Genomic DNA, 57,671 nt, shown 5'->3' on the forward strand with positions numbered 1-57,671 from the left:
TGTGATTCCGTCGCCGTTCGACGAGCGGGTCGCCCCGGCGGTCACGGCGGCGGTCGCCGCGGCGGCCCGCGCCGAGGGCGTGGCCCGGCGTTAGCCTGCACGGCTGCACGGCTGCACGGCTGCACGGCCGTGGGCTGTGTGGCTGCGGGTGCGTTGTGGTCCCCGGTCCCCGGCCTTCGGCCGGGAGGTGCCTCGGGCTCGGGGGTTCCCCGCCTCTGGAAGAGGGGCGGGGGAAGCGCGCGAGCAGTCCGAGGTGCCTCCGGGGCCGTCCCGGCCCACCCCGTACGCGGCCGGCCGCACCCTCCTCCCCCAGGGGCGCGTGTCACAGAGTCGTCCGTCACAGAGCCGTCCGGTTCCGTCGGGGGCGGGTGCCCCCCTAGGGTCGGGGCATGTTCGCTGCCTACGCCGCCCGTATCGACCGTGACCGGCCCCTGCGTGGACTCGAGTTGGGCGAGCGCCCCGCTCCCGGGCCCCGCCCCGGCTGGACGACCGTGAACGTCAGGGCCGCCTCCCTGAACCACCACGACCTCTGGTCGCTGCGCGGAGTCGGCCTCGCCGAGGACAAACTGCCGATGATCCTCGGCTGCGACGCCGCCGGTGTCGACGAGGACGGCAACGAGGTCGTCCTGCACTCCGTCATCGGCCAGACGGGTCACGGTGTCGGCCCGGAGGAGCCACGCTCCATCCTCACCGAGCGCTACCAGGGGACCTTCGCCGAACAGGTCTCCGTGCCCACGTGGAACGTCCTGCCCAAGCCCGCGGAGCTCTCCTTCGAGGAGGCCGCCTGTCTGCCCACCGCCTGGCTGACCGCGTACCGGATGCTCTTCACCAACGCCGGCGTACGACCCGGTGACTCGGTTCTCGTGCAGGGCGCCGGAGGGGGTGTCGCCACGGCCGCGATCGTGCTGGGCAAGGCCGCGGGACTACGGGTCTTCGCCAGCAGCCGGAACGAGGCGAAGCGCAAGCGGGCCCTCGAACTGGGTGCCGTCGAGGCCGTCGAGCCGGGCGCCCGACTGCCGCAGCGCGTGGACACGGTCATCGAGACGGTCGGCGCCGCCACCTGGTCCCACTCGGTCAAGTCCCTCAAGCCGGGCGGCACCCTGGTCATCTCGGGTGCCACGAGCGGCGACAACCCTTCGCACGCCGAGCTGACCCGCATCTTCTTCCTCGAACTCAAGGTCGTCGGCTCCACGATGGGCTCCAAGGACGAACTCGAGGACCTGCTCTCCTTCTGCGCGACGACCGGTGTCCGGCCCGTCATCGACGAAGTGCTCCCGCTGGACCGGGCCCGCGAGGGCTTCGCGCGCATGGAATCCGGCGAACTCTTCGGCAAGGTCGTCCTGACCGCCTCCTGATCACACCTCCCCTCCGTCCGTCTCCCCTTCGTCCGTCTTCCCTCCGATCGTCCCTCCTCCGCCCGTCTCTTCCACTCACCTCCCCGCGTCAACCTGAGTTGACATGTCGTGGTGTGTCAATCTAAGTTGACGTCATGACCGAAGCAACGGATCTCGCCGAGCGTGCGGGCGACCGCGATCCGCGGATCGGGCTGCGTGCCGTCTCCGCGTTGCGGCGGCTGCTGGAACAGCTCGAAGCGGTGCAGGTGCGCAGCGCACGGAATCAGGGCTGGTCGTGGCAGGAGATCGCCGCGGAACTGGGTGTCAGCAGGCAGGCCGTGCACAAGAAGTACGGGAGGCAGTGATGTTCGAACGGTTCACCAGGGACGCCCGCGCGGTGGTTCTCGGCGCGGTCGACCACGCCGAGAGGCTGGACGCGGAGACGGTTGAGGAGCAGCACATGCTGCTGGCGCTCCTCGACCGCGAGGCCAGCCGTGCGTCGTTCGCCCTGACGTCGCTGGGGCTCGGCGGGCGCCGGGAGTCCGTCGAGCGGGCGCTGGCCGAGGCACGCCGCCGTGGTGGTCTCTCCCGGGCCGACACGGATGCTCTCTCGGGGCTGGGCATCGACGTCGCGGCGATCGTCTCGCGTGTCGAGGAGGCCCATGGAGAGGGGGCACTGGAGACCCCCGGAGGAGACGGAAAGAGTGAGGGGAGGGGCGGCGGCAAAGGCGGCGGACGGAGCCGGGGGTGGTGGTCCGGGTTCCTCGGCGGACGCCCTTCCTTCGCCCAGGGAGCCAAGGACCTCCTCACGGAGTCCCTGCGTATCGCCCTCGCCCAGCAGGACCGGCACATCGGCGACGAGCACCTCCTCCTCGCCCTCACCGCGCGTCCTGGCGTCCCCGCGGAGGTCCTGGCCGACCACGGAGTCACCTACGCGTCACTGCGACGCGTGCTGTACGGCGGGGGAGAGGCGAAGGCCGGCTGAGGGGTGAGGGTCGGCTGAGGGCGGGGGTCGGTTCCTTTCCGGCGGCCGGGGCCACCTCGGCCGCGCAGCGGCAGAGGTGGCAGAAGCGGTAGGAGTGGTAAGAGCGGCAAGGGCTGCGGGGCGGACGTGCGGACGCCGCTCAGCCCCTGGGCGCCCGCAGCGCCGCTCCTATGTGCGCCGCTGCCGACGACAGATGGCGGCGAGCGTCGCGCAGTTGTTCCTCCGTCACCCCGTGATCGCGGGCCGCGTCGCGGATGTCGTCGCGGAAGCGGTCCAGCAGGCGGTCCAGGTCCCGGGCGGGATCGCCCGTGGAGTCCTCGTGGGCCCAGGAGGGCTCGTAGCCGGCGGGGAAGTCCTCGGGGGTGTCCGTGTAGTCGGGGCGGTCCGCCTTCTTCGGCCCGTGCCCGGTCCTGCTCTCCGCCGCGGACCGGCCGAAACCGAAGTCCTTCCCGAACTCCTTGCCGAAGTTCTTCCCGAAATCGCCGAACTCCTTGGTCAGTTCGGCGAGTCCCTCCCTGACGCCCGTCGGCCAGTCACCCCGGGTGAAGTGGTCCTGCACCTGGTCCTGGACACGCTTGGCGATGCGCTGGAGCTCTTCCTGCGCCTCGACCCGGACCCGCTCCTGGGCCTCCTTGGCCTGATGGCGGACCCGCTGGGCCTCCTCACGGGCGCGTCGGCTCTCGTCCTTGGCGCGCCGGGCCTGCTCCTTCCACTCCTGCTTCACACGGCGCATCTCCTCCTTGGCGACGCGCCATGCCTCGCTGTCCCCCAGGTCCGTGAAGTCCCCGTGGACGCCTTCGTGGCCACCGCTCCCGGTGCCGGCTCCCGCAGCACCCCGCCGGGCCTCGTTAGCGGCTGCCCGCATCTCGCGGCGCAGATCCCCTGCGGCGCCGCGCACATCGGCACGGATCTCCGCGGCGAGCTCGGCGACCGACTCACGGATCTCCAGCTCCAGATCGGCCAGTTCACCGCTGCGGTCGGCCAGCTCGGCACGGCCGGCATCCGTGATCGCGTACACCTTCCGGCCGCCCTCGGTGGTGTGGGTGACCAGGCCCTCCGCCTCCAGCTTGGCCAGCCGGGGGTAGACGGTGCCGGCCGACGGCGCGTACAGCCCCTGGAAGCGCTCCTCCAGGAGGCGTATCACCTCGTAACCGTGGCGCGGTGCCTCGTCGAGCAGCTTCAGCAGGTAGAGCCGCAGGCGGCCATGGGCAAAGACGGGAGCCATGTCAGAGCCCCTTCTGGTGGGTCGGGTCGTCGGGTGCTGTGTTCTGCGGCGCCACGCCGGGTCCGTCGGTGGGGTCGGGCATGGGGTCAGGCGTGGAGTCGGACGCCGGTGGCGCGGAGGCCGGTCCGTGCCGGGGGCCCGTTCCGGTCCCGGATGCGGGACCGGGTTCGGACCTGCCGGAAACCGTGTTCCGCGGCCCGTCCTGCCCGACGTCCGCCTCCTTCCCGAAATTCACTTCCTCGTTCCGTGGCTCGTCCCACGGCTCGTCCTCCGAGGGAGGCCTCCGCAGCAGTGCGATCGAACCGGAGACGGTGGTCGCCTTCAGGCGGCCGTTTCCCGCGCCGAGCCTGCCGGTTATCTTCTTGGCGCCCCACTGGCCACTGACCCGGAGGTCCTCGAAAGCACTGGAGACCGCGCCGCTCGCCGAATCGACCTCGATCTCCGCGTCGGCAGGATGCGGCAGGCGGACGGCGATCTCTCCCGAGATGCTGGTCAGGCTGACATCACTGGCCCGGCCGGTCGGGTCGAGGTCGACGATCACGGAGCCGCTGACCGACTCGACCCGCACGGAAGGGCTGGAGCCCTCGATGACGGTCATGTCGCCGGAGACGGAGTTGAGCCGGAGGTCGCCCGTCAGGGCCTGGGCCTCCACGTTCCCCGACACGGTGTCCGCGCGGACCGGGCCGGAGAGGCCCACGAGCGTGGTGTCGCCGAAGACGCCCTTCACCACGGCCCGCCCGTCGATCCCGGAGACCATGGCGGTGGCGCCGACCACACCCACCTCGACGCGCGTGCGTGCCGGGACGGCCAGGGAGACCACCGCGCTGCGGTGCCAGCCCTTGCGGTCGAGCCACTTGAGGAAGCCCTTCCAGGGCAGGTCCTCATAGGCGACCGTGAGCGTCCCGCTCTCCTGGGTGACCACCAGGGGTGGTCCTTCTATCGAGGACACCTCCAGGTGGGCGGAACCCTCGTCGACCCCCACGACGTTCACCGTTCCATGGGCGATGCGCACGTGGAGAGCCGTCACCGGTTCGTCGAACGTGAGCTTCCTCGGCTCTGCGACGGACCACTCGGACATGGTGCTGACCTCCTCGGCAGGGCGGGACGCGACACGCCATATCGCGTCTTCCAATAGACACGATATATCGCGGGTCCGGGAAGTCAAGGCACTCGTTCTGGTGACCTGCACGGTATGAAGAGGGACAAAAGCAAATATTATTGGCTCATGTCGTTCTGTGCGCCTCAGGGACCGAGCCCGTCCCCCGACCGGACGGCCGGCGCGCTGCTGCTCTGCCGGGCGGAAGCCGACGCGGTCGAACCCGTCGTGCGGTTGCTGCGTGACCGCGTGCTGCTCGTCCCGGCCGGGCGGGAGTGGTGCGTACTGGTTCCGGAGGGGAGGCCCTGGCTGCGGGACGACGAACCGGTGGACCGCGTTCTCGCCGGCTGGGCCACCGCGCTCGCGGTCGCGGCACCCTGGACCGTGCTCGCCCTGTGGTGGGACGCGGACCACAGCGGGTGCACGCTCGCCACGGGTTTCCGGCGGACGGTCGGCTACGAATGGCTCGCGAACGGCACGGCGGTGGGGGAGGACGAGGCGATGCGGACCTTCGCCGCCCGCCTCGGCCTCGACCCGGTCCTGGACGCGCGGTCGCTCGCCTGTCTCACGGAGCCCGACCCCCGGGCCGACGCACGGGGACGTCTGCGTGCTCTGCTCGCTGTTCTGGCCCGGGTGGGGGTCGCACTGCCCGACGGGCTCGAACCCGGCGATCCGGCCGACCGCCTCCACGCGGTGGTCCGTGACCGGCCCGGGGATGTCCGGACGGTCGAGCGGCCCGGTGACGTCCGGACGGCCGAGCGGCCCGGACGGGAGCATGCCGTTCGTGAGGGGCCCGACGCCGTCCGGAGCGGCCGGCCGGGGTCCTGGCCGCCCTGGGCCGGCCCGACCGGTGCCTCCGGAGTCCGGGCTCTCGCGCTCGCGCAGCTGGGGACGGGGGCGGTGCTGGTCGTCCGGGGCTTACGAGGGCGGAGAGGAGCGGGCTGGAGCGCGGCCGGGGCGGTGCTGATGGCCTACGGCGGCCTCGGAGCGGTGTACGGCTTCCTGCAGCCGCGCGACTGCCCGCCCCACGCCTGACGTCCCACACCCCGCGCCCCACGCCTGGGGCCCTGCGCCTGACGCCCTGCGCCTGACGCTCCTCCGCTCCCTGGCCGTCCCCGGACCCCGGGACAGCCGTCCCGCCTACTCCTCGTCCTCGTCCTCGTCGTCCAGGCGGGCCAGCCAGGTCGCCAGGCGCTCCACCGGTACCTCGAAGTCCGGGTTGAGGTCGACGAACGTGCGCAGCTGCTCGGCGAGCCACTCGAAAGTGACCTCCTCCTCGCCGCGCCGCTTCTCCAGCTCTTCGATACCGCGGTCGGTGAAGTACATGCGAAGTGCTCCGTCGTTCTCGCTGAAAGGCTGTACAGCAGGATAGGCGGAACGTATCCGCGGTTTCGCTCCGCACCGGAAGGCCGAAGGGCCGAAGGGCCGAAAGGCCGAAAGATCGAAGGGCCCGCCCCCGAGCCGAAGCTCGGGACCGGGCCCTTCGGCCGTGCGGGCGCTCAGCGCACGCGCGTCCGACGCCTACGCGTCGAACACCTCGCGCACCAGCTGCTCCTGCTCCGCCTGGTGGCGCTTGGCGGAGCCCACCGCCGGGGACGAGCTCGCCGGGCGCGAGATGCGCCGCAGCCGCTCGCCGTGCGGGACGTCCGCGCCGACCGCCAGGTCCAGGTGGTCGATGAGGTTCAGGGCGATGAACGGCCACGCGCCCTGGTTCGCCGGCTCCTCCTGGGCCCACAGGTACTTCTCGGCGTTCGGGTACTTGGCGATCTCCGCCTGGAGCTCGGCACCCGGCAGGGGGTACAGGCGCTCGATGCGGATGACGGCCGTGTCCGTGATGCCGCGCTTCTTCCGCTCGCCGTCGAGGTCGTAGTAGACCTTGCCCGCCGTGAAGACGACCTTCTTGACGGCTGCCGGGTCGACCGAGTCGTCGCCGATGACCGGGCGGAAGCCGCCCGTCGTGAACTCCTCCGCCTTCGACGCGGCCGCCTTGAGGCGGAGCATCGACTTCGGGGTGAAGACCACCAGCGGCTTGTGGTGCGGGTTGTGCACCTGCCACCGCAGGAGGTGGAAGTAGTTCGACGGGAGCGTCGGCATGGCGACCGTCATGTTGTTCTGCGCGCACAGCTGGAGGAACCGCTCCGGACGCGCGGACGAGTGGTCCGGGCCCTGGCCCTCGTAGCCGTGCGGGAGGAGCAGCGTGACGCCCGACGTCTGGCCCCACTTCTGCTCCGCCGACGAGATGAACTCGTCCACCACCGTCTGGGCGCCGTTGACGAAGTCGCCGAACTGCGCCTCCCACATCACGAGGGACTCGGGGCGCGCCAGCGAGTAGCCGTACTCGAAGCCCATCGCCGCGTACTCGGACAGGAGCGAGTCGTAGCAGTTGTAGCGGGCCTGCTCCTCGGAGAGGTACTGCAGCGGGGTGAAGTCCTCGCCGGTCTCCCGGTCGATGAGCACCGCGTGGCGCTGACCGAACGTGCCCCGGCGCGAGTCCTGGCCCGAGAGGCGCACCGGGGTGCCCTCCAGGAGCAGGGAGCCGATCGCGAGCGTCTCGCCCATGCCCCAGTCGATCGTGCCGTCCTCGACCATCGCCGCGCGGCGCTGCAGCTGGGGCAGCAGACGCGGGTGGACGGTGACCCGGTCGGGGATGTTGACCTGGGACTCGGCGATCCGCTTGACGACCTCCTGGGAGACGGCCGTGGTGACCGCCACCGGGAACTCGGGCTTCACGTCCGGGGCGTGCGCCTCGCCGGGCGCGGACGCCGCCTCGCGGACCTCCGTGAAGACCTTCTCCAGCTGGCCCTGGTAGTCCTGCAGGGCCTGCTCGGCCTCCTCCAGGGTGATGTCGCCCCGGCCGATCAGGGACTCGGTGTAGAGCTTGCGCACCGAGCGCTTCTTGTCGATCAGGTCGTACATCAGCGGCTGGGTGAACGCCGGGTTGTCGGACTCGTTGTGACCGCGGCGGCGGTAGCAGATGAGGTCGATCACCACGTCCTTGTTGAACGCCTGGCGGAACTCGAAGGCCAGCCGGGCGACGCGGACGACGGCCTCGGGGTCGTCGCCGTTCACGTGGAAGATCGGCGCCTCGATCATGCGGGCCACGTCGGTGGCGTACATGGAGGAGCGCGAGGACTCGGGAGCCGCGGTGAAGCCGACCTGGTTGTTGATGACCACGTGGACCGTGCCGCCGGTGCGGTAGCCGCGCAGCTGCGACATGTTCAGGGTCTCGGCCACCACGCCCTGGCCCGCGAAGGCCGCGTCGCCGTGCAGGGCGACCGGCAGGACGGTGAAGTCCGTGCCGCCCTTGTTGATGATGTCCTGCTTGGCGCGGGCGATGCCCTCCAGGATCGGGTCGACCGCCTCCAGGTGCGAGGGGTTCGCGGCCAGCGAGACCTTGATCTGCTCGCCGTCCAGGCCCGTGAAGACGCCCTCGGCGCCCAGGTGGTACTTGACGTCGCCGGAGCCGTGCATCGACTTCGGGTCGAGGTTGCCCTCGAACTCGCGGAAGATCTGCGCGTACGACTTGCCGACGATGTTCGCGAGGACGTTCAGGCGGCCGCGGTGGGCCATGCCGACGACGACCTCGTCGAGACGCGACTCGGCGGCGGAGTCGAGCACCGCGTCGAGCAGCGGGATGACGGACTCGCCGCCCTCCAGGGAGAAGCGCTTCTGGCCGACGTACTTCGTCTGCAGGAAGGTCTCGAACGCCTCCGCGGCGTTCAGCCGGCGCAGGATGCGCAGCTGCTCCTCGCGCTCGGGCTTGCTGTGCGGGCGCTCGATGCGGTCCTGGATCCACCTGCGCTGCTTCGGGTCCTGGATGTGCATGAACTCGACGCCGGTGGTGCGGCAGTACGAGTCGCGCAGCACACCGAGGATGTCGCGCAGCTTCATCAGGGACTTGCCCGCGAAACCGCCGACCGCGAACTCGCGCTCCAGGTCCCACAGGGTGAGCCCGTGCTCGGTGATGTCCAGGTCGGGGTGCTTGCGCTGCTTGTACTCCAGCGGGTCGGTGTCGGCCATGACGTGGCCGCGCACCCGGTAGGAGTGGATCAGCTCGAAGACCCGGGCGGCCTTGGTGACGTCGTCGTCGTGCGAGACGTCGATGTCCTTGAGCCAGCGGACCGGCTCGTACGGGATGCGCAGGGCCTCGAAGATCTCGTCGTAGAAGCCGTTCTCGCCCAGCAGGTAGTTCGCGACGACGCGCAGGAACTCGCCGGACGCGGCGCCCTGGATGACCCGGTGGTCGTAGGTCGACGTGAGCGTCATGACCTTCGAGATGCCGAGCTTGTTCAGGGTGTCCTGGGACGTGCCCTGGAACTCCGCCGGGTAGTCCATCGAGCCGACGCCCATGATGACCGACTGACCGGGCATCAGACGCGGGACCGAGTGGACGGTGCCGAGGCCGCCGGGGTTGGTCAGCGAGACCGTGACGCCGGAGAAGTCGGCCATCGTCAGCTTGCCGTCACGGGCCCGGCGGACGATGTCCTCGTAGGCCTGCCAGAACTCGAAGAAGTTCAGCGTCTCGGCCTTCTTGATGCCCGCGACGACCAGCTGGCGGTCGCCGTTGGGCTTCACCAGGTCGATGGCGAGGCCGAAGTTGACGTGCGCCGGCTTGACCAGGGTCGGCTTGCCGTCCTTCTCCGTGAAGGAGTAGTTCATCGACGGCATGGCCTTGATGGCCTGCACCATCGCGTAGCCGATGAGGTGGGTGAAGGAGATCTTCCCGCCCCGGGCGCGCTTCAGGTGGTTGTTGATGACGATGCGGTTGTCGAAGAGCAGCTTCACCGGGACCGCGCGCACGGACGTGGCCGTGGGGACCTCGACGGAGGCGTTCATGTTCTTCGCGACCGCGGCGCCCGGGCCGCGCAGCGTCACGTACTCGGGGCCGTCCGAGGACGCACCGGCCTCCGGCGCGGGCGCGGTCTTGGCCGCCGCGGCGGCCGGCCTGGCCGCGGCGGGCTTCGCCGGGGCGGCGGCCGGAGCCTGGGCCTCGGCCGGGGCGGCAGCGGCGGGCTTCGCGGCCTGGGCCGGAGCGGTCCGGGCAGGAGCCGTCTGGGCAGGAGCCGTCTGGGCAGGAGCGGCCGGAGCCTTGGCCGGTGCGGCCTGCGCCGGAGCCTTGGCCTGCGCCGGGGGTGCGGTCGGGGCGGCCTGCGCCGGGGCGGTGGTTCCCGCGGCCCCCGCGGCCGCGGTACCCGTCGGAGCCGGGGCGGCCGCGCCGCCCGGCTTGTAGTCGGCGAAGAAGTCCCACCAGGCTCGGTCTACCGAATTCGGATCCTGGAGGTACTGCTGATAGATCTCGTCGACGAGCCACTCGTTCGGACCGAACGCCGCGGCGGGGTTCTTCCCGGCTTGGTCGTCGGTGGAGATGCTCGAGTTACTGGGGGACTGTGGCGACACGGCGGCAACCGCCCTCTTCCGCTTCACAAGGTGATGGACAGCGGGAATCAAGGCTACGCCCCCCGGACCGCGTAGGTCAGTCCGGGCCTGGCCATCGTCGCGTAAGTCACATCGGAAAGCGTGTTTCGGCGGCCGAAATGGCGGGAAACAAGCGAGGTTCCGATGCCTGACGCACGCGTCGGCACAGGACCGCGGCCCCGAAAGGCCGAGTTCCCGTGCGACGAACGCACGATGACACGTGTCCTGCTGCCCTATCACGTGGATCTTGGGCTCTCGGTTCGAACCCTACGTCAACCTGTCCGACGGGGTCACTCCCGGAAGAGTGACCCGGATGCGGCAGCCGCGCTCGGATTCGGCCACACCGATCCGGCCGCCGTGCAGATCGACCGCCCAGCGGGCGATCGCCAGCCCCAGCCCCGTACCGCCGTCGCTGCCCGGACCGTGCGGCGCCACGACTCCGCCGCGGTTGAACCGCTCGAACACGCGGTGCCACTCCGAGCGCGGAATGCCGGGACCCTCGTCCAGGACTTCGAGGTCCAGGGACTCGGGACCGTCGCCGCGCCGGGCCCTGACGGTGACACGGCCGTGCGGCGGGCTGTGCTTGACCGCGTTGTCGATGAGGTTGGCGACGACCTGGTGGATCCGCTCCGGGTCCACGTGCGCGGTCAGTTCGGGCGGCGACACGTCGAGGTGCAGATGGACGTCGGTGCGCGTGTGGCTGCCGGAGCCGGAGGCGATGCCCGCGCGCGCGGAGGCCACCATGTTGGCCTCCTTCAGTACGCCGGACAGGTACGGCCACACCTCGAAGCGGCGCTTGCGCAGCGGTACGACGCCGTTGTCCAGGCGCGAGAGGTCGAGCAGCGTCTCCACCAGGCGCCCCAGCCGCTCGGTCTGCTTCAGGGCCGTGCGCATCGTCTCGGGGTCGGCGGCGGAGACCCCGTCCACCACGTTCTCCAGGACCGCGCGCAGGCCCGCGATGGGGGTGCGCAGTTCGTGCGAGACGTTCGCGACGAGTTCCTTGCGCTGCCGCTCCTGGGCCTCCAGGTCGTCGGCCATGCGGTTGATCGTCTGGGCCAGGTCGCCCAGTTCGTCACGGCGGTCGGCGCCCCGGACGCGGCGCGTGTAGTCGCCGTGCGAGATGCCCCGCGCCACCGTGCTCATCTCGTCCAGCGGGGCGGTGATCGAGTGCGCCACGAACTGGGTGATCAGCAGGGTCGCGATCATCGAGAAGACCGTGATGAAGCGCAGTTCCGTCTCGGTGCGCACCGCGATCATCAGCAGACCGGTGGTGATGAAGACCGAGACGACGACCAGGGTGCCGAGTTTCGTCTTGATCGAGAAGGGGCGCATGTCGCCCCAGGTCCCGGTCCCGGAGCCGGGACGTGTGCCGGATGTCGTACCTGTGACCGGAGCCGGAGCCGGAGCCGACGCTGGAGGCGTGATCGGAGCCGGGGCCGGGGCCGCTCCGGAAGAGGTGACCGGGTCGGCGGACGGCCCCGTACCGGCGGACGTCCTCGTACCGGTGGCCGACTTCGCCCCTGCCCCTGCTCCTGCCCCCGCCCCCGGATCCGGTCGTGTCGTCCCGCCGGCCGGCCCCGTGCCCGTCCTGACGCCCTTGCGCAGTGCGCCGAGACCCCTCATGACATCAGCCCCTCGAATCAGGGTGCCCGACTCTAGGGTGTCGGGGTCTCCAGCGCGTAGCCCACGCCGTGCACCGTACGGATCCGCTCGGCGCCGATCTTCCGGCGCAGCGCCTTGATGTGGCTGTCCACGGTCCGGGTGCCGGACGCGTCCGCCCAGTCCCACACCTCGGCCAGCAACTGCTCGCGCGAGAGCACCGCGCGCGGGGTGTTCGCCAGGCAGACCAGCAGGTCGAACTCGGTCGGGGTGAGGTGCACGTCCTCGGAGCGCACCCGCACCCGGCGCTGTGCGTGGTCGATCTCCAGTTCGCCGAGGCGCAGGATGCCTGAGCGCGGCGTGGACGCGGCCAGCGCGGCCCGCTCCACCCGGCGTAGCAGCACGTGCACGCGCGCGGCCAGCTCACGCATCGAGAACGGCTTCGTCATGTAGTCGTCGGCGCCCACGCCGAGCCCGACCAGCATGTCCGTCTCGTCGTCACGGGCGGTGAGCATCATGACCGGCACGGGGCGGGCCGCCTGCACCCGGCGGCAGACCTCCAGGCCGTCGAAGCCCGGCAGCATGATGTCGAGGATCAGCAGATCGGGCTGCCATGCCTCGGCCGTGTCCACGGCGGCCGGACCGTCACCCGCTGTTTGCACGAGGAATCCTTCGGCGCGCAGCCGGGCGGCGATGGCGTCCACGATCGTCGGATCGTCCTCGACCACCAGCACCCGGCGCTGAGCGCCCGGCGTGGCCGCCGTGCCGTTGTGCGAGGTGTGTGTCTGCTCCATCGCCCGCCCCTACGTGTGCTTTCCGGAACCAGTGGGGTGATTCCATGACTGCGCTTGACGCTTGAATGATCGGCGCCAGAGCAGCAGGGTACGGGCAGTGACCACCGCTCGGCTATCCAGGTCTTACCGCGAGATGCACTGCGTCCGGAACGCCTCGGGCAACCGGGATCTCTTCGGTACGCACCTGCCGGAACCCGGCATTCACCAAGGTTCTTGCGAAAACAGGCGAAGGTCTGGCCGACCAGACGGCGAGTACCCCACCGGGCCTCAACACGCGTGCGCACGCGGCGAGTCCGGCCGGTGAGTAGAGGCTGTCGTTGCCCTCCGTGACCGTCCACTCGGGTCCGTTGTCGATGTCGAGGCACAGTACGTCGTACGTGTCGGACGTCTCATTGACGTGCGCGACCAGGTCGACCTCGATGATCTCGGTGCGGGGGTCCGCCAGCGCGCCGGCCGACAGCTCGGCCAGCGGTCCCGACCGGTGCCAGTCGATGATCGCTGCCTCCCGCTCGACGACCGTGATGCGGCCCCAGCGGGGGTCGGCCGCCGCGTGGACGAGGGAGAAGCCGACGCCGAGGCCGCCGATCAGGACCTCGGGGCCGGTGCGCCCGTCCAGCGCGCCCAGCGCGGCGTCGACCAGCAGCCGCTCCGAGCGCCCGTCGGAGGTGTCCATGAGGAAACAGCCGTTGGCGATGATCTGCAGGAGCCCGCCGTGCCGGCGCAGCACCACTTCGCCGTACGGCCCTTCGCGGCGGTCGACGACTTCAGGGCTGCCGACAGGGGCGTACGACGGGTAGGAGGCGTGGTGCGAGGCGGTCATGGGCCCCATCCTGGCAAGTTCACCCCGACGGGGCAGCCGATTTCCGCCGCGAAGCGGGCGGGGCGCGGGGCGCGGGCGGGACCGGTCCCACCCGTACCCCGCGCCGGGCCCCGGCCGACCACCGCCCGACGACCTGGTACTTCCCGGTGCCGATGACCCGCCACCTCCGCGTGTCGACGGTCCGGTGCCGCCGGCCGTCGACGGCGCGGGGACTCCGGGTGCGGGCGGCCCGGCACCTGCTGGTGTCGGCCGTTCAGCCCCCGGCGGGGGACCGCGTCCCCGCGTCGCCCGTGAATCGCGCGCTCGTCAGCCTCGCCTCCACGCGCCACCCCAGTGACTCGTACAGGCTCCGTCCCTCCGGTGTCCCCACCAGGACGCCGGTTCCGGCGCCCCGGGCTACCGCCGCCTGCGCGAGGGTGCGCATGACGAAACGGCCCAGGCCCCTGCGCCGGTGCGCGGGGGCCGTCTCGATCTGGTCGGCGACCGCCGTGGCCCCGGTCGGGGCGATCTGCCCGCGCGCGGCCCACGAACCCTCCGGGGCGGTGACCAGGACGCGGACGACGCCGCCCCGGGACCAGGTGCGCAGCCGGTAGCCGTCCGGTACGGGCGGAGCGGGGTCCCCGGCGAAGGGCGTCGACATCAGACAACCGGGCTCGGGGTCGACCCACCAGCCGCTCCCGAGCCAGGGCGCGACACGGGCGGGCTCCGCGAAGACCTTGAGCCACACCCCCGCCCCGGTCACCGCGTCCGCCACCTTCCGGACCGCGGCCTCCTCGACCCGCTCCTCCGTCGCGCCCAGCACGTGCCGGGTGACGTGCTGCGCCAGGCCCACGTCCACCGTGTATCCCCAGGGCTCGACCACCGGCGGCGCCGCCCCCCGCGAGACCACCCACCCGTCCACCCAGGCCCGCACGGTCCCGTCCTGCACGATCCACCCCCGAAAACGTCCAGCCGTCGGTACACACACTCCGTCGGTACACACACCCCGTCGGTACATGCACTTCGTCGGCACACACTCCGCCGGTACACGCGCCCCTGGTGTGCACACTCTCTGGTAATAGGTCAATCAGTCTTTCAGCTGTTACTGGAACGGGCAATGCGGGGTGGTCGGAGCGGCCCGGCGAAAGTGATCGCTCAGAGCGAACACGGCCGGGGGAACAATCAAGGGCTCACGTGCATTGAGTCGGCATAGCTCAACTTGAATGCCGAAGGGGAGATCATGGCTTTGACGTCCGCACCGCTCACTCTGCCCGTGCTGCCGCTCGACGACGAGGTCGTGCTGCCCGGCATGGTGGTGCCCCTGGACCTGAACGACGCGGACGTCCGCGCCGCGGTGGAGGCCGCCCAGGCCGCCGCCCGTTCCACCGGGGGCAGCAAACCGAAGGTGCTGCTTGTTCCGCGCATCGACGGCACGTACGCGAACACGGGGGTGCTCGGCACGGTCGAGCAGGTGGGCCGCCTCGCCGACGGCGACCCCGGCGCCCTGATCCGCGGCCGCGCCCGGGTGCGCGTGGGCGCCGGGACGACCGGACCGGGCGCGGCCCTGTGGGTGGAGGGCGTGCAGGTCGAGGAGACCGTGCCGGACCCGCTGCCCGGCGCCCTTGCCGAGCTGGTCAAGGAGTACAAGGCGCTCGCCACCGACTGGCTGAAGAAGCGCGGCGCCTGGCAGGTCGTGGACCGCGTCCAGCAGATCGACGACGTGGCCGCGCTCGCCGACAACTCCGGGTACTCGCCGTTCCTGACGACCGCCCAGAAGGTCGAGCTCCTGGAGACCACCGACCCGGCGGCCCGGCTGAAGCTCGCCACCGAGCAGCTGCGCGAGCACCTCGCCGAGCAGGACGTCGCCGAGGCCATCGCCAAGGACGTGCAGGAAGGCGTCGACAAGCAGCAGCGCGAGTTCCTGCTGCGGCGGCAGCTGGAGGCCGTGCGCAAGGAGCTGCGCGAGCTGAACGGCGAGGCCGAGGGCGAGGAGTCCGACGACTACCGGGCCCGCGTCGAGGCCGCCGACCTCCCCGGGAAGGTCCGCGAGGCCGCCCTCAAGGAGGTCGAGAAGCTGGAGCGTTCCAGCGACCAGTCCCCCGAGGGCTCCTGGATCCGCACCTGGCTCGACACGGTGCTGGAACTGCCGTGGAACGAGCGCACCGAGGACGCGTACGACATCCGGGGCGCCAGGTCGGTCCTGGACGCCGAGCACGCCGGTCTGGAGGACGTGAAGGAACGGATCACCGAGTACCTGGCGGTGCGCAAGCGCCGCAACGACCGGGGCCTCGGTGTCGTGGGCGGCCGCCGCGGCGGCGCCGTGCTCGCCCTCGTCGGCCCGCCCGGTGTCGGCAAGACCTCGCTCGGTGAATCCGTCGCCCACGCCATGGGCCGCAAGTTCGTCCGGGTCGCCCTCGGCGGCGTACGGGACGAGGCGGAGATCCGCGGCCACCGGCGTACGTACGTCGGCGCGCTGCCCGGCCGGATCGTACGGGCGGTCAAGGAGGCCGGGTCCATGAACCCGGTGGTCCTGCTCGACGAGATCGACAAGGTCGGTTCCGACTTCCGGGGCGACCCGGCGGCGGCCCTCCTCGAAGTCCTCGACCCGGCCCAGAACCACACCTTCCGGGACCACTACCTGGAGGTCGAGCTCGACCTGAGCGACGTCGTCTTCCTGGCCACGGCCAACGTGCTGGAGGCCATCCCGGAGGCACTGCTCGACCGCATGGAACTGGTGCGGCTCGACGGGTACACCGAGGACGAGAAGGTCGTCATCGCGCGTGACCACCTGCTCCCGCGCCAGCTGGAGCGGGCCGGCCTGGAGAGGGACGAGGTCACCCTCGACGAGAGCGCGCTGCGGAAGCTGGCCGGTGAGTACACCCGTGAGGCGGGCGTACGCAACCTGGAGCGGTCCGTCTCACGGCTGCTCCGCAAGGTCGCGGCGCAGCACGAACTCGGCGAGCGCGAGCTGCCGTTCACGGTGACCGACGAGGACCTGCGCGGACTGATCGGCAGGCCGCACCACGTGCCCGAGTCCGCCCAGGACCCGGCCGAGCGCCGCACGGCGGTGCCCGGTGTGGCGACCGGCCTCGCGGTCACGGGCGCGGGCGGTGACGTCCTCTTCGTCGAGGCGTCGCTGGCCGACCCGGAGACGGGCGCGGCGGGGCTGACCCTCACCGGCCAGCTGGGCGACGTGATGAAGGAGTCGGCGCAGATCGCACTGTCCTTCCTGCGCTCCCACGGAGCCGAGCTGGAACTGCCGGTCGGCGACCTGAAGGACCGGGGCGTGCACATCCACTTCCCGGCGGGCGCGGTGCCGAAGGACGGACCGAGCGCGGGCGTCACGATGACGACGGCACTGGCCTCCCTCCTGTCGGGCCGCCTGGTCCGTACGGACGTGGCGATGACCGGCGAGGTCTCGCTCACCGGCCGGGTGCTGCCGATCGGTGGCGTCAAGCAGAAGCTGCTCGCCGCGCACCGGGCGGGTGTCACCACGGTGATCATCCCGAAGCGGAACGAGCCCGACCTGGACGACGTCCCGGCCGAGGTCCTGGAGAAGCTCGACGTCCACGCGGTGACGGACGTCCGCCAGGTCCTGGAACTGGCGCTCGCGCCCGCGACCAGCGACGCGGCGACGGAGGTTCCGGTGGCGGCGTGACGGACGCCACCGGGCAGGTGAGGCCCGGGTCCCTCTTCGCGAGGGGCCCGGGCCTTCCGCGTGCTCACGCAGGTCTCCGCACCTGTACGTGTACGCGACTACGTGTACGCGACCTGTACGTGTACGCGCCGGTCGGCCGCCGGCCGGAGGCTGCTGCTGGTCCGTTCCTGCGAAATACTGGCCGAGCTGCGGCAACGGCGGTCTTTGGCGGAAACTTTCAGGATCGGGAAACCGGGTCATGGGTGCTGACGTGCACGAGGGCGGTAACGAAGAGGGGCACCGGACGAGGTCCGGCGGCCCGGCGGGCGGTGTGGACCAGGAGACCGCGGGCCGGGTGACCGAGGACCGGGTGACCGAGGACCAGGAGGAGTTCCTGGCGCTGGAGCGGGAGCTGACGGTCCTCCTGCGGCGGGCCCGGGCTTCCTCCGGCGAGATGGCCCGGGAGGTCCATCCCGATTTGGAGTCCTCCGCGTACGGGCTTCTCGTGCGGCTGGAGGAACGGGGGCGGCAGCGGGCCACGGAACTCGCCGCCTACATCGGGGTGGGCAAGGCCACGATGTCGCGGCAGTTGCGGGCGCTGGAGGAGGTCGGGCTCGTCGCCCGTGAGCCGGATCCCGCGGACGGGCGGGCGTGGCTCGTCCACCTCACCCAGGAGGGGCGGGAACGGTTCCGGGTGGTCCGGGCCGCCCGCCGGGCACGCTACGTGAGCGAGCTCGCCAACTGGGAGCGGGGAGAAGTGGCCGATCTGGCCCGGTTGTTGCGCCGGCTCAACCGCGGAGTCGAACGCGGGTGAGCGTCGAGGGCTGAGGTGAATGAGGGCCGCAAGCCCCGGGCAGGATCATCCGTCGGACCCGGACCCGGACCCGGACCCGGACCCGGACCCGGACCGGGTGCGGCTGGTCGCGCCGTTCCCCGGCCCGGCGGGACGCCCCGGCGGAACGCCCCGGCTCACAGGACCACGTGGACCACCGTCGCGTCGTCGTGGGTCTTGGCGGAGCCCAGAGGGCCGGGGGAGCCCGGGGTCCTGCGGGCCGCGGCCGTCAGCTCCAGTGTGCGGACCCGGGTGATCAGGGATTCCGCCCCCTCCTTGTGGAGCAGGGCGACCAGGTCCTCCCAGGTGCCCTCCCCGAACTTCTCCACCCAGCGGGCCGCGCCGTCCGTCAGGGCGGTGAGGGTGCGCACCCCGGAGCGGGGGAGGGCGCCCGTGACGGCACGGGCGGCGACCGAGGGGTCCGCCGCGGCCGTGAAGAAGCCGCCCTCCTGGTTGCGCAGGGCCGCGTCCGTCACGGCGTGCGAGGTCAGCGCGGCGCGCGGCACACGGGAGAGGCGGTCGTCGAGGACGGGGACGACCGTGCCGGAGGGGGACCCGACGAGGAGCACCGAGTCGCAGAGGACCAGGTACTCCACGGTCTGCGGCGACCAGCGGGCCAGCGCCACCGTCGCCTGCGGCGTACGTGGGTGAGAAAGGTCACAAGTCGCCCGATGTGCGTCTGCTGTACGCGTGATGGCCAGAGCCAGGACCTCGGTGAGTGTCAGATCTCGCCGTGAAACGGACAGTTCCCCCAGTGCACCCCCGAGCCGCGCGGTGAACCAGGGGACGGAATGCAGACAGCCGTGATCGGTCGCGGGAGGTGTCACCCCGTCCAGGACGACGATCGAACCGCCCTGTCCGGAAGCGGGGAGCCCCACCGACGCGTAGTCCTCGTCGGGACGGGCGGGGTCACCGGGTACCGAGATCAGTTCCGAGCGCATCCGGCCAGTCTGCACGAGCCCTTCACAAGCTCCGCCAAAGGCTGGCAACCACCGTTGACCCGACGGGAGCAGCAGGTCAGGCGCCTGTTTTGCGGTGAATCACCGACTCCGGCGAACCGTGGGCGGCGCATCTTGCCATCGGTCGCGGTGGACGTCCAACCGACCCTCCGCGCACGGGTGTCGCATGCGCCAGGGGAACTTGCCGGGCCGCTCCCCGGCGATGTTCACTCCTTCGTGTGGCGGGTCAGGTGATGCGCGACCACTGCCCACACGCACTGGGAGGGTCGGGAGCCGTACCGGGACGACATGCGAGTTGACGGTTCGTCACCCGGGCCCATGGGGACACGATCAGGAATGCGAGCACCGGTGCAGAAAACGCGGCCTCGGCGCAAAGGCAGGCAGTCGGTCTCGGGTGGAGCCTCCGGGCCCACACCGAACTCACCGGCACCGCAGGACACCCCGGACCCCGCCGGCCGCGGTCGTCCGAAGCACGTACGCAGTCGGCTGATCATCGCCGTCGCCGTCGTGGCGGCCGCGATCGCCGGAGCGGGCGCCCCCTCCGTGATCGCCGCCTCCGGAGAGCTCAACGACTCCCAGAACCTGGTGACGTCCGCCGAGCGCACCCAGGACGCGCTGGCCCTCGCCCACTCGCTGGCCGACGAGCGCGACGAGGTCACCTCCTATCTCGCGGCCGGCCGCCCCAAGGGCGCAGGCCCCTCGGAGCGCCGCGGCGCCCGGGTGGACCGCCAGGTGGACGAGTTGCGTGCCCACGCTGTCGAGACGGACGCCCCCGCGTCCTTCCTGAAGACGCTCGACGGGATCGCCACCGTCCGCAGGACGGCGCTCGCCGGACGGAGCAGCGCGCTCGAAGCGCATCAGGCGTACTCGGCCGTCCTCGCCGAACTCCACACCCTCGCCGAGGAACTGGCGGAGGACCTCCCGCCCCGCGCGGGCTCCGGCGCGCACGCCCTCGCCGACCTCGACACCGCCGTCCAGCAGGCCGCCTCGACCCGCGGTCTGCTCCTCGCGGCGCTGAACGTGCCCACCAGCACCCAGACCACCACCGACCCGATCACCGGCCTGCCCACGACGACCACCACGTCGTCGGCCGCCGCGACCAAGCAGCGCGACGCGCTCACCGCCGCGGCCCAGCAGGCGCACGTCCGCGAGCAGGCCGCCCTGGCCGACTTCACCGCCACGGCGCCCAAGGCGGACCGCGCCTCGTACGAGTCCACGGTCAACGGGCCCGACGTCACCTCCGCCGAGAAGTACCTCGCGAGCCTGGCAGACGGGCCCGCCCTCTCCGACTCCGAACTGGCCACCGACACCAAGAAGCTGGACGCGGCGCTCTCCGCCCGCGTCGAGCTGATGCGCGGAGTCGAGGCGTCGCTCAACACCCGGCGTGCCGCGGACCTGGCCCGGATGCGCGACGACGACGTCACCGCGCTGGAGATCCGCTTCGCGGTGCTGGGCGCGCTGATGCTGCTCGCCGTCGGTGTCTCCACGGGCATGGCCCGCTCGCTCACACGACCGCTGTCCGTCCTGCGCCGCGGCTCCGCCCGTCTCGCCGCCGAGCCCGGCACCGGGGAGCCGGTGAAGTTCACCGGACGCAACGACGAGTTCGCCCAGGTCGTGCGGTCCGTCAACACCCTCCACGCGCACGCCGTCGCCCTCAACGAGCGCCTGGCCACGCTGGAGGGCGACCGCAAGCACCTCATCGGCCAGCGCCAGAAGATGGCGGACGAACGGGACACGTTCCGCACGGAACTCTCCGAGGCGACCGCCCGGCTGGAACAGGTCCGGTCCAGCATCCACGGCACCTTCGTCAGCCTGGCCCTGCGCACCCTGGGCCTGGTCGAGCGGCAGCTCGCGGTCATCGAAGGCATGGAGGAGCGCGAACAGGACCCCGAGCGCCTCGCCACCCTCTTCCGGCTCGACCACTTCGCCACCGTCATGCGCCGGCACAGCGAGAACCTGCTGGTCCTCGCGGGCGCGGAGCACGGCCACCAGCACCCCGGGCCGGTCCCGCTCGTCGACGTCGTCCGCGCGGCCGTCAGCGAGGTGGAGCGGTACGAGCGGATCCGTATCTCCGCACTGCCGCCGCACGCGCACCTCGCCGGGTTCGCGGCGGACGACATCAGCCACCTGGTGGCCGAACTCCTGGAGAACGCCTCCTCCTTCTCACCGCCCGACGTCCCCGTCGAGGTCTCCGGCTGGCTCCTGGAGAGCGGCGAGGTCATGCTCTCCGTCCAGGACGAGGGCATCGGCATGACCGGCGAGCGGCTCGAACGGCTCAACACCCGCCTCGCGTCCTTCGACCCGCAGGACGCGTACGACGAGGAGGGCGGCGACGGTCTCGGGCTCGGCCTGTACGTGGTGGCCCGGCTCGCCCACCGGCACGGTGTACGGGTGCAGCTGCGCGAGCAGAAGCAGGGCGGGGTCACGGCCGTCGTGGTCCTGCCCAAGACCCTGCTCGCCGCCGGGCCCGCGGAAGCGGTCCCCCCGCCGGCCACCGCCCGCACGGCCGGACCCGTGACCGCGACGTCCCTCCCGGGAGCGGACGCGGAGGTCAACTCCAATGTCCTGCACGGCCGTCAGGGCCGGGACCCGCTGATCGCCGCGGCGGAGGACAGCCTGCGCGAGGCCGGCGAAGCTGACGGGGCCGACGGGGCTGACAGAACGGATGAGGCCGACGGTGCCGATGAGGCGGCCGAGGTCGGTGAGAGCCGCGAGGTCGGCGGAGCCGGCGAGGAGTCCGCTGCCGGTACCGAGTCCGCGGAGCCGTCCGAGTCCGCGGAGCCGTCCGGGTCCGCCGAGCCCGCCGAACCGGGCGCCCCCTCCGGCAGCCCCGGCCCCGGCTCCGGCCCCGAGACGACCATGGTCCTCATGGCTCCGGTGCCTCCGGCGGACGAGCCTGCCGAAGCCGCCCCGCCTGCCGAACCCGCCCTCCCCTCGGACCCCCCGCCGGCCCGGATCCCGGCTCAGGCCACCACGGGCCACGAGAGCACCGATCACAAGGGCACCGATCACAAGGGCACCGGCCACAAGGGCACCGGTCACCGCGCCACCGACCCGTACGCCATAGGCCCCGACACCCACGAACGCGTTCCCGACGCGTCACCGCGGGTGCAGGAGCTGCCGGAGCCGACGGAGCCGCCTGAGCGGGTCACCGACAAGGGGTTGCCCAAGCGCACCCCGAAGATCTCCGCACCCGCGCAGGCCGCCGGTCCGCGCAGGACATCCGTCGACGCCGAGGCACTGCGACGCCGTCTCGGCGGATTCCACCGGGGGGCCAGCGAAGGTCGCCGCGATGTCGAGACGGAGATCGCCGAACAGACGTCGGAGCTGCAGACGCCCGCCGCACATGCCGTAGAACCCAAGGGGGACACCGTCGAGGAGGCAAGCAGTTGACCGCGCCCAGTACTTTCGGACTGAGCCATGAAGCCCGCAACCTGCACTGGCTGCTGACGAACCTCGTCGAGGAGGTACCGGGCCTCCTGTCGGTCGCGGTGGTCTCCTCCGACGGCCTGCTGCTGCTCTCCTCCGACCCCGGGAGGAACGCGCAGGCACGGCAGGGCGACGGGAGACCCTCGGGTCCCCGGGGCTCCGCGGCGGACCTGGCCACCATCGTCTCCGGCATCGGCAGCCTCGCCATCGGCGCCGCCAAGCTGATGGACGGCGGCGCCGTCAAGCAGACCATGGTCGCGATGGAGGAGGGCGGGCTCTTCGTCATGTCGATCAGCGACGGCTCGCTGCTCGGTGTGCACGGCTCCCCGGACTGCGACATGAGCGTCGTGGCGTACCACATGGCGCTCTTCGTGGGCCGTGCGGGACACGTGCTGACTCCCGAGCTCCGCAACGAGCTGCGCCGGTCGCTCGCCGACACGACGACGGGGACGGCCAAGTGAGCGACGCGAGCGACGCGAGCGGCACACCGGGCATCTCCGGCGCCTCCGGCAGGCCCGGCACCTCCACCGAGCTCGGCACCTCGACCAGGCCCGGCGCGTCCAGGCTCCCGGTCCGCGGCGCCGACCTCCCCCACGCCCGGCTTCGCTCGCGCGGGGGGACTCGCGTTCCCGCCCGCGTACGCCCCTACTCCCTCACCGGCGGCCGTACGCGCTCCGGGCACGTGCTGCTCGTCGAGACGTTCGTGGCGGCGCTGGAGGCTCCGGAGGAGCGCCGGGAACTGGAGAACGGTTCGCTCTCCACCCGGGGGATGCCGGAGATGAGGGCCATCGTCGAACTCTGTCGCCGGATGCGTACGGTGGCCGAGATCGCGGCCCTCCTGAAGATGCCGCTCGGCGTGGTCCGGGTGCTCCTCAGCGACCTGGCGGACCAGGGCAAGATCCGTGTGTACGGAACAGGTCACGGTCCGGGACAGCCGGACCGCGCTCTGCTGGAAAGGGTGCTGAGTGGACTCCGTCGTCTCTGACGTCTCCCGCGTCTCGGATGTCTCCCGATCGTCCGGTCTCCTCGAGATACCGGAGCCCGAGGAGGAGTTGAAGGCCTGGCAGAAGGACCGCACGCGCGCTCCGATCGCCACGAAGATAGTGGTGGCGGGCGGCTTCGGGGTGGGCAAGACCACCCTCGTGACCGCCGCCTCCGAAATCACGCCCCTCCAGACGGAGGCGCTGATGACGCGGGCGAGCGAGGGCACCGACGACCTCAGCTCGACCCCGGAGAAGGCCACCACCACCGTGGCCATGGACTTCGGCCGCATCACGCTCGACGACGACCTGGTGCTGTACCTGTTCGGCACGCCCGGCCAGCAGCGGTTCTGGTTCATGTGGGACGACCTGGTGCGCGGGGCGATAGGCGCCGTGGTCCTCGCCGACACCCGGCGCCTCAAGGACTGCTTCCCGGCACTGGACTACTTCGAGAGCTGCGGGCTGCCCTACGTCGTCGCCGTCAACCACTTCGACGGCAGCGAGCGGTTCGAGCCGGACGACGTGCGGGAGGCCCTCACGATCCACCGGGACATACCTGTCATGGTCATGGACGCGCGCCACCGGTTCTCGGTGATCGAGACCCTGCTGGCGCTGGTGAGGCACGCGCTCGACGTCAGCCCCGAGTGAGGTGACGTCGGTTCCGGGCGAGGCGACACGGTACGGCCCGGCGCCGGCCCGGCCAAGGCGTGCGCGGAGCAGGACCAGTAAGGGCCGGCAGGGGCCAGTAAGGACCAGTAGGGACCAGTAAGGACCAGCATGCGGAAGATACTCGTGGTCGGAGCCGGCCAGGCCGGACTTCAGCTCGCCCTCGGACTCCAGTCGCACGGGTACGAGGTCACCCTGATGTCCAACCGGACGGCGGACGAGATCCGGACCGGCCGCGTCATGTCCACGCAGTGCATGTTCCACACGGCGCTGCAGCACGAGCGCGATCTCCGGTTGAACTTCTGGGAGTCCCAGGCCCCGAGGATCGAAGGACTCGGCGCCTCCGTCGCGGCCCCCGGCTCCTTCGACCCGGGCCCCGCGCAGCGCGCCGTCGACTGGGTGGGCAGGCTCGACGGGTACGCGCAGTCGGTCGACCAGCGCGTGAAGATGTCCGGCTGGATGGAGACGTTCGCGCAGCGGGGCGGCCGGCTCGTCATCCACGGTGCCGCGGTCTCCGACCTCTCCTACTTCGCCCGTACGTACGACCTGGTCCTCGTCGCGGCGGGCAAGGGCGAGCTGGTGTCGATGTTCGACCGCGACGCCTCGCGCTCCCCGTACGCGCAGCCGCAGCGCGCGCTGGCCGTCGCGTACGTCCACGGTCTCGGCCCGCGTCCCGAGCACCCGGAGTTCGACGCGGTCCGCTGCAACCTCGTCCCGGGCGTCGGCGAGCTGTTCGTCATGCCGACGTTCACGCTCTCCGGGCGGGCGGACATCCTCTTCTGGGAGGGCGTACCCGGCGGTCCGCTGGATGCCTTCCAAAAGGTCAAGGACCCGGCCGAACACCTCTCCCTGACCCTGGGACTCATGGAACGGTTCACGCCGTGGGAGTACGCCAGGGCCACGAAGGTCGAACTCACCGACGCGGGCGCCACGCTGACCGGGCGCTACGCGCCGACCGTCCGCAACCCGGTCGGCCGGCTGCCCGGCGGCGGCCTGGTCCTCGGCGTCGCCGACGTGGTCGTGGCGAACGACCCGGTCACCGGCCAGGGCGCCAACTCCGCGTCGAAGTGCGCGGCCTCCTACCTCGACTCGATCCTCGGCCACGGGGACGCCGAGTTCGACGAGACCTGGATGCGGAACACGTTCGAACGCTACTGGGAGACGGCCCGGCACGCCACGAAGTGGACGAACGCGATGCTCGGCCCGCCGCCGGAGCACGTCCTGAACCTGATCGGCGCGGCAGGACGGCTCCAGCCGGCGGCCGACCGCTTCGCGAACGGCTTCAACGACCCGTCGGACTTCGAGAACTTCTTCTACGAACCGGAGAGGACGGAGGCGTACCTGGCCTCGATCGCCGGGGCCTGACGACCGGACGCTCCCCGCCGTCCGTACGTCCTCCGCACGCCGTCCGTACTGCCGGGGTCGGTGAAGGCGCTGTGCGCGCGGTGGAGGCCGCGGCGTCTTCCGCGAGGCGGGCGGACGGCATACGGGGCCTCCGATGACGTCGGACGCTGGGCGGTGGGCGGTGCGATCACCGTGTAAAAAGTGCTCAGCCGCCCGGGGGCCCAGGCGTCCCGCGCTCCCGGCGTCTGGCGGAGGCGCTCGTGAAGGGCGGGGCTAGGGGGTGTCGTTGCCCTCGTCCGAGCCGGCCCTCGCGTCCTTCGGGAGCTTCGGGGGTGTGTACCGGCGCAGGGAGGCCGCGGAGGGATCCGGGCGGACCGCGCCCAGTACGGGGTTGGCCGCCACCGGGGAGACCTTGATCCTCGTGTGCGGCCGGGGGGCCTGGACGACCAGGCCGTCGCCCAGGTAGATCGCCACATGGGTGGCCTTGGGGAAGTAGACGACCAGGTCACCCGGGCGCAGGTCGGTCAGGGCGATCCTGGGGAGCTCGGACCACTGTTCCTGGCTGGTGCGGGGGATGGGGTGGCCCGCGGTGCCCCACGCCTGTGAGGTGAGGCCCGAGCAGTCGTACGCGTCCGGGCCCTCGGCGCCCCACTCGTACGGCTTGCCGATCTGTTCCACGGCGTGGCGCAGGGCCCTCTCGCCCTTCCTGCTGGGTCGGCGCGTGCTGCTGAGCGCGCCCGACGCCACCAGCTCGTCCTGCGCCTCGGCCACCCCGGACCTCTCCAGCTCGGCCACCCGTGAGAGCTGCTCCTCGGTCAGGGAGGCGAGCAGCTCCTCGACGTCCTCCAGCCGCTCCCGTACCAGGTCGCGGTCCTTCTTCTGCCGTTCGGCGAGGGCGAGCTGCCCGTCGAGGGCGGTACGGGCCCGGCGCGCCAGCCCCGCGGCCCTCCGCTCGCCGACCGCCAGACGCTCCACCGTGCCGGCCCGTTCCCGCGAGACCCGCCGGATCACATGGCCCTGGTCGAGCGCGTGCTGCGGATCGCGGGCGAACAGCAGCCGTAGGTAGGGGGAGATCTCGCTCGCGCCCTGGTACTGCTGCCGGGCCAGGCGTCCCGCGGCGCCGCGGCTGTCGCGCAGCGAGAGCCGGGCCGCAGCGAGCCGGCCGTTCAGGCGCGCGACCTCGGCCTTGCGCCGGTTCAGCTTCTCCTCGGTCGCGTTGTACGTCTCGGTCGCCTCCTCGGTCTCCCGGTACAGCCGCTGGAGACCGGTCAGCAGCTCGGCCACGGACCGCTCGTCCGGCGCGGGCACGGCGGGCACGGCGGGTGCGGCGGCGGCCGGCGGGAGCGCGGACACGAGGACGGCGCCGACCGTACCGACCGCGCCGACCGCGAGCGCGGTTGCGCGGACCAGGCGCGGAAGCCTTCCTGACACGTCATCACCTCCGGTGCGGGGCGGCACCTCCGCCTCTCCGCACCGTGAGCATCGGGCGCCCGGACCGGCCGCGCGCGCCGGCCGTGGGCGGTCCGGCCCAACGGGATCACCCGCGGGTGTCCTCCGGCCCGCCGTCCGGCGTGGCGCCTGGCACCGGCCCCTTCCCAGGGTCTTGCGCGGCGTCTTGCGCGAAGTCCCGCACGGAGCCCTGTACCGGATCCCGCACCGGATCCCGCACGGGGTCCGGCTTCGACCACGGCCACCTGAGCCTGCCGGCCCGGCCTGTGGGGTCGTACTCGTACTTCCACCCCTGGTGCAGACCGAGCCTCTCCGCGCCCGCGTCCGCCGGTACGCGGCGGTAGACGAGCACCGTGGGCGGGCCGCCCGCCCCGTCCGGCACCGGGACCCGGTACACCTTCGGGGGGTGCCCGGTCGGGCCGAGCAGGACCGGCAGCACGCGGCCGTCCAGCGGGCCGCCCTCGAAAGGGGTGTCTTCGCTCTTCACCGCGTCAGTGTCTCAGTGCCGCGGCCCTGGTACAGCAGACGGTGAGGACGACGGCCCGGCGCGCCTCACAGCAGGTGCGCCGCGTCGCTCACCACGGGCAGCACCCGGCGGGCCAGCGAGCCCATCGGCCCGTCCGCGGACTCCAGTGCCACCGCCGCCCGTACGACCCCCGCGGCCTGCGGGTCCCGCGCGGCGGTCGCCACGAGGCACGCCACGAACTGGTCGACCAGCCAGTCGCGCAACTCGTCCAGCGCGGGCTCCTTCCCCTCGTCCAGCCAGATCAGTGAGGCCGCCTCGACGGCCGTGATCCACATCCGGACGGTCATCCGCAGCCGGGGACTCGGCTCCGCGACACCCAGGTGGCTCAGGATGTGCCCGGCGGCGGCCCGGCGCACACCGTCCACGATGGCGCTCGTCCTCGACGTCCCGACCACGCCGCCGCCCTGGAGCAGGGCGCTGAAACCGGCGTCGTGCTGGTCCACGAAGGCGAGGTAGCGGTCCAGGGCGTTGGAGAGGCGGCGGGTGAGGGGGCCGTCCGGCGGCTCGGCGAAGCAGTGCTCCAGCTCCTCCGCGGCCGAGCGCAGGGCCGCCTCGTACAACTGCTGCTTGCCGCCCGGGAAGTAGCGGTACACCAGCGGGCGGGAGACGCCCGCCGTCTCCGCCACGTCGTCCAGGGAGACGTCGTCCGGTGCCCGTACGGCGAACAGCGACAGCGCGGCGTCGAGGAGCTGACCGCGTCGCTCCTCGACGCTGAGGCGTCGGTACGCGCGGGCGGGGGCGGGCGAGGTCATGGTTCGCAGCGTAACCCGCCGGGGGGCGGAGGGAGAGGGCGGCGGGGGAGTGGGGGCCGGTGTCCCCGAAGGGCGGAGGCGATGCCCCGTACCCCTTGCCCTTCAGGGCTCCCCCCTCCCCGGAAGCCGGTCGGCTCAGGCCAGCAGGCCCGACGACTTCCAGAGGCGGCGGCCCGCGCCCCGCAGGACGCCTATGTCGTCCAGGAAGTCCGTCAGGCGCTTGGAGCCCGTCTGCATGACCTCCCTGCGGTGGCCGCTCGCCTTCACCTGGGCCAGGGCCTCGCGCCGGTCGAGGCCGATGTTCGTGTAGACCTCGGGGTTCACGAAGGCGACCGAGAAGACGCGGGCGAACTCACCGGAGGTGATCCGGGTGAACTCCTGCGACCAGCGGGGCGCGGTCACCATCTGGCGGCGGAGTTCCTCCCGCGCGTACCGCACGTGCCGGGCCTCCTCCACCACGTGGATCCGCGTCACGCCCCGGACCAGGGTCTGCACCCGCTCGTCCGGGAACGTCAGCCGCTGCATCCAGTCGAGCACCTCCTCGCCCAGCAGCGTGGCGGTGAACGAACCGGGCGTCGTGGACACCGTCTTGAAGAAGCGGCCGAGGTTCTGGTGCGCCCGGCTCACCGGGTAGTGCGGTGTCCCGCTCCGGCTGATCAGCCGGGCGAACATCTTCGAGTGCCGGCACTCGTCCTCGATCTCGGTCAGCGCATAGCGCACGTGCGCGCTCGTCGCCGGCTTGTCGTAGATGTGCCGCACCAGCAGCTGCATCAGGATGATCTCGAACCAGATGCCCAGCGAGGCCAGCGCCGCGGCCTCGTGCCGGGAGAGCAGGATCCGCTGCTCCTCGCTCATCCGCTTCCACATCGGGGTGCCGTAGAGCGACACCAGCTCCGGCGGCCAGAACCACTTTCCCTCCTCGAAGGGCGCGTCCCAGTCCAGCTCCTCGTCCGGGTCGAAGGAGTGCTTCGCGGAGGAGTCGAGCAGCCGCTCGGCCACCTGCTCCCGGTCCTTGAGCAGGCCGAGTGCGTCGCGCAGACCCTCGATGGCACTGTCCTCCGTCATGGTCGTCATGGCTGTGCCCACCTTGTCGTACCTCGTCGTACCGAAAGCGATCGGGATTGGTTGGGATCGGTTGGGATCGGTTGGGAGCGGTCGATGAATGAGCGGCAAGTGATCGGAGTTACCGCCGGTCACATCTTATGAGACTGCTTGTCAGCAAGCTCGTCAATCCCTTCCGCGCAACTTGTTGACCCTCCGGTCGACACGTGTGAGCCTGCGAGACATGCCGACCTACGACCTGTACGCCACGGACCCCGGAGCTCCCCTCTGGCAGGTGCCCGCGACCGGCGCGGCACGGTTCAGCTGGGAGTACGACGAAGGGCGCGACCGTCTGCTGGCCCTGTACCAGAAGGGCAAGGACAAGCAGTGGGACGGCCAGAAGCGGATCGAATGGGACCTGGAGGTGGACCCCTACGATCCGCTGGGCACCCCCGACGAGACGATCGCGCTCCACGGAACCCCTTACTGGGCGAAGATGAACGACCGTGACAAGGGGGAACTGCGTCGGCACGTGGCCTCGTGGCAGTTCAGCCAGTTCCTCCACGGCGAGCAGGGCGCCATGGTGTGCGCGGCCCGCATCGTGGAGTCCGTGCCCGACCTGGACGCCAAGCTCTACTCGGCGACCCAGACGATGGACGAGGCGCGCCACGCGGAGATCTACACCCGCTTCCTCCACGAGAAGATCGGGATGCTCTACCCGGTCAACGGCGACCTCCAGGTGCTCCTCGGCGACACCCTGCGCGACTCGCGCTGGGACATGCCCTACCTCGGCATGCAGGTCCTCATCGAAGGGCTGGCGCTCGCCGCGTTCGGCCTGCTCAGGGACGCCACGGACAAGCCGCTGCCGAAGCAGATCCTCGCCTACGTGATGCAGGACGAGGCCCGCCACGTGGCCTTCGGCCGCATGGCGCTGCGCGACTACTACAAGCAGCTCTCCGACGCCGAACGGCGCGAGCGCGAGGACTTCGTCATCGAGGGCTGCTACCTGATGCGGGACCGCCTGCGCGGTGTCGAGGTCCTGGAGAACTTCGGCGTCCCGAAGGCGGAGGCCGAGGAGTACAGCGAGCGGTCCGAGTTCCTGGCGATCTTCCGGCAGCTGCTGTTCTCCCGGATCGTCCCCTGCGTCAAGGACATCGGCCTGTGGGGCAAGCGCCTCCAGCAGGCATACGTCGACATGGGCGTCTTCGACATGGGCAACACCAACCTCGACCTCCTCATGGCCCAGGACGAGGAACTCGCCGAGAGGCTCGACGCGGAACGCTTCGCGGCGGAGGAGCGGGCGCGGGTCGCGGAGGTGGCCGACGCGATCAAGACCGGAGCCGAGTCCTAGACCCGGGCGTCGGAGCCGGGTCCCGGGCCCGGACGCTCCGGCCCGGAGGGCGTCGGAAGTCTTCCCGCTCAGCGGTCGAGCACGGCCTTCATCACGGCCCGGGCGACCGGCGCCGCGTCCCCGCCGCCGCTGATGTCGCCCCGGTCGGCCGCCGCGTGCTCGATGACGACCGCGACGGCCACCGCCGGTTCCATGGCGCCCTCGGCCTGTGCCCAGGCGACGAACCAGGCGTACGGCGTACCGGAGTTGTGGATGCCGTGCTGGGCCGTGCCGGACTTGCCGCCGACCGTGGCGCCGGGGATGGCGGCGTTCGTACCGGTGCCCCTCTCCACGACGTCCCTCATCAGTTCGCGCAGCCGTACGGCCGTACCGGGGTTCATGGCCTGGCGCAGGGTGCGCTGCCCGGTGGCGAGGACCGTGTCCCCGTCGGCCGTGGTCATCCGCTCCACCAGGTGCGGCGTACGCACCGAACCGCCGTTCGCGACGGCCGCGGCGACCATCGCCATCTGCAGGGGGGTGGCCCGCGTGTTGTACTGGCCGATGGAGGAGAGCGCGAGCTGGGCCTTGTCCGTCCGGGCGTCGAAGGTGCTGGGCGAGACTGCGAACGGGATCCGCAACGTCGCGTCGTTGAACCCGAACCCGGCCGCCGTGGCGCGCATCCGGGCCGGGCCCACGTCCACGCCGAGCCCGGCGAAGACCGTGTTGCACGACCACTGGAAGGCGTAGCGCAGCGACGCGTCCTCGCACCCCCCGACCTCGTTCGTCAGACTCGTCGAACTGCCCGGCAGCCGGTACGGGTCCGGGGAGCCGGTCGGCTCGTCCACGTCGCGCACCACGCCCGAGTCCAGGGCCGCCGCGGCGGTGACCACCTTGAAGGTCGAGCCCGGCGGATACGTCTGCCGCACCGCCCGGTTGAGCATCGGCCGGTCCGCCGCGCCGTTCAGCCGCGCCCACGCCCGGGCCACGGACGGGCCGGTGCCGGAGAGCTCCCCGGGGTCGTAGGAGGGGGTGGAGACCAGGGCCAGGACGCGACCGGTGGACGGTTCCAGCGCGGCCACCGCGCCGCGCCGCGCGCCGAGCCCGGAGTACGCCGCCCGCTGCGCCTTCGCGTGGAGGGTGGTCTCCACGTTGCCGCCGGGGTCACGGGCCCGGATGAAGTCGTTCCACAGGGGGAGCAGCGGGAACGGCGAGAGCAACGGGTCGGTGCCCGCCAGCACGCCGTCGGCCGCCTCCTCCAGGAAGGCCGTTCCGTACATCTGCGAGGCGAAGCCGGTCACGGGCGCGTACAACGGGCCGTTCCGGTAGCTCCGTTCGTAGCGGAGCCGCCCCCCGGAGTCCCGGGAGCCGGTGACCGCCCCGCCGCCCACGAGGATGTCACCGCGCGGCTGCCCGTAGCGCGCGATCGCGGAACGGCGGTTGGCCGGATTCCCGTCGTACGTACCGGCCCGGACGACCTGGACGCGCGCGGCGTTCACCAGCAGGGCGAGCAGCAGCAGCGCGCAGAAGGCGGCGGAGTGCCGGATGTACCGGGTCATGGGGCGTCCGTTGCCGGTCATGGCGCGGCCTCCTCGCCGTGCCGTTCCCCGCGCGGTTCTCCGTACGGTTCCCCGCGCGGTCTTCCGTGCCGGCCGCGGTGCCGGTCCCCGGCGCGGCCGCGGTGCTGATCGGGACGCCGTTCCTCCTGCTGCTCGCGGGGCCGGTCCCCGCGCTGTCCGCCGTGCAGCTCGCGGTGCTGTTCCCCGAGCTGTCCGCCGCGCCGTCCGCCGTCCTGCCCGCCGTCCTGCCTGCCGTCCTGTCCGTCGTCCGGCTTCTCGTGCGGTTCCTCCTCGGCACGGCGGCGTGCCGAGTCGCTGAGGCGGATCAGCAGCGCCACGATGATCCAGTTGGTCACGACCGACGAGCCGCCCTGCGCGAGGAACGGCATGGCCATCCCGGTGAGCGGGATCAGTCCCGTCACCCCGCCCGCGATGACGAAGACCTGGAGCGCGACGATGGAGGCGAGTCCGACCGCGAGCAGCCGGCCGAAGGGGTCGCGTACGGAGAGCCCCGCCCGGATGCCGCGCTCGACCAGCAGCCCGTACAGGAGGAAGATCGCGGAGAGCCCGGCCAGCCCCAGTTCCTCGCCCGCGGTGGCCAGGATGAAGTCCGACTTGACGGCGAAGCCGATGAGGACCGAGTGGCCCAGGCCGAGCCCCGTGCCGAGGAACCCGCCGGCGGCGAAGGCGAAGAGGGACTGGGCGAGCTGGTTCGGCCCCCGGCCCGCCTCGATCGAGGCGAACGGGTGCAGCCAGTCCTCCACCCTGCTGTGCACGTGCGGTTCCAGCCAGCCGACCGCGAAGGCCCCGCAGGCCGCCAGCAGCAGCCCCACCGCGATCCAGCCGGTACGGCCCGTGGCGACGTACAGCAGGATCACGAAGAGGCCGAAGAAGAGCAGGGAGGTGCCGAGGTCCCGCTCCAGCACCAGTACGCCGACGCTCAGCAGCCAGACCGTGAGGATCGGGCCGAGCACCCGCCCGGTGGGCAGCTGCAGCAGCCAGAGACGCCGGCCCGTGTACGCCAGGGCGGTGCGGTTCGCGGCGAGGTAGCCGGCGAAGAACAGCGCGAGCATGACCTTCGCGAACTCGCCGGGCTGGATGGAGAATCCGGCCACCCTGATCCAGATCCGGGCGCCGTTCACCGAGGGGAAGAAGATCGGCAGGACGAGGAGGGCGAGCGCGGCGACGACGGAGACGTACGTGTAGCGCTGGAGCACCCGGTGGTCGCGCAGGAGCATCACCACCGCGATGAACAGGCCGACGCCCAGCGTCGACCAGACGAGTTGGGTGGGGGCCGCCCGGTCGGCCGGGGTCTCCAGGTCGAGCCGGTGGATCAGGACCAGGCCCAGGCCGTTGAGCAGGACGGCGATCGGCAGCAGCAGCGGATCGGCGCAGGGGGCGCGCAGGCGTACCGCGAGGTGCGCGAGGAGCGCGAGCGCGCCCAGCCCGGCGCCGTGGCCGACGGCGCCGGGCGGGACGGATCCGGTCCTGGCGAGGCCGACGTCGCAGTAGCCGTACAGGGAGAGCAGGACGGCCACGACGACGAGGGCGAACTCGATGCCACGGCGCCGGGGGAGGCGTACAACGGGAGCGGGCGGATCCGCCTGCGCTGTTGTCGTTCCGGGCGAGGGCATGACCGGAAGTTAGCAAGCGGTTGGCCCGATGTCCTGTTATATCGGGATGGTTGGGCTGTTCCGGTGCTTGATGTTTGCCGGGTGAGGGTCTTTTCGGGGACCCTCCGCGAATGGACCCGGCCGGCTCAGCACCAGCGGGGCGCCGGGCCGATGTTGTCGATGTACCGGGCCGTTCCCCAGGCCCAGGTGCCGTTCGCGAGGAGGTACCAGAGGGGGTTGCCCTGGACCTTCTCGCCCGGCGTCTTGCAGAAGATGGAGACGACCTCGCCGTGCGCGGCGAAACCGATGACGGCGCTGCCGCGGGTCGGCTTGTCGCGCAGGTGCAGTCCGCCGGGCGCACTGACGCGGCCCTTGTAGTACTTGGAGTGGTGGTCGCCGTGACTGCCGCCGTGGCTGTCGCCTCGACTGCTGTCGTGACTGCTGTCCTGGCGACCGGCCTGGCGACTGGCCTGGGGGTCCCAGTCGTCGGCCGCGAGGACGGGACTCGCGCCACCGGCGACGAGGGCGCCACCGGCGACGAGGGTGCCGCCGGCTATGGCGATACGGGTGACAGCGGTACGCAGGGACATGACGGGCTCCTCCGGAATAGGGGGCAGAGCTGGTTGATCGCCACATTAGGAGCGCGCCCCGGGGCGCGCCCGTCACGCTGGGCCATCGGGGGCGGGTCGCTTTCCGCGGGGGTGTGGCGGTGCCTTCCCCCGACTGTCCGTAAAGAGGGCCGCCGCCTTGCCCCTGGAGCGTCCTGCCTGTTCCCATGGTCATGGGGTGATGGTGCATGGACGGACTGCGCGTCATACCGACCTGGCGACACGGCCGGGAGCGGCTCTACGTCTGCCGTACGGACGGCAGGAACATCGCCTGGTACGACAGGGAGGCCGGCCGGGTCAACCTGCTCAGCGAGGACCGGCGCGAGGACGTGCTGGGCGTTCTCGGTCCGTTCCTGACCGGAGCGGTGGAGGTCGGGCCGCCGCCGGTGCCGACCCCCGCCGAACTCGCGCGGCTGTCCCTGCACCCGGACGACGACCTCGCGCCGAACCGGCCCGGAGAGGCGCTGCAGACCGTCCTCGACCACGAGCCGGGGCCGCAGCGGCCGCTGCGGCCGGATCCCCGGCGCCGGGCACTGGAGGCGGAGCTGGCGGTGGGCGAGGCGCTGGACCGGCTGGAGGGGGCCGGGTGGCACACCCTGCACTCGGTGCCGCTGCCCGGCGGGGACCGCGTCCACCATCTGGTGATCGGCCCGGGCGGACTGTTCGCCGTGCACACGCTGTACGCCCGCAGGCGGCGGGTCCTCGTGGCCGACCCGATGGTCACGGTGGGGCGCGGGGAGGCGCGGCCGGTGCTGCGGCTGGCCCGCGCCGGCGCGGACCGCGCCTCGTACGCCCTGACCGCGGAGGTGCGCCCCGTGCTGGCCTTCTTCGGGCCCAGGGACGTCGCCGTGACGGCGTCCCCGCGTGATGTGCGCATCCTCCTGGACACCGATGTGATGTCGCTGGCCCGGTCGGGCGGCGTCCTGAAACCGGCGGACATCGAGGCGCTGCACGCGACGGCCCGTGACCGGGGGACGTGGGTGCGGGTCTGAGGTGCCTGCTGCGGGTCCGGGGTACCGACCACGGGTCCTCAGGTACCGGCTACGGGTCCGAGGTGCAGGCCCGGTCTGGCGTACCGGATGCTCAGCGTGATCCTTCGCTCACCCGTCTTTGTTGCTGACGTCATACGATATGAATCGTAGGGATTTGTCAGGCAGTGGGTGAAAGCTACCTGAAGGGTGTCGAACGTGAGATCCATTTGGAAGGGCGCCATCTCCTTCGGGCTGGTCAGGATCCCGATCAAGCTGGTGAACGCCACGGAGAACCACTCGATCTCGTTCCGTCAGATCCACACCGAGGACGGCGGTCGCATCCGCCACCGCAAGGTGTGCGAGGTGGAGGAGCACGAGGTGACGCCGTCGGAGATCGGCAGGGCGTACGAGGACGCGGACGGCACGATGATCCCCATCACGGACGAGGAACTGGCCTCCCTGCCGATCCCGACCGCCCGGACGATCGAGATCGTGGCCTTCGTGCCGGCCGACCGGATCGATCCGCTCCAGCTGGACACGGCGTACTACCTGTCGGTGAACGGGGTGTCGGCCGCCAGGCCCTACACCCTGCTGCGTGAGGCGCTCAGGCGCAGTCGCAAGGTGGCCGTCGCGAAGTTCGCGCTGAGGGGGCGGGAGCGGCTCGGCATGCTGCGGGTCGTCGATGACGTCATCGCCATGCACGGGCTGCTCTGGCCGGACGAGATCCGTACGCCCGACAGTGTCGCCCCGGACGTGAACGTCACCGTCCGTGACAGGGAGCTGGAGCTTGCCGATGCGCTGATGGACACGCTGGGGGAGGTCGACCTGGCCGAGCTCCACGACGACTACCACGGGGCGCTGGAGGAGATGATCGCGGCGAAGGCGTCCGGTGAGGAGATGCCTTTCGCGCTCACCGCCGCGAAGTCCGGGGGGCAGGTCGTCGATCTGGTGTCGGCGCTGGAGGACAGTGTGCGGCAGGCGCGGGGAGGGGCTTCACCTCTCCCCGCGGGAACGGCGCGTGAGTCGTCCGGGGGCGCGCCGAAGAAGACGGCGACGGTGCGGGCGTCGACGAAGAAGGCTCCGGCCAAGCCGAGGGCGGGGGCAGGGGCGGCAGCGGGGGTGAGGGCGCAGGCTGAGGGGAAGAGGACGGCGACGAAGAAGACGACGGCCGCGGTGAAGAGGGCGGCGCCGCGTAAGCGGGCGTCGGCCTGATCCGGGGCTTCGCCCCCGGGGCGGCCGGGAGTGGCCGGGGGTGGCCGGGGAGGCCGGGAGTGGCCGGTCGGCTGCGGGCCGTCGTGGGCCGGTCGCGCAGCTCCCCGCGCCCCTGAAGACACGCTGCCGCTGCGTGGGGGGCCGGGTCCGCCCAGGGACGTCCGGCGGGACGATCCGTGAGGGACATGCCCCTGAGGGACGCGCATTTCTTTCAGGGACACGGGGAACGCCACGCCCAGCCCATTCTTTCAGGGGTGCGGGGAACGGCGCGCTCAACCCACGACGCCCCGCACATGCGCAACCGGCGGAGCCACCCCTTCAGGGGCGCGGGGAACGACGCAGACGCCCCCACCACCCGCCCCGCTCAGCGGGGTGAACCCATGCGGACGGGGAGCACCCGGTGTCCGTTCGAGATGAAGGACGCCACCGGCGTCAACCCGCCCTCAGGAACAGCCAGTTCCATCCCCGGATACCTCCCGAAGAGCGCCGGCAGCGCGACCCGCGCCTCCAGCCTCCCCAGCGGCGCCCCGAGACAGAAGTGCACCCCGTGCCCGAAAGCCAGGTGCTCCTTGTCGGCCCGCAGCACATCGAACCGATCGGCGTCGTCCCCGTGGTCCAGCGGATTGCGCCCCGCCGCCGCGTACGCCGCGAGGACCGCCTCCCCCTTGCGGATCACCACCCCTTCCGGTCCGCCCAGCTCCCCGACCGCCAGGTCCTCCACGGCGTATCGCAGGGGAAGACTGGCGACCGGTGCCTCCAGCCGCAGCGTCTCCTCGATCACGTCGTCCCACGTGGCCCGCCCCGCCCGGACGTGCGCGAGCTGTTCGGGACGGGTCAGCAGCGCGTGGACGGCGTTGTCGAGGAGATTGACCGTGGTCTCGTGCCCCGCACTGATCATCAGTACGAGCGTGTCGAGCAGTTCCTGCTCACTGAGCCGCGTGTCGCCCTCGTCGTCCCGGGCCGCGATGAGCCCGGAGGTGAGGTCGTCCCCGGGCGACGCCCGCTTGGCGGCGACGAGTTCGCCGAGGACCGCGTACATCCTCGTGTAGGTGTCCGTGACCTCCTCCGGGCCGGCCGCGGTGTTGAAGACGCCGTCCACCACGGCCCGCAGCTCCGCGCCCTGCTCCTCCGGCAGCCCGAACAACTCGCTGATCACCTGGATCGGCAGCGGATAGCAGAACTCCTCGCGCAGGTCGACGACCCCGGCCCGGCGCCCGGCCTCGTCGATGCGGTCGAGCAGCTGCTTGGTGATCTCCTCGACGCGTGGCTGGAGTGCGGCGGTACGGCGTGCGGTGAACGCCTTGGCCACGAGGGTCCGCAGCCGTTTGTGCTCGCCGCCGTACGCCGTGAACATGTTCTGCACGGCGACCCAGGCGAACAGCGGCCACTCCGGCGAGATCTCCCCGTTGATCCACAGCGGCCAGTGCCGCCGCGCGTCCTTCGACACGCGGGGATCGGTGAGCAGGCGTTTCAGCAGGTCCGTACTGCTGACCGCCCATGCCTCCACACCGCCGGGAAGCTCCACCCGGGCCACCGGACCGTGTGCGCGCAGCCGTGCCGCCTCGCCGTGGATGTCGCGACCGGACGGGTCGATGACGATGCGCTTCCGCTCTGGCATACGAACCTCCCCCTGTTCCCACCTGAAACATGCGAATCACGCTGAAAGTGGTACGTCGAGTGACATTACGCGGTTGCGGGGTGTGCCGACGAGGCCGTACGAGGCCAATCGCGGATGGCCGCAACCTGCCGGTGGAGCAGGCGGGTCGAGGTCTCCGACCCGCTTCAGGATCCTGCTCCCGGGTGAGAGGTGGTGGCGGCCGAACCGTGCCGGACGGCAGCGGGCCGAGGCGGCTGCGGCCACTCGGCCCGGGCCCGCACGTGGCCGTCCCGCCCCGGTGCCGCGCGTACGCCCCCAGCCTGCACCGGCGCGTGCGGCCGACCGGGATCCGTCACCGGACGGATCCGGCGACCCTTCGTGCCGGCACTGTCCGATACCGCCTTGACGCTGTTGAGTTACCGGTAACATCATGGTCTCGCAGCGCCGCCGCCGATCCCGCCTCCGGGCCTCCAGACCCTCTCCCCGGCTCGCCTTCACCCCCCGTTCCCCGAACCGAAGGGAAGCAGCATCCTCATGTCCGCTCTGACCACGGCCTCCGACGGGTTCCGGCTCCACGGGGAGCCGTTCCGGATCGTCTCCGGCGCGATGCACTACTTCCGCGTCCATCCCGACCAGTGGGCCGACCGGCTCCGCAAGGCCCGGCTGATGGGCCTCAACACGGTGGAGACCTACGTCCCCTGGAACCTCCACCAGCCCGAACCCGGCACCCTGGTCCTGGACGGCTTCCTCGACCTGCCCCGGTACCTGCGGCTGGCCCAGGCCGAGGGCCTGTACGTCCTGCTGCGCCCCGGACCGTACATCTGCGCCGAGTGGGACGGCGGCGGCCTGCCCTCCTGGCTGACCACGGACCCCGACATCCGGCTGCGTACCAGCGACCCGCGCTTCACCGACGCGCTCGACCGCTACCTGGACCTGCTGCTGCCCCCGCTGCTGCCGCACCTCGCCGCGTCGGGCGGCCCGGTGATCGCCGTACAGGTGGAGAACGAGTACGGGGCGTACGGCGACGACACCGCGTACCTCGAACACCTCGCGCGGGCCCTGCGCACCGGGGGAGTCGGGGAACTCCTCTTCACCTGCGACCAGACCGATCCCGAGCACCTGGCGGCCGGCAGCCTGCCCGGTGTCCTCACCACCGGCACCTTCGGCAGCAGGGTCACGGAATCGCTGGAGCGGTTGCGTGTCCACCGGCCCGAAGGGCCGCTGATGTGCGCGGAGTTCTGGATCGGCTGGTTCGACCACTGGGGCGAACCGCACCACGTGCGCGACGCCGCCGACGCCGCAGCGGACCTCGACCGGCTGCTCTCCGCGGGCGCCTCGGTGAACATCTACATGTTCCACGGCGGCACCAACTTCGGCTTCACCAACGGCGCCAACCACGACCACGCGTACGAGCCCATCGTGACCTCGTACGACTACGACGCGGCCCTCACCGAGTCCGGCGACCCGGGCCCGAAGTACCACGCCTTCCGCGAGGTGATCGCCCGCCACGCCCCGGTCCCGGACGAGCCCGTTCCGGCGCCGGCCCCCAAACTCCCGCCCACACCGGTCGAACTGGACCACCGCGTCCCGCTGCTCCCGCACGCGAGCGTCCTGGCCGGGCCGGTGCGCGTCGACGCCGATCCGGTGACGATGGAGGAGCTGGGCCTGCGGGCGGGGTACGCCCTGTACCGCACCACGGTCCCCGTGCCGGGCGACGGCGTGCTGCACTTCGCGGGCGGTGTCGGCGACCGCGCCCAGGTCTTCGTGGACGGCGCCCCCGTCGGCGTACTCGAACGCGAACGCCACGAAGAGGCTCTGCCCGTGCGGGTTCCACGGGCCGGCGCCACGCTGGACGTGCTCGTCGAGAACATGGGCGGCGTCAACTACGGCCCCCGCATCGGCTCCCCGAAAGGGCTGCTCGGGCCCGTCACCTTCGACGGCACCGCGCTGCGGGGGTGGCACTGCCACCCCCTGGCCCTGGACGACCCCGGAGCGGTGCCCTTCGCCCCGGTCGCTTCCGCGCCCCCGGGGGAAGGGGCGCAAGGGGCGCAAGGGGTGCAAGGGGAGGAAGGAGAGGCGGAGGCGCCGGCGGATGCCGGGCCGGCCTTCCACCGCGGCACCTTCGAGGTCCGTACGCCCGCCGACACCTTCCTGTCCCTGCCCGGCTGGACCAAGGGCCAGGCATGGATCAACGGCTTCCACCTCGGCCGCTACTGGAACCGCGGCCCGCAGCGCACGCTGTACGTGCCCGCGCCCGTCCTGCGCCCCGGCACCAACGAACTGGTCCTGCTGGAACTGCAGGCCACGACCCGACGGCGCGCCCACCTCACCGACACGCCCGACCTCGGCCCGGTGAAGCCCTGACGTTCTCTTCCCGGAGCTCTCCTGCTGCCTCTCCTGGCGCTTTCCTTCGTGCGCCGACCCTTCGCCTGCGGGTGACCGCGTCGCGTCTCCCTCCCGCCCGGCGGCCTATTCTGTGGGGCAGCCGGGCGGGGTACGACCGCCGGGACGGACCCGGAGGACAGCACCCGCCATGACCCGAAGTGCCGGTGACGGCGTGCCGCCCGACGGACCCCCCGAGGATCTCCCGAAGGACCTCGGCAACGAGCTCCGCAACGACGTCCGCAAGGGCCGCAGCCGGCGCAGCTTCGCGGGCGCGCGTCCGGTGATGGGCGACGTGGCACGGCTGGCCGGTGTCTCCAAGCAGACGGTGTCCCGCGTACTGAACGACAACCCGGCCGTCCGCCCCGAGACCCGCGAGCTGGTCCTGACGGCCATGCGCACCCTCGGTTACCGGCCGAGCCGCAGCGCGCGTTCGCTGGCGAGCGGCCGGACCCGCATGCTGGGGGTGATCTCCTTCGACGCGGCCCGCTTCGGCCCCGCCTCCATCCTGGCCGCGATCAACACCGCGGCCCAGGAGGCCGGTTACCTGGTGAGTTCCATCGCGCTCGACACGGCGGACCGGGCCACCGTCGTACGGGCCGTGGACACGCTGTCGGCCGAGGGCGCGGACGGTGTGATCGCCATCGCCCCGCAGCGCTGGGTGGGCAGGGCGCTGGCGGAGGCACGGCTCGACACCCCGCTGATGGTGCTGGAGAACGACCTCGGCGAGGACGCGTCGTTCGTCACGGCGGACAACCGGGCGGGCGCCCGCAAGGCCACCGAACACCTCCTGGACCTCGGCCACGCGACGGTACGGCACATCGCGGGTCCCGCGGGCTGGCTGTCGGCGGACCGCAGGGCGGAGGCGTGGCGGGCCACGCTGGAGGCGGCGGGGGCCCCGGTGCCGGAACCGCTCGTCGGCGACTGGAGCGCCGACTCGGGTTACGAACTGGGGCGCCGGCTGGCCGACCGCCCCGAGGTCACCGCGGTCTTCGCCTCGAACGACCAGATGGCGCTGGGCGTACTGCGCGCCCTGCACGAGGCGGGCCGCCGTGTCCCCGACGACGTCAGCGTCGTCGGCTACGACGACATCCCCGAGGCAGCGCACCTGCTCCCCCCGCTGACCACGGTCCGCACCGACTTCCCCGAGATCGGCACGCGCTCCCTGCGGCTGCTCCTGTCCCAACTGGACGGCCCGCCGGAACCGGAGGTGGACCGGGTGGTACCGGTGGAGCTGATCGTACGCAGGAGCACGGGCCCGGCACCGCGAGACCGATCCCGCACGGGGTGACGTGTCCGGTCACGAGTCCGGTCATGAACGGGAAGATCTGTGGGGATCAGGCGGGTGGGCAGGCACTTCGCCGGGACAGAGAGGACCCGTGCCGGAGCAAGAGACCTCTGTCGGCCCTTGATCATCGTGCAGGACAATTTTGCACTCCGCGCCGCTGCGGGACCCGCCCCGAAGCCGGTCGGCGGGTTTCTCCCTGATCGGGCGATACGGCGTCCTGGGGCGCGTCGGGTCCGTCGCCCGAACGGACCCGACGGTCTTGGACATCCCGCACCTCCTCCGCGTGAGCCCTTTCCCGAACCCGGGAGAAGCCGGCCATCGGTGCCGGTGAACCCATGGGCCGACGGTGCCTCTGCCGGCGGCGGAGGGCGGTGCGCCGCTGAACGTCACGACGAGGTCCGTTGTCAGTGTCTGCGGGTATGTTCCTGATCGCGCGGCCGGCTTCCGGGGGTTCCAGCTCTGCAAGGAATGGCCGCATCCCCGATCTGTCCGGGGGAGGCCCGGAACAGCCAGGACCCAACCGGCGGTCGGGCTTCGTCGATGGCCAGGAGGCAACCTGCCGGCGCCGGCCGCGCACCACCTGCCCCTGCTGTCGGACAAGGTGCTGTCGAACCGATCGGCACAGCTCGGCGAAGCCGGAGTGGTTGCCTATGACCGCGAGCATCTTGTCCGGGACCTTCCTGGCCCCGGGATCCACCTACTGTGATGCTTCCGAAGAAGAAGCGAACCGCACCATGTCATACGCTCTGCGGTCCTGTGGCCGCGTCTTTCCTGATGTTGCTGTACCGACGTCGTCGCTGCATGAGCGGAGGGGGTCTCGTGGAGCTGAAGGTCATGCGCTGGAAGCGGTACGGACGTGATCGCCTGTACGCGAACCTGCCCGATGGCACCGCGGTCGGCTGGGCGGACGTCACGACGGGGGAGATTACGGTCCTGCGCGCCGAGTACCGCCACGACGTGCTCGTCGTACTGAGACGGCGCTTGTCGAAGATCACCAGTGCGGTCCCGCCGGACGGAGCACTCAAGGCCGAAGCGCGTCCGATGCCGCTGTCGCTGCCACCGCTGACGCCGGCGGACGACCTGGCAGCCAATCCTCCTGGAAAGGCCATCAGCAATCTCCTGGCCGCATCCGGCCCGGGCCCGGCGCGCAGGATCTTCACATGGCTGCTGCGGCGGCCGACGCAGTGGGACTCGTGGCGAAAAGGACTGGCGGGGGAGCGCCGGGTGGGAGCCGAGCTGAATCGCCTGACACGCCACGGCTGGAGGGTCCTGCACTCCATCCCCCTGGCCGACGACGTGGACGTCGACCACTTGCTGATCGGGCCTGGCGGGGTGTTCAGCATCAACACGAAGCACCACCACAAGAGGGCTGTATGGGTGGGCGACGACGCCGTGAAGGTCGATCACGGAAAACCGGCGCCCTACGCACGCAAGAGCCGCGCGGAGGCCAAGCGGGTGAGCCGGGTGCTCGAACGCCATTGCGCCTTCCCCGTACCGGTGGCGCCGGTGCTCGTCTTCGTCGGCGTCACCGATCTGAAGGTGGTCGCCACACAGCTCACCGTACGGGTGTACCAGGAACGCCAGGTATCGGCACTGGCACCGCTCTCAGGCGTGCTGACGGCCGAGCAGGTCGAACAGGTGTACGGTGTCGCCCGCCATCGTCAGGCTTGGCGTCGGGCCTGAGCCGGTGGGCCCGGGATGATGCTTCAGGATCCCGTCCACGTCTCGTCTACGATCCCCGACATGCGGCTGCTTCGGGCAGCATCATAGTCCACGGCTGCTGAGCACCGCTTTAGGAGTTCGGTTCGCGCGCGGTCTGGTGACTGTCGCCGGCTGGTGCGACGGCCGGACTGGAGTGCCGGTGTGCGCCCCCGTCCGGCGTCGTTGATGTCGGCCATGGATGTCAGGAGCCGTGTGAGCCGCCGCTGTGGAGACTGGTCATTTTGCGCGCGCTGGGTCCGTGGTTCGGCGGACACGTCTACGGCATGCCTCGGTGCGGGTGGCTGCGGCGAGTCTTCGAGCTTCACCAGGGACTCCCACTCCTCTGATGCCCCAGGGCGGGTCTCCTGCTTCACGTTAAGCTGCTTCTGCTGCTGGGTGACGGGCGTTTCGGGGGATCGATGAACGGTGCAGGAGGATCTGCTCAAGCGGTCTTTCAGTCGCTGGCGGCTGACGATCCACTGAGCGTGGGAGGGTATCGGCTGGCCGCCCGGCTTGGTGCGGGTGGCATGGGCAAGGTGTATCTCTCGCATACCCCGGGCGGACGTCCCGTGGCGCTCAAGGTGATCCGGCCCGAGTTCGCCGGGGACCCGGAGTTCCGGCGGCGGTTCGCGCAGGAGGTGCGGGCGGCTGAGCGGGTGCACGGCCTGTCTACGGCACCCGTGATCGACAGTGACACGGAGGGGCCGCAGCCCTGGCTGGCGACCGCCTACGTGTCCGGGCCCACGCTGGCATCCGCTGTCGTGGACTATGGGCCACTGCCCGCCCTCACCGTGTTGTTGCTCGCCGCCGGAGTGGCCGAGGCCCTGCAAGTTGTGCACGGTGCCGGCATTGTGCACCGGGATCTGAAGCCGTCCAATGTGCTGTTGGCCGCCGACGGGCCCCGCGTCATCGACTTCGGTATCGCCCGTGCTGCTGACGCCACGGCGCTGACTGGCAGCGGCGTCACCGTTGGTAGCCCAGCCTTCATGTCGCCGGAGCAGGCGGCGGGCCGTACCGTGGGGCCGCCGTCAGATGTGTTCGCTCTCGGGCAGGTCGCTGCCTTCGCCGCGCTGGCCAGGTCCGCTCACGGGGACGGACCGTCCCACGCGGTCCTCTATCGGATCGTCCACGAGGATCCGGATCTCGCCGGACTACCTGCCGAACTGGACGAACTCGTCCGCAGCTGTCTGGCTAAGGATCCGGGCGAGCGTCCGTCGCTCAGTGAGGTCCTTGCCCTGTGCAGCGCGGCGTCCGGCGCCACTCAGTTGCGCCGTCCTGAAGACTGGCTGCCGGGAGCTTTGACGACTGCCATCGCCCAGCGGTATGCCGCTCCGTCGCCGGGTCCGTCGGCACCTGAGCGGCCTGTGGTACCCGGGCATGCTGTACCGCATCAACCTCCGGCGAGCGCGCCTGGCGGGATTCAAACGCCTCCGACGGCGGTGTCAGCCGGAGCGCTCACCCGGCGAGCACCGATGCCCCCACACCCTCCGACGCTGCCGGAGCATCCTCGGCAGGCACCGGCACAGGCGGATCGGCCCGCTCAGCCCGTTGTGCCTGGCGTACCCACCCCCCCTAGCGTCCGGCGTCGGAAGATCGGCGCCCTCCTCGGCTGCGGTGCTGGAGCCGTCGTGCTCCTAGTCGCTGCTCTCGCCGGTCATCTTGGGCGGGGTGGTGGCTCCGGTACCGGCGAGGACGGGAAGCGGACAGGCCCCATCGCCACCGCGTCCCGTGAGGCGACCGCCCCGACCCATCCCTCAGACGGGTCGTCCGCGGGCGGCGCCCATAAGCCGGAGACCTACAAGAAAGTCAAGCTGCCCGACGGCTACTACCTGAAGTTCAGTGACCAGCCACTGATGCCACACGAGTCGAACTACGACGACCTGTACCTAATGTGCGGCGGCACCGCCGGCTGCGACTTTGGCCACTACAACACCAAGCTCGTCCTGCTTGACCAAGGCGAGCAGGGCTCCCTGGACGCCTGTAAGCAGGACACTCGCTATCTGCCCCAGACGATCTCCGTGAGCCGGCTCTCCAAGGGCAGGCAGTTCTGCGCGATCACGCAGGACGGCCTTGTCGCCCTCGTGACGTTCCAGGGCCAATCGCCCAGCACCAGTGCCAGTCAGTACGTCACTCTGGACATCACCATCTGGCGGGATGCCGTACCCGGCGGAGAACAGCTAGGGCTCCAGCTAGAGCGTGTCCGCTAAATGCGAGCCCAGACGAGCACAGCGGCGAGGACGGCGGCCGAGCGGTAAACAATCGCGAGCTTGTCGAACCTCGTGGCCAGGCCCCGCCACTGCTTGAGCAGGGCGAAGGACCGCTCGACCACGTTGCGGTTCCTGTAGGCCACCGGATCGAACTTCGACGGACGCCCACCCGCTGCACCGCGGCGGCGACGGTGCTCTTGCTGGTCACGCCGTTCAGGGGTGACCGCGGTGATCCCGCGGGCCTTGAGCGCCGCTCGGATCGCGCGGGAGGAGTAGGCATTGTCCCCGAGCAGCATGGCCGGGGTTGTGCGCGGGCGGCCTGCTCCGGTCCTGGGGACTCGCAGGTCGCCCAGCAGCCACGGCAGGGACTGGCCGTCGTGCGCCTGCCCGGGTGTCACGACGACGGCCAGAGGTCGGCCCTGACCGTCCACGGCGTGGTGGATCTTCGTGGTCAGCCCGCCGCGGGAACGGCCGATCGCGTGCCCGGCGGGCTCTCGGTGAGCGTCATGGCCTTGACCTCGGGCTGCGTCCCGGCACGTCTCGGGGCGGCGGGTGTTGGTGGCGTGCTGGTGGGCCCGGGTGATGGTGGAGTCCACCGCCACCCGCCACCCGCCACCCGCCAGTCGATCAGCCCATCATCGTCCGCGCGGGCGAGCAGGACACCGAGCACACGGTCCCAGGTCCCGTCGGCCGCCCAGCGGCGGTGGCGGGCCCACACGGTTTTCCAGGATCCGAACCTCGTTGGGAGGTCTCGCCAAGGAACACCGGTGCGATACCGGTAGACGATCGCCTCCACAATGCGGCGGTGATCGGCCCACGGCCTGCCACGACGCCTGGTACTGGAGGGAAGCAGAGGTCGCAAGCGGTCCCGCTGCCGGTCAGTCAGCCGAGCATGACGAGGCATCAGGATCAGACCGTCGAGACGCTGTGCATTCGTGCCTGGCAGCGCGGCCGGGCTCAGTCGATCTTCTTGATCACCCTGGCGGGCACTCCCGCAACCACGGTGCCGGCAGGAACATCACAAGTGACTACCGCACCGGCAGCGACTACCGCACCACCACCGATGGTCACCCCTTGCGTGATCACGGCAGCCGTCCCGATCCAGACGTCGTCCTCGATGACGATCGGGGCGAAGGAGAGGTACTCGCGGCGCTCGGCCAGGGGCAGTGGATGGCCTCCGGTAATGAGGCTGACCTTCGGGGCGATCATGACACCGTTCCCGATACGGATGCCTCCCTTGTCCATGAAGGTGCATCCCTGGTTGACGAAGACGTTCTCCCCGAACGTCGTGTTCAGCCCGCACTCGGTAAAGAACGGCGGGTAGATCACCACCGACTCCGGCAGCGGGCCGCCGAACACAAAGGAGAGCAGTCCCGCGCGACCTTCGCTGTCGCTGAATGGAAGCACGTTCAGTCGAGACGTCGCATCGGTCACCTCCACGATCCGCTCCGCATGACGCGCGAACTCAGGCGTCTGGACATACATGACCTGCTCTGTGCGGGTAGACATGCGCCGATCCCACCACCTCGCAGAACACTCGATCAAACAACCCTGCACCACACCAGACACAACCAATAGTTGTGAAAGTAGGGTGCAAGCGTGGATGCTGAAGTGCTGCGGACGTTCGTGACCGTCGCCGAGACCGGCCAGTTCCAGGCTGCGGCCGACGAGCTAGGGGTCAGCCAGCAGGCGGTCTCCAAGCGGATCGCGGCCCTGGAGAGGCACATCGAGGTCACGCTCCTGGTGCGGACCTCCCGAGGCTCCCGGCTGAACCTGGACGGGCAGGTCTTCCTGCCGCACGCCAAGAAGGTCCTGGCGGCCATCGAACAGGCCGAGCAGGCTGTGCGCCCCGGCAGCCGGCCCTTACGTGTCGACGTCCTCAATCGGCGCATCGCTCCTGCCCAGGCCGTCTACCGGTTCTACCGCTCCCACCCTGGGACGGACCTGGACGCGGTCACGCTGAGCATGGAGAACGCCGCCCAGGCCGCCCAGGCGGTGCTCGAAGGGACCATCGACGCGTCCTTCCGTGCCCTGCCGGCAGACCAGGTCCCGGCCGGAATCAGCGCCGAACGACTCCTGGACGCACCCCTGCAGCTCCTGGTCGGACCCGGCCACCCGCTGGCTGACGCACCCTGGGTCAGTCCTGCGAACCTGGCCGGCCACCGCATCTGGATCCCCGGGATCAAGCCGGGCACGGAGTGGGCGGCGTTCTACCAGGCGCTGTCCAAGACCTTCGGCCTGAGCATCGACGCGCTCGGCCCCAACTTCGGTGACGAGGCCCTGATGGACGCGCTGGCCGACTCAGCCTCGCTGTCCACCCTCGTCGGCAGCGGGGACCGGTACCTCTGGCCCCAGACCCACGACCTACGGCGCATCCCGTTGCACGACCCGACCCCGGTCTACCCGCACGTGCTGCTGTTCCGCAGCGGAGACCAGCACCCCATGCTGACCGCGCTACGCGACCATCTGCGCACCGTAGGCCCGCGAACCCCGCACGATGTGTGGGCGCCGGACTGGGTAGACCACTGACCAGACGACCGAATTAACAGACACGGCCTGGGACGCTGCTCGCGCTGCGTACGGGCTTTGAAATCCGGCCTCCTCCTTATCAGGTCGATCATCGGCGATTACCGGGGGCGATCAACTCTCGTTTGGCTGTACTCATCGTCCGCCGAAGTGCAGTGCTGACCGGTCCCGTACGTGCCTGTTGGTGTCACCCGTTGATGTCGGTCGTCGTACGCGGTCTTGACGCGGCACTGTCAGGCAGGGGGGCGGGTGACCACGTTGACGTTGAACGTGTGATTACCAAGACCGTTCGCGATGCCCGTGAAGAGCAGGGCGAAGTGTTCCTGCCCACGCGCAGAAGTGATGCCGCCGATGTCCAACTGGGACGATGGGGGCCAGCCGAGGTCAGTGAGCAGCCGGCCGGTGGTCTGCTTGGCCTCGGCGTCATCGCCGGAGAGAAACACGGTGCTCGGGCCGTCCAGACCGCCTGGGGCGGTCATCACGGTGGAATCCATCGTGCACAACGTCTTGACGACAGGGGTAAGGGGGAAAGCCTCCTGGATCTGTTCGCCGAGGCTGCTGTTGGGATGCGACAGCTCGGTGAAGTCGTCGGAGAGACCGACCCCGACATCGATCAATAAGGTGCCGGCCAGCGCCGGTGCCCCGATGGAATGCAGCAGTTCTACGGAGACGGTCCCCGGAGTGGCGTTGACGAGTACCTCTGCGTGGGCCGCTGTCTCGTTCAAACTCGCCACGGGGAACCCGAGACCCGTCCGGTTCTCGGGCTGGCGTGAACCGAGGAGCACGTCGTGCCCTGCGGCACTCCAGCCGTGAGCCAATGCTTGGGCGACGTTGCCGGTGCCAAGTATTCCTAAGCGCATGCTGGGACGCTAACTGTTGCCGGAGCTCGGCGAATCGGACCACAGGGCCAGACGAACCGGCACCAAGGACCTAGGTCGTGGTCGCTCGCCACTCACTCCTGCAAGACCGAGCGGCCATCACCCTGCATTGCTCTTGAGCAAACGCGGCATTTTGACGACCACCGCGAGCCACTGTCCGAATGACCTGGACGCCATGGGCCGCGTCTGCTCGGCTCTGCCTGGGTCGGCGGTGGACGGGATGGGAGCTCCTCGCGCACGCCACCACGGGCCCGGCGGTCGGCGACGGCGCCCACCTCCATCCCGGTGCCGGCCGATCCCCCGCCGGAGGCATTGCCTTGACCGCGGGCCGCTCTGTGCGGTGATCGACTCATGGCTTTCGACCCTATCCATGTGTGGGCGCGCGTCGGTGTAGCGCGGGCGGAGCGCAGCCGGGGCTTGATGCCCTCGCCTACGCGGCCGAACTGGGGGAGCTCCCCGAGAACCCGGTCACACTCGTGAAGTGGAAGCCGCCCAAGGTGAGCAAGGAAGTAGACCGCCGTGTCATCGTGAACCCCGGCAGGCCGGGGAGCTCCTGGCGGCGGTCTCGTACGTGGGCGGGTTCCACCGAGCCCGCGGACGTCGGCTCGTCGCGCTGTTCGCCTGCATGTACTTCGGCGGTCTGCGTCCGGCTGAGGCGGTGGCGCTGTGGCGGCAGGACTGCACGCTGCCGGACAGCGGATGGGGCTCGCTGATCCTGGAGAAGAGCCGCCCGACCGTCGGTAAGCGCTGGACCGGGACCGGCGCCGTTCACGACGACCGCGACTTGAAGAATCGGGCGGCGAACGAAACACGCATCGTCCCGGTCCCGCCTCACCTCGCCTCGCCTCGCCTCGTGAGGATGCTCCGCGCGCACATCGGGGAGTTCGGCACGGCCAAGGACGACCGGCTGTTCGCCAACGAGCGTGGGGGAGTGGCCGCCTCGACCACGTACTGGCGTGTCTGGGACGAGGCGCGGCACCTGGCGCTCACGCCGGAACAGGCGGCCTCGCCGTTGGCCGCTCGACCGTACGACCTGCGGCACGCCGCGCTCTCCTCCTGGCTCAACGCAGGCGTGGATCCCACCGAGGTCGCCGAGCGGGCGGGCAACAGCGTCGAAGTGCTTCTGAGTCGGTACGCCAAGTGCCTCGACGGTCGACAGGACGTCGCCAATCGCCGGATCGACGAGCTTCTCGACGAGAACGGCGACCAGGAGGAGAGACCCGGCAGCGGGCCCTGATCCCGACACGCCTCCGACACCCGCACCTGCTGCGGCATGATGGCCCCTGGACCACGGTCCGGGGGCCTCGTCGTTTCCGGGGTTCCACCTGCGGGTTTCTGCTCTACGGCTTGGCCGCGAATAGGCCGCGACCCCCGACACACAGCCGCTCCGAGCGGCATACGGCTGCCCATACGCCAAGACCCCGTCCTCAGCGAAAGCGCTGATGGCGGGGTCTTTGGGCACCTAATCCAAGGTGCCCCCGGCAGGATTCGAACCTGCGCACACGGCTCCGGAGGCCCCGTGCGTCCCTCACGTTTCAGCAGGTCAAGAGCGCAGAGGCTGTTTTGATCGCCTTGCCAGTCCACAAATGGGCCGCGCTCTGACTTCCGAGCTACACCTTCGGGAAGCTTTGCTCCAGCCACTGGCGGACGGCGTCAACAGTCGTGCGGCCGTTGTGGCGCAGGGCGTCGATCACGTCCCGGCCGGCGATGAGAACGATTGGGTGGCCATCCTCGTGAACCTCTTCCTGGACCTGCTTCTGAAAGTATGACGTGGTCACCAGGACGCCGAAGTTGCGATGCCTGATTCGCGAGATCAGTCGTGATACCTCCCGCACTCCTACCGAGTTGCCGACGCCGTAGCACTTGGCTTCGAGAGCGAAGTCGATGGAGATGCGACTGGATGTCGGCCCGAGGTCATACGTGCCGACGGCGTCGCGCCCTCCATCCCTGCTGGGGCGCGTGAGGTCCACCAGCCCGGTGTTCCGGGCGATCAAACGCCAGATGGCCACGGCACACGCCTCGAAGTCGTGCTCCCGCTCGCGGAAGTACTCGCGGATCGCCTCCAGCATGGCCGTACCTAGGGCGTCATCCGGGAACTGGTCGGCCTTGGAACGGATGACGGTAGTTGTAGGCGCCAGCAGCGGCCGGTAGACGCGTCCCTCAACCCAAGTGCGCCAGACGTCGGGACACTCACCGGCCAGAGGGTCACCGCCGTCGAGCAGGTGCTGAATCCAGCTGCGTGGAATCTTGTCGTGGTCGAGGACGGTGAAGTGTGACCGGTAGTTCTGGAACCGGAGCCCTGACGTCGTGCGCCAGATGGCAGCGAGCTCGTCGTCAGATGTGAGGGTCGGTCCGCCTGGTGCCAGGAGGCCGCGGAAGCGCACGGTCCGGCCTGAGGAGCCTGCCTTCTCGAACAGGAGAAACGGAGGCACCTTGGCCCGGTCATCTGCGGTTCCGTGGGATGCAGCGAAGACGTCCCGGAGGAGGACGTTGCCCGACCGTGGGGTGTTGTGGAGGCCTTGGCCCGGCTTTTTGTTGTCCCCGTAGTACGTGAAGGTGCCCGTCTCGATGTCCAGGTGGTCGGGCCAGTCGACATCGCTGCCGCTCGTGTAGAGCACAGCCAACTTCACAGTCCCCTTGGCAGGGGAGCCGGAGTATCGGAAGCCGCCCTGGTTGCCAACTCTCCTTATCAGCTTCGAGATGGGATCGTCGCCGGTGTTGCCACTCGTGCCGCCGGCGTAGAGGGCATCGACGATGAGGTCAGCAGTTTCCAGGTCAGCGAACGATACCTGGGGCTCAGAAGCGGCAGGGAGGATCATAGCAACAAGATGTACCAGCACGCACTGACAGGCGTGCTGGCACAGTTAGTCTCCTGGCTCCGCGGTCCCACGCTGTGGGGGCACATCGCGCTTGTTAAGGGCCATGAACGCGCCGGAGGGACAAATTGTTTCAGCGCACCGTGGATGAGGGACTTCGCGTCTCGTGGTTCATTGCCCCGCGCTGTTCTCGGCTGACACAGACTTGTTGGGACCCTCTTCCTGCATGACCCAGCCGCGGTACGAGTCGGAGTCGTACCCTGCTGAACCCAGGAGCGCAGCGGACTCCACAATGCATTTCTCGAACTCTTCAGCCTGCTCCTGAAGTATTTTGTCCACTTGAATGCGTTCACGGACCCGACGAGGAACTATGACTGATTGCTCACATTTTTTATCGGCCTGAGACACTGAAGTATTAAGGATTCGCGCAAGTCCGTGCGGATCGGGGGGGATGTCCGGGGAGTCCAGCTTAAAGCGGATTGCGAGCGATACGATATCGTCGTCGCCAAGGCCGTAACCCGTGCGGTAGGTCATAAAGCTTCGCACTGATGCCTTCAACCCAAAAGACACTCCGGTTGAAATGATCCATTGAGTTAAGCCGAGCATGAAGGCTTCGCCCGTGCCGACAACTTCAGGCACACTTAGGGATGCGTCGTCTTCTTGGACGCCCCATGCTTCGGAGAACGCAGAAGCGTACCCTTTGCAGGTATCGTGGATTTCTTGCGCCAACTGAAGCAATACTCCTTTGGCCCCGTCGTCGACGTTGTCGTCATCCATTCGGGTCGTGATGAAAAGAAGAAAGTCGTCATCAGAACGCGCTTGATTTTGCAGGATTGCTCGCAGAGCTCCGAAGTAATTAGGTGCACTTTCGGTCTTCTCGTGTCCCGCAAACCCCCCGCACAGATCAATGTTGATCGCATGGTAGGGTCCTTTTTCCCTCATGCGCCGATAGGAAGGTGAGCGAAGATTTCCAACTTGACGGAAATCGCCAGGGAAAACCTGTGACTCGAATTCGATCCAGTTTTCCCTGATGGCGGAGAACTCGGTTCCATTGAGTTCGGCCTGATCCGCAGAAGTTGGAATGGCGGCAGAATTGAAGCCGAGATACCGGAGTTTCACCTGCCGTGGGGAGCAGATCGTCTCGGCAATATGACGGATGTCGAGCAGGTCACTGCCGGGCAACGTCAAGTACCGGAGTTCATGTATTTCACCCTTGGTACGCATCAGGTCAGTCGTGAGATTCCAAATTTCATGACACCACTGGACTCTACGCACATACTGCTTACGTGGCCGATGCCATGCTTGGAACTCGCGCACTACTTTCTCTGGAAAATCCAGCGGACCTGTGCCAATCAGGGCCTCAAGGTCTTCTGACTCGTCGGATCCTGTCACTTCGTCAGTCAAAGTTATCGGCCTCCATGATGCCAAGGATGGATCCAAGCAGGTTTTCCTGTTCCTTTGGGGTCAAGTGCTCAAGAACCCCATAAATGGACAGCACCTTGGTGATCGCTTCCAGTTTTCGAACACTGCCGGGAGTTGGTGAAACGAGTCCCAGCGGAACCTCCTGGACGATTCGATCAAGGTCAAAGGTCTGAGTGATACCTTCGCTTGTCGACGTCACCTTCCGATTGCTGCCTGCAAAATGGATATCTGGGACAACCCCTTCGCCGTCTGTGCGAAGGGTATTAGCCGAATCCACGATGCGGCCGATTCGATATTCCACGTCACGTTGTGCTGAAATCCGCGCGACACCTCGGACTTGCTGCGCTTGTCGTTTCTGAGCGTTCGAAAGCTGACGTAGTGCGTTATGAAGCCACCGCGTTAGGACAACCGTGTGCGGGTGTGCTGTATTGAAGCTCTCACGGTCGATATTCAGGGCGGCTTCCAACCCCTGTTTTACGAAAATCTCGCATGTGATTTGCCGACGCCTTGTCGTCTCCGAGACCTGATAGTTGAAGAATGTCGAGTCAAAAAGGGTGCCACTAGCTCCGTGGATGCGAACGAGAACCCCCTGATGTTCAGTCGGCGCTACCTTCGGTGTCCAGAAGAGATAGCCTTCGAACTCAAGGGGCCCAGCACTAACGTTTCGGTCGATCCCCTTAAAATCCTGGCGTAGCGAACCAACAAATACCATCGGCTTCTTAAGGGCATGCTGTGTCGCCGGTAGGTTGCGAAATTTCAACGGCCGACTCAGCTCAACGCCGTCTACAAGGATTTTGAAGGGGGCATCCTTAGATTCAGGAGGGGTGAGACCTGCAAGCTCACGAATGGTGATTTTCGGATCGCTACTCTGGATCTGTTGTGCTGCACCTTTAGAGTTGTTCGAGAGTTTGTAGAAGTAAGCCCAGTCGTCGGCAACGCTTTCGTCTAGGACGTTTGTCTGCACGTAAGGCAGTGGCAACGCGAGAGCGAGATTCCAAAGCATTTGGAGATACGTATCAAAAATGCTTGAAAGCTTCACCGTGGCCTGTCCTCGCACGGCAGACCAGACGCTTTCCACCATTTTTGAAAATGCTTCCCGTGGATCATCCTGCTCATCCCATGGGAGGTTAACGAACTCGGGCTTACCGCGCGGGTCATCGAGATAGGAACCGTTAGAGTCAAGCCGCCCGATGTGGTATTTGGGGATTGTCGTAAGGTTTTTTTCCTTCTCCTCCCTGCTCATTGAGTTATCGATGGCACCCCACAATTGTTCGCTGCGCAAGCTGTCGCGAGTTTGAGGACGGATAGCTGTCAGCACAATGGTTGTGCCGTGTGTCTCGATGTTGTCGGCTGGTTCCCTCCAAACGCGATAACGCCCGGCTTGAAACTCGCCATGATCGCTTTCTGTGGAACCGTCAGCAAACTGACGCAGATTAACTAGGACAACGGTGCGGTATGAATCATTCGCCGTCTTGGTGATGATCTGAAAACTATGAGTAAGCTGCGAAACGGAGAAGATACCGATTCCCAATTTGCCGATAAGTTCACGACCGCCAGGACTCGTGTTTGGGTTAGTCGAGGAAGTAATGTCAAGTTCCTGACCCAGTTCGGTCCGTTTAGCGCTTCCGCCGATATTTCCCAGCAGGTGAATAACTGCCTCAGGGGTCATGCCGGTGCCATTGTCTTCGACTGTGATACGGCTGAAATTCGGGGCATCCGTTTTAACCGATACCCAAGTGGCATCCGCATCGTAGGCGTTTGCTACTAGCTCCCTAATCGCCGACCCGGGCTGCCGATAGATGCCGTCAGTGACACGAGCAATCACTCGGTCATTTGTCTTCAGTACCTCATCGATCGGTCGCGTCTCACTCGCAGTCCCACGAAGTTCATTAACGAGTTTCCGATCCCGTTCGCTTAGCAACGGACTCATCGTCGGCCCATGCCTTCCATCCTGCGGGGTGAACACCCCGGCCTCTGCCCTTTGGCCGGCGCTGTTCCTTGTCCAGTGCCTTGGCGTCCCTCTCTGGTGGCGCGCACTAAATTTGGACGTGCAATCTCGGGTAATCTCGCGACGTAGCCAGTGTAGAGACTCACAGCATCGAACGGTGAGAAAATGCGCAAACAAAGACCATCTGGTTCAGCGCGTCTGGAGGAATGTCTGGGTGTCAGAGAGGCCAGGGGCTGTTTCTGCCCCCACGGGCCATCCTCGATGCCACCTCCCTCCAGGAGCCATCTCCCTCGACTGCTGCTGGCCTGGCAGCGGAGGTCACCGTCTACCCGTACCTGACGCGGTGGGCACCGGGTCCAGCATGCACACATGGGCTCATAGGTGCCCATCAGCGTACGGACGTATTCATACGCAGTTCCGAGATGCGACCTCCCGAAGTTGGCCTGGTCCTCGAATGTGCGGTCGGTTGAGCTTCAATGACCGAGTCAAGCCGGCCGGGCGCCGTCCATGCGCCGAGAACAGTGCCCCGCGCACGCCTTTGCGGCAAGCTGCCCCTCGATACGAACACTGGGCACGGTGGTGGCTGAGGTCTGGTGGGCACGTCAGGCGGTCATGCAGAGCCGTTCGCGGGCGGGGCTGGTCGCGGTGGTTGCTGTACAGCAACGATGCTTACCACCACTTTAGGAGAGTGGTGGGGGAGCGGCGGCGCCGACCTGGAGCTTCGATACCTGCTCAGGGCACCGAGAACTCGACCGCGAGATAACTCCGTTGACCGTGGCTGGCCCCTGCATCTGGCACGGCAGTGGCACGAACCCCAGCCAACGACAGTCAGCCACGACGGCGGGTGTGCTGACCGAGCACGCACGCGTATGCCTCGCTGCACCACCACTGGCCTCAGCCACGTTATCCGGTTTTGTCGTCGACCAGAGCAAGCGACCACCGCCAGTCCGTGACGAATGGCCTGAGCCCTCAGCTTGGGAAGCTTGGGTTTCCGGGCGGGTTGCCATGCTGCTAAGTGGTGACTGCGGTTCGGAGGTCCGACTCGATTTTGCGAGGACTGCTGCCAGGCAGGGCCGAGGCTCGTCCGAGAGCGTAACTAAAAATCTTTCGGTCGCCAGCCTGAAGAATACTTCTCAAAGAGCGCCAGGGAACGGGTAAGCCTCCCGTCAACTTCGATTTCTCCGGCAGTAACTGATGCCTGCATTGCGGCAACAGCACCTCGGAATCTATCCTCGCTTCCGTATACCAACAAAAGCGTATCCCATGCAAGTCGATCTTCCCGGTGTACTTGAACACTTCCCAGGGTCTGTTGCCTGGCTGTTGTCAGTCCGGTTGACAGTAGCTGCGCAGTAACGCGAGGACTGTCCGCCGCCTCGATCAAGGGCGATCCACTGTCATTCTCCTCTTTTCCGAAAACTTGGACCACCGTTCGCAATAGATCCCTTTCGTTCTCAAGCGCGCTCGCCGGAACGGACGAAATATCGCTGCGTAGCCTATCGCGCAATTCGGTTTCAAGTTCCTGGGAAATGATCCGAGGCTGAGAATTTTTCCTTTCCCCTATGAGTTGGATAAAGCGAAGGCGTGCATAGAAGCTGTCGTTTGCGTCGTAGACACCCCGCGCTATTCGGTCAGCACTATCCTGACCCTCCACTTGCTCCATCAATCGCAACACTGGACGCAATACTGAGTAGTCTGCACCTGGATCGAAGAAACCTTTCGGTTCGACTCTAAGTCGAGGGAACATTTCAAGAAGTACAGTCACGGTCGACTGGATTACCTCAGAGGGTACCGATTCCAGATGTGCTGGTAGGCGATCGAGGACATCTTCTAGAAGGTCGTCCGCTATTGCGGATAGTGCATTCCTAAGTCCCTCCTCACTGCCGATAGCGTGGGCTACCATTTGTACCTGCACGTTCGGTGCAGTGCCCTCGGGCAGTTCGCGGTGGAAGTAATATCTGAGAATCTGTGCGTGCGCTACTCGCCCATCCCGCTTCCATGCCTGATTTGAGTCATTTCCGTGCCAAATATTTTCTGTGTACAGTTGTGCGGCAGGAAAGATGAGTCTGACGACACTATTTCCTACATTGCTCGGGAATAGCTCGACGATTGATTCTATGACTGGCCTATTTCGTTCGCGGGCGCCATCGTCGCGCCCGAATGAGCTCTGAATTTCTGTAAGTACTGACATGTTTTGAAAAATTAGGTCGTAAGCGTGTGGACGCTGGACTCGAATGGCCTCTAGAGCAACCAAATCAACGATGCCCACTTCTTCACCTAGGGACCGCGCCGCGAGGGAAAGGGAGGAGAGGAACCGCTTAATTTCCCGCAGGGTCGAAAAAAGAGGGCGTACCACTTGCCAAAATACGTCCGCCCACCTTGACTCGTCCAACGGCCCGACGGGGATATCGCGTAGACACTCGGTTATTCCTCGGATGAGCAGGTCAGCTATAGACTCGTCAGTGGCTGGTGGCACCTCTACTGACGTTCGTACGATTTTTTCGAGGTAGGCCGCCCCGTCCATACCTTCGCCATTGAGGGCTGCTTCGACAACCGCCCGGTCAAAGCATAGGACATAGATAATTCGCGGGAAAGAGCCGTTCAGTCTGACCAGTCGGAGTAGGTCCCTGATTTCCCCCTGTGAAAGTCGATCGATATCGTCTATCAGTACGGCAATGCGACCATTCAGTCGATTGAGAGATTCGATTATCTCGGTGCGCTGTTCGTGCACGGAAGCTTGCTGGCCGAACGCCTGCG

General features: G+C 69.2%; 42 protein-coding genes and 3 pseudogenes (2 of these 45 only partly in view). 21 read left to right on the plus strand and 24 right to left on the minus strand.

Going from position 1 to position 57,671, the window contains the following annotated elements; all coding sequences use genetic code 11:
* The 4 genes from KM933_RS01930 to KM933_RS01945 form a co-directional block, all read left to right on the plus strand.
* Positions 1–94, plus strand: partial view of an NAD(P)-dependent malic enzyme gene (locus KM933_RS01930; RefSeq protein ID WP_221347994.1) — the 3' portion only. It extends 1,130 nt beyond the left edge of the window; only the last 94 of its 1,224 coding nucleotides appear in the window; the start codon falls outside the window, past its left edge; the stop codon is at positions 92–94.
* A gap of 295 nt (positions 95–389) precedes the next feature.
* Positions 390–1,355 carry a zinc-binding dehydrogenase gene (locus tag KM933_RS01935; protein ID WP_221347995.1) on the plus strand — a complete coding sequence of 322 codons (966 nt, stop codon included), beginning with the start codon at positions 390–392 and terminating at the stop codon, positions 1,353–1,355.
* 134 nt (positions 1,356–1,489) lie between these two features.
* A complete protein-coding gene (locus KM933_RS01940; RefSeq protein WP_010984411.1) occupies positions 1,490–1,699 on the plus strand; it encodes a helix-turn-helix domain-containing protein in 210 nt (69 codons plus the stop codon).
* Entirely contained in the window at positions 1,699–2,319 is a 621-nt protein-coding gene (locus tag KM933_RS01945) for a Clp protease N-terminal domain-containing protein (protein WP_221347996.1), read from the plus strand. Before KM933_RS01940 ends, KM933_RS01945 begins: the two co-directional genes overlap by 1 nt.
* Positions 2,320–2,458: 139 nt before the next feature.
* Here the strand turns inward: KM933_RS01945 and KM933_RS01950 are convergent, their stop codons facing one another.
* Together KM933_RS01950 and KM933_RS01955 are read right to left on the minus strand one after the other, a co-directional pair.
* On the minus strand, positions 2,459–3,544 hold the full coding sequence (locus tag KM933_RS01950) for a PadR family transcriptional regulator (RefSeq protein ID WP_221347997.1): 1,086 nt from the start codon (positions 3,542–3,544) through the stop codon (positions 2,459–2,461).
* Between the two features lies 1 nt (position 3,545).
* Entirely contained in the window at positions 3,546–4,622 is a 1,077-nt protein-coding gene (locus tag KM933_RS01955; protein ID WP_221347998.1) for a DUF4097 family beta strand repeat-containing protein, read from the minus strand.
* 147 nt (positions 4,623–4,769) lie between these two features.
* Here KM933_RS01955 and KM933_RS01960 point away from each other — a divergent pair, with 147 nt between their 5' ends.
* Positions 4,770–5,675, plus strand: coding sequence for a hypothetical protein (locus KM933_RS01960; protein WP_221347999.1), 906 nt, complete (start codon positions 4,770–4,772; stop codon positions 5,673–5,675).
* A gap of 105 nt (positions 5,676–5,780) precedes the next feature.
* Here KM933_RS01960 and KM933_RS01965 read toward each other — a convergent pair whose 3' ends face one another.
* The 6 genes from KM933_RS01965 to KM933_RS01990 all read right to left on the minus strand — a co-directional run bounded on the left by KM933_RS01965 (position 5,781) and on the right by KM933_RS01990 (position 14,196).
* Positions 5,781–5,966, minus strand: a complete 186-nt coding sequence (locus tag KM933_RS01965) for a DUF6104 family protein (RefSeq protein WP_030190019.1) — start codon at positions 5,964–5,966, stop codon at positions 5,781–5,783.
* A gap of 195 nt (positions 5,967–6,161) precedes the next feature.
* Entirely contained in the window at positions 6,162–10,037 is a 3,876-nt protein-coding gene (locus tag KM933_RS01970) for a multifunctional oxoglutarate decarboxylase/oxoglutarate dehydrogenase thiamine pyrophosphate-binding subunit/dihydrolipoyllysine-residue succinyltransferase subunit (RefSeq protein ID WP_221348000.1), read from the minus strand.
* A gap of 285 nt (positions 10,038–10,322) precedes the next feature.
* Positions 10,323–11,387, minus strand: coding sequence for a HAMP domain-containing sensor histidine kinase (locus tag KM933_RS01975; RefSeq protein WP_221348001.1), 1,065 nt, complete (start codon positions 11,385–11,387; stop codon positions 10,323–10,325).
* Between the two features lie 323 nt (positions 11,388–11,710).
* Entirely contained in the window at positions 11,711–12,448 is a 738-nt protein-coding gene (locus KM933_RS01980) for a response regulator transcription factor (RefSeq protein ID WP_055509869.1), read from the minus strand.
* Positions 12,449–12,560: 112 nt separating this feature from the next.
* Positions 12,561–13,268 (minus strand): spermine/spermidine synthase domain-containing protein, encoded by a 708-nt coding sequence (locus tag KM933_RS01985; RefSeq protein ID WP_221348002.1) that lies wholly within the window; start codon positions 13,266–13,268, stop codon positions 12,561–12,563.
* Between the two features lie 253 nt (positions 13,269–13,521).
* A complete protein-coding gene (locus KM933_RS01990; protein ID WP_308013217.1) occupies positions 13,522–14,196 on the minus strand; it encodes a GNAT family N-acetyltransferase in 675 nt (224 codons plus the stop codon).
* A 291-nt stretch (positions 14,197–14,487) separates the two neighbouring features.
* Between KM933_RS01990 and lon the strand changes: the two genes are divergently transcribed.
* Complete coding sequence (gene lon / locus KM933_RS01995; protein WP_221348004.1) at positions 14,488–16,905, plus strand: endopeptidase La; 2,418 nt, start codon at positions 14,488–14,490, stop codon at positions 16,903–16,905.
* Between the two features lie 250 nt (positions 16,906–17,155).
* Positions 17,156–17,698 carry a MarR family winged helix-turn-helix transcriptional regulator gene (locus tag KM933_RS02000; RefSeq protein WP_221348115.1) on the plus strand — a complete coding sequence of 181 codons (543 nt, stop codon included), beginning with the start codon at positions 17,156–17,158 and terminating at the stop codon, positions 17,696–17,698.
* 155 nt (positions 17,699–17,853) lie between these two features.
* Here KM933_RS02000 and KM933_RS02005 read toward each other — a convergent pair whose 3' ends face one another.
* The gene (locus KM933_RS02005; protein ID WP_221348005.1) at positions 17,854–18,657 is read right to left on the minus strand and encodes a protein phosphatase 2C domain-containing protein; all 804 of its coding nucleotides are present in this window, start codon (positions 18,655–18,657) and stop codon (positions 17,854–17,856) included.
* Positions 18,658–19,011: 354 nt separating this feature from the next.
* Between KM933_RS02005 and KM933_RS02010 the strand changes: the two genes are divergently transcribed.
* The 5 genes from KM933_RS02010 to KM933_RS02030 all read left to right on the plus strand — a co-directional run bounded on the left by KM933_RS02010 (position 19,012) and on the right by KM933_RS02030 (position 25,115).
* Positions 19,012–22,068 carry a sensor histidine kinase gene (locus KM933_RS02010; protein ID WP_221348006.1) on the plus strand — a complete coding sequence of 1,019 codons (3,057 nt, stop codon included), beginning with the start codon at positions 19,012–19,014 and terminating at the stop codon, positions 22,066–22,068.
* The gene (locus tag KM933_RS02015; protein ID WP_221348007.1) at positions 22,065–22,565 is read left to right on the plus strand and encodes a roadblock/LC7 domain-containing protein; all 501 of its coding nucleotides are present in this window, start codon (positions 22,065–22,067) and stop codon (positions 22,563–22,565) included. Before KM933_RS02010 ends, KM933_RS02015 begins: the two co-directional genes overlap by 4 nt.
* 32 nt (positions 22,566–22,597) lie before the next feature.
* Positions 22,598–23,089, plus strand: a complete 492-nt coding sequence (locus KM933_RS02020; protein WP_221348116.1) for a DUF742 domain-containing protein — start codon at positions 22,598–22,600, stop codon at positions 23,087–23,089.
* Positions 23,070–23,732 carry a GTP-binding protein gene (locus KM933_RS02025; protein ID WP_221348008.1) on the plus strand — a complete coding sequence of 221 codons (663 nt, stop codon included), beginning with the start codon at positions 23,070–23,072 and terminating at the stop codon, positions 23,730–23,732. The genes KM933_RS02020 and KM933_RS02025 overlap by 20 nt, the downstream gene beginning before the upstream one ends.
* A gap of 129 nt (positions 23,733–23,861) precedes the next feature.
* A complete protein-coding gene (locus KM933_RS02030) occupies positions 23,862–25,115 on the plus strand; it encodes a styrene monooxygenase/indole monooxygenase family protein (protein WP_221348009.1) in 1,254 nt (417 codons plus the stop codon).
* 252 nt (positions 25,116–25,367) lie between these two features.
* On the opposite strand, the gene KM933_RS02035 is transcribed toward KM933_RS02030, so the two are convergent.
* From KM933_RS02035 to KM933_RS02050, 4 genes are all read right to left on the minus strand, one after another.
* On the minus strand, positions 25,368–26,525 hold the full coding sequence (locus KM933_RS02035) for a C40 family peptidase (protein ID WP_221348010.1): 1,158 nt from the start codon (positions 26,523–26,525) through the stop codon (positions 25,368–25,370).
* Positions 26,526–26,631: 106 nt separating this feature from the next.
* Positions 26,632–27,030, minus strand: a complete 399-nt coding sequence (locus KM933_RS38930; protein WP_308013218.1) for a hypothetical protein — start codon at positions 27,028–27,030, stop codon at positions 26,632–26,634.
* 65 nt (positions 27,031–27,095) lie between these two features.
* Positions 27,096–27,821 carry a TetR/AcrR family transcriptional regulator gene (locus tag KM933_RS02045; protein WP_221348011.1) on the minus strand — a complete coding sequence of 242 codons (726 nt, stop codon included), beginning with the start codon at positions 27,819–27,821 and terminating at the stop codon, positions 27,096–27,098.
* Positions 27,822–27,956: 135 nt separating this feature from the next.
* Positions 27,957–28,895, minus strand: coding sequence for an AurF N-oxygenase family protein (locus KM933_RS02050; RefSeq protein ID WP_221348012.1), 939 nt, complete (start codon positions 28,893–28,895; stop codon positions 27,957–27,959).
* A 211-nt stretch (positions 28,896–29,106) separates the two neighbouring features.
* Between KM933_RS02050 and KM933_RS02055 the strand changes: the two genes are divergently transcribed.
* A complete protein-coding gene (locus tag KM933_RS02055; protein ID WP_221348013.1) occupies positions 29,107–30,213 on the plus strand; it encodes a ferritin-like domain-containing protein in 1,107 nt (368 codons plus the stop codon).
* Positions 30,214–30,281: 68 nt separating this feature from the next.
* Here the strand turns inward: KM933_RS02055 and KM933_RS02060 are convergent, their stop codons facing one another.
* From KM933_RS02060 to KM933_RS02070, 3 genes and pseudogenes are all read right to left on the minus strand, one after another.
* Positions 30,282–31,748 carry a penicillin-binding transpeptidase domain-containing protein gene (locus tag KM933_RS02060; protein WP_221348117.1) on the minus strand — a complete coding sequence of 489 codons (1,467 nt, stop codon included), beginning with the start codon at positions 31,746–31,748 and terminating at the stop codon, positions 30,282–30,284.
* A gap of 284 nt (positions 31,749–32,032) precedes the next feature.
* Positions 32,033–33,382 (minus strand): annotated as a pseudogene (locus KM933_RS02065) (FtsW/RodA/SpoVE family cell cycle protein); the annotation flags it as partial.
* Positions 33,383–33,507: 125 nt separating this feature from the next.
* A complete protein-coding gene (locus KM933_RS02070) occupies positions 33,508–33,951 on the minus strand; it encodes an SH3 domain-containing protein (RefSeq protein WP_221348014.1) in 444 nt (147 codons plus the stop codon).
* 206 nt (positions 33,952–34,157) lie between these two features.
* Between KM933_RS02070 and KM933_RS02075 the strand changes: the two genes are divergently transcribed.
* The gene (locus KM933_RS02075; RefSeq protein WP_221348015.1) at positions 34,158–34,961 is read left to right on the plus strand and encodes a nuclease-related domain-containing protein; all 804 of its coding nucleotides are present in this window, start codon (positions 34,158–34,160) and stop codon (positions 34,959–34,961) included.
* Positions 34,962–35,156: 195 nt separating this feature from the next.
* Positions 35,157–36,152, plus strand: a complete 996-nt coding sequence (ku, locus tag KM933_RS02080; protein ID WP_221348016.1) for a non-homologous end joining protein Ku — start codon at positions 35,157–35,159, stop codon at positions 36,150–36,152.
* A gap of 364 nt (positions 36,153–36,516) precedes the next feature.
* Here ku and KM933_RS02085 read toward each other — a convergent pair whose 3' ends face one another.
* Positions 36,517–37,770 carry a cytochrome P450 family protein gene (locus KM933_RS02085; RefSeq protein ID WP_221348017.1) on the minus strand — a complete coding sequence of 418 codons (1,254 nt, stop codon included), beginning with the start codon at positions 37,768–37,770 and terminating at the stop codon, positions 36,517–36,519.
* Positions 37,771–38,283: 513 nt separating this feature from the next.
* Between KM933_RS02085 and KM933_RS02090 the strand changes: the two genes are divergently transcribed.
* The 4 genes from KM933_RS02090 to KM933_RS02105 all read left to right on the plus strand — a co-directional run bounded on the left by KM933_RS02090 (position 38,284) and on the right by KM933_RS02105 (position 45,327).
* Complete coding sequence (locus tag KM933_RS02090) at positions 38,284–40,113, plus strand: glycoside hydrolase family 35 protein (protein ID WP_221348018.1); 1,830 nt, start codon at positions 38,284–38,286, stop codon at positions 40,111–40,113.
* A gap of 304 nt (positions 40,114–40,417) precedes the next feature.
* On the plus strand, positions 40,418–41,422 hold the full coding sequence (locus tag KM933_RS02095) for a LacI family DNA-binding transcriptional regulator (protein WP_260332949.1): 1,005 nt from the start codon (positions 40,418–40,420) through the stop codon (positions 41,420–41,422).
* A 771-nt stretch (positions 41,423–42,193) separates the two neighbouring features.
* Entirely contained in the window at positions 42,194–43,102 is a 909-nt protein-coding gene (locus KM933_RS02100; protein WP_430727267.1) for a nuclease-related domain-containing protein, read from the plus strand.
* 437 nt (positions 43,103–43,539) lie between these two features.
* Positions 43,540–45,327 (plus strand): serine/threonine-protein kinase, encoded by a 1,788-nt coding sequence (locus KM933_RS02105; protein WP_221348020.1) that lies wholly within the window; start codon positions 43,540–43,542, stop codon positions 45,325–45,327.
* Here the strand turns inward: KM933_RS02105 and KM933_RS02110 are convergent.
* Together KM933_RS02110 and KM933_RS02115 are read right to left on the minus strand one after the other, a co-directional pair.
* A pseudogene (locus KM933_RS02110) lies at positions 45,324–46,231 on the minus strand (IS5 family transposase). The gene KM933_RS02105 and the pseudogene KM933_RS02110 sit on opposite strands and share 4 nt — an antisense overlap.
* Before the next feature lie 53 nt (positions 46,232–46,284).
* Positions 46,285–46,812 (minus strand): DapH/DapD/GlmU-related protein, encoded by a 528-nt coding sequence (locus KM933_RS02115; RefSeq protein ID WP_221348119.1) that lies wholly within the window; start codon positions 46,810–46,812, stop codon positions 46,285–46,287.
* A gap of 114 nt (positions 46,813–46,926) precedes the next feature.
* Here KM933_RS02115 and KM933_RS02120 point away from each other — a divergent pair, with 114 nt between their 5' ends.
* Positions 46,927–47,856 carry a LysR family transcriptional regulator gene (locus KM933_RS02120; protein WP_221348021.1) on the plus strand — a complete coding sequence of 310 codons (930 nt, stop codon included), beginning with the start codon at positions 46,927–46,929 and terminating at the stop codon, positions 47,854–47,856.
* Positions 47,857–48,086: 230 nt separating this feature from the next.
* Here the strand turns inward: KM933_RS02120 and KM933_RS02125 are convergent, their stop codons facing one another.
* Positions 48,087–48,713: an NADPH-dependent F420 reductase gene (locus KM933_RS02125; RefSeq protein WP_221348022.1), complete on the minus strand. Its 627-nt coding sequence runs from the start codon at positions 48,711–48,713 to the stop codon at positions 48,087–48,089.
* Between the two features lie 434 nt (positions 48,714–49,147).
* Here KM933_RS02125 and KM933_RS02130 point away from each other — a divergent pair.
* A pseudogene (locus KM933_RS02130) lies at positions 49,148–49,968 on the plus strand (tyrosine-type recombinase/integrase); the annotation flags it as partial.
* Between the two features lie 373 nt (positions 49,969–50,341).
* Here KM933_RS02130 and KM933_RS02135 read toward each other — a convergent pair.
* From KM933_RS02135 to KM933_RS02150, 4 genes are all read right to left on the minus strand, one after another.
* The gene (locus KM933_RS02135) at positions 50,342–51,550 is read right to left on the minus strand and encodes a restriction endonuclease (RefSeq protein ID WP_221348023.1); all 1,209 of its coding nucleotides are present in this window, start codon (positions 51,548–51,550) and stop codon (positions 50,342–50,344) included.
* 168 nt (positions 51,551–51,718) lie between these two features.
* A complete protein-coding gene (locus tag KM933_RS02140) occupies positions 51,719–52,951 on the minus strand; it encodes a PP_RS20740 family protein (protein WP_221348024.1) in 1,233 nt (410 codons plus the stop codon).
* Positions 52,944–54,794, minus strand: coding sequence for an ATP-binding protein (locus tag KM933_RS02145; protein WP_221348025.1), 1,851 nt, complete (start codon positions 54,792–54,794; stop codon positions 52,944–52,946). The genes KM933_RS02140 and KM933_RS02145 overlap by 8 nt, the downstream gene beginning before the upstream one ends.
* Before the next feature lie 1,219 nt (positions 54,795–56,013).
* Positions 56,014–57,671, minus strand: the 3' portion of a protein-coding gene (locus KM933_RS02150) for a KAP family P-loop NTPase fold protein (protein ID WP_221348026.1). The gene runs 475 nt beyond the window's last position; the window shows 1,658 of its 2,133 coding nt (coding positions 476–2,133); its start codon lies beyond the right edge, outside the window; it ends in the stop codon at positions 56,014–56,016.

Origin of the sequence: Streptomyces beigongshangae (assembly GCF_019710745.1) — a bacterium.
GTDB classification, from domain to species: domain Bacteria; phylum Actinomycetota; class Actinomycetes; order Streptomycetales; family Streptomycetaceae; genus Streptomyces; species Streptomyces beigongshangae.

Excerpts from the sequence above, each read along its gene's own strand:
- KM933_RS01935 (WP_221347995.1), top strand. The coding sequence starts at position 390 with ATGTTCGCTGCCTACGCCGCCCGTATCGACCGTGACCGGCCCCTGCGT.
- KM933_RS01940 (WP_010984411.1), top strand. The coding sequence starts at position 1,490 with ATGACCGAAGCAACGGATCTCGCCGAGCGTGCGGGCGACCGCGATCCG.
- KM933_RS01945 (WP_221347996.1), top strand. The coding sequence starts at position 1,699 with ATGTTCGAACGGTTCACCAGGGACGCCCGCGCGGTGGTTCTCGGCGCG.
- KM933_RS01950 (WP_221347997.1), bottom strand. The coding sequence starts at position 3,544 with ATGGCTCCCGTCTTTGCCCATGGCCGCCTGCGGCTCTACCTGCTGAAG.
- KM933_RS01955 (WP_221347998.1), bottom strand. The coding sequence starts at position 4,622 with ATGTCCGAGTGGTCCGTCGCAGAGCCGAGGAAGCTCACGTTCGACGAA.
- KM933_RS01960 (WP_221347999.1), top strand. The coding sequence starts at position 4,770 with ATGTCGTTCTGTGCGCCTCAGGGACCGAGCCCGTCCCCCGACCGGACG.
- KM933_RS01965 (WP_030190019.1), bottom strand. The coding sequence starts at position 5,966 with ATGTACTTCACCGACCGCGGTATCGAAGAGCTGGAGAAGCGGCGCGGC.
- KM933_RS01975 (WP_221348001.1), bottom strand. The coding sequence starts at position 11,387 with ATGCGCCCCTTCTCGATCAAGACGAAACTCGGCACCCTGGTCGTCGTC.
- KM933_RS01980 (WP_055509869.1), bottom strand. The coding sequence starts at position 12,448 with ATGGAGCAGACACACACCTCGCACAACGGCACGGCGGCCACGCCGGGC.
- KM933_RS01985 (WP_221348002.1), bottom strand. The coding sequence starts at position 13,268 with ATGACCGCCTCGCACCACGCCTCCTACCCGTCGTACGCCCCTGTCGGC.
- lon (WP_221348004.1), top strand. The coding sequence starts at position 14,488 with ATGGCTTTGACGTCCGCACCGCTCACTCTGCCCGTGCTGCCGCTCGAC.
- KM933_RS02005 (WP_221348005.1), bottom strand. The coding sequence starts at position 18,657 with ATGCGCTCGGAACTGATCTCGGTACCCGGTGACCCCGCCCGTCCCGAC.
- KM933_RS02010 (WP_221348006.1), top strand. The coding sequence starts at position 19,012 with ATGCGAGCACCGGTGCAGAAAACGCGGCCTCGGCGCAAAGGCAGGCAG.
- KM933_RS02030 (WP_221348009.1), top strand. The coding sequence starts at position 23,862 with ATGCGGAAGATACTCGTGGTCGGAGCCGGCCAGGCCGGACTTCAGCTC.
- KM933_RS02045 (WP_221348011.1), bottom strand. The coding sequence starts at position 27,821 with ATGACCTCGCCCGCCCCCGCCCGCGCGTACCGACGCCTCAGCGTCGAG.
- KM933_RS02050 (WP_221348012.1), bottom strand. The coding sequence starts at position 28,895 with ATGACGACCATGACGGAGGACAGTGCCATCGAGGGTCTGCGCGACGCA.
- KM933_RS02055 (WP_221348013.1), top strand. The coding sequence starts at position 29,107 with ATGCCGACCTACGACCTGTACGCCACGGACCCCGGAGCTCCCCTCTGG.
- KM933_RS02060 (WP_221348117.1), bottom strand. The coding sequence starts at position 31,748 with ATGACCCGGTACATCCGGCACTCCGCCGCCTTCTGCGCGCTGCTGCTG.
- KM933_RS02070 (WP_221348014.1), bottom strand. The coding sequence starts at position 33,951 with ATGTCCCTGCGTACCGCTGTCACCCGTATCGCCATAGCCGGCGGCACC.
- KM933_RS02075 (WP_221348015.1), top strand. The coding sequence starts at position 34,158 with ATGGACGGACTGCGCGTCATACCGACCTGGCGACACGGCCGGGAGCGG.
- KM933_RS02085 (WP_221348017.1), bottom strand. The coding sequence starts at position 37,770 with ATGCCAGAGCGGAAGCGCATCGTCATCGACCCGTCCGGTCGCGACATC.
- KM933_RS02090 (WP_221348018.1), top strand. The coding sequence starts at position 38,284 with ATGTCCGCTCTGACCACGGCCTCCGACGGGTTCCGGCTCCACGGGGAG.
- KM933_RS02095 (WP_260332949.1), top strand. The coding sequence starts at position 40,418 with ATGGGCGACGTGGCACGGCTGGCCGGTGTCTCCAAGCAGACGGTGTCC.
- KM933_RS02100 (WP_430727267.1), top strand. The coding sequence starts at position 42,194 with ATGTTGCTGTACCGACGTCGTCGCTGCATGAGCGGAGGGGGTCTCGTG.
- KM933_RS02105 (WP_221348020.1), top strand. The coding sequence starts at position 43,540 with ATGAACGGTGCAGGAGGATCTGCTCAAGCGGTCTTTCAGTCGCTGGCG.
- KM933_RS02115 (WP_221348119.1), bottom strand. The coding sequence starts at position 46,812 with ATGTATGTCCAGACGCCTGAGTTCGCGCGTCATGCGGAGCGGATCGTG.
- KM933_RS02125 (WP_221348022.1), bottom strand. The coding sequence starts at position 48,713 with ATGCGCTTAGGAATACTTGGCACCGGCAACGTCGCCCAAGCATTGGCT.
- KM933_RS02135 (WP_221348023.1), bottom strand. The coding sequence starts at position 51,550 with ATGATCCTCCCTGCCGCTTCTGAGCCCCAGGTATCGTTCGCTGACCTG.